This window comes from Lactobacillus amylolyticus DSM 11664, assembly GCF_000178475.1.
GTDB classification, from domain to species: domain Bacteria; phylum Bacillota; class Bacilli; order Lactobacillales; family Lactobacillaceae; genus Lactobacillus; species Lactobacillus amylolyticus.
Genome location: NZ_ADNY01000001.1, coordinates 1 through 55,277 on the forward strand (window position 1 = coordinate 1; position 55,277 = coordinate 55,277).

Here is a 55,277-nt window from a genome sequence, read left to right on the forward strand (position 1 = left end):
CGCTCAATTCTAAAAAGATAAATTATTTGCATTTTGTTTACTTTGATTTTTTCAATTCGCATAGCTTTCCAAGTCCAAACCGTAATCACTGAAATTGGTTGTTTTATTTTTGAACGGTAAGGCAATTTAAGCAAATCTTTTTCATAATAGGAATTACATAAGATATAGCCCAAGATTAAAAAGAAAACAACCGTAATAATAATTGAAATCCAATTAACCTTTTCTGTGCCTTCATAGGCAAAAACCAAGCCTATAAATAGAATGATAAATAACCAGCAATAATAAATTAACCCGATTCTTCCAAGTTGAATAAAATGTTTTTTCACTTAGATCCCTCATTACATTAATAGCGAATTTTTACCTGTAAATTACTATGACTAGAAGTATCATACAGCGTCTTGAGATACAGCTCATATTCAGGATGTTCATTGATTAAAGTTTTATAAGCTTCAGAAGCATGAATTTTAGCTAATTGATTGTTCTTTAAGTGATTCTGACCAGTGTAAAAATTATAATTCATTTCTGCAAACAAACGTCCCATTTTACGAATAAGATCCAGTGAATCCCTGTTCTTCTTCAAGTCGGTTTGCATCAAATTTGCTGCTAAAGTACCAAGCTGAAGGTTTTTTAGATAATCATGAAAATGCATCAATGTGTAGTTCTGACTCTCATGATCATCAAGATATTTGCGCATATCAAATGATTTTCGAACATAAGTAATGTGTTTTTGGTGAAGACGAACTACGCCATATCCTTGATCGGTTGAGCAAAAACTCGAAGTAACTACTTCTGTAGTTGGTGTCATTTCTTGCGGTCCCAAGATATTTTGAGCATGAATATGACCGGAAAAAGCCAACTTAACATTATAGCGAGCGCACAATCTTCTAACTTCTGCAGCATTATCCAAAACATAATTTTGGTTGACTACAGGATTATGAGCATACAAATTGTGATGCATGAATAAAATTGGCCGCAAATGCTGCTGGGAAGCCTTCTTAAATTGCTTTTCCAACCATTTCAATTCATCTCTATTGATAGCACCCTTTGTAAAAGGCGCAGTTGTCGTTTCTTCTTTGCCATAATAGTTTGAATCGGCCAAAACAAGCAAGTAATTAGGATTAAGCTGGACGCTATAAGCTAAAGAATTGCTATCTTCATCTTCAGAGGCCCGATAGCTTTTATCAAAAATAGACTTCCAAAACATCGGACTGATTTGACCTGCATAAAATTGCTTTTTGCCACGGAATTCTCTTGCCCAGCCATCAAAAATATCATGATTGCCAGGTACAACTAATAATTTTGTTTTAGTTAATCCTTTGAAAATTTGAGCAAACCTTTCAGCAGAAGTTCTTTCGCCATTAAATGTAATGTCGCCAGTAACGACGATTGCCGCAGGCTGCTTTTCGTTAGCCATTTTGACAAAAGACTTAAGCACTGTTTCTTGATAATATAAATCTTTTCCTTGGCTTGTCTTTTGCATTCTGGAAAAGGCTTGACCATTATCATGCAAAACATCAGCGATTAAATGTGTATCAGAGATTACCCAAATTTCTGTATTGAGATCATTTGTGATCATTTTTATCAGCCCAGTATTGATAGAAATCTACTCTTAAGTTACCGTTGAACAACTTACGCTTCTTCGTTGCTTTCTTGCCGAAGCATTTTTCAAAGTTAGGATCTGCTGTCAAATAATATTGACTGAAGCTGGATAAGGGTTTAAAAACCTCACCCATCTGCTGATATAAAACTTCAGCTGATTTACGATCTTTCAATCTTTTACCATAAGGAGGGTTTGCAACAATAATTCCGTTCTCCAAATCAGTCGCAAAATCTTTGACTGCTACCTGCTTAAAGCGAATATCTTGCAATACTCCTGCATTGTGAGCATTAAGCTTTGCAACTTCCAAAATAGATTGGTCGATATCGCTAGCCCAAATTGGTGCCTCTAACTCTTTTACCTGACTTTTTGCTTCTTCAACTGCATCTTTATGCAATTGTGGATCAAACCAGTCAAAGCCATCAAAAGCGAATTTACGCCAAGTACCAGGAGCTACATTCTTGGCAATTAAAGCTGCTTCAATTGCCAGAGTCCCAGAACCGGTCATTGGATCAATCAATGGATGAGTTCCATTATATGGCGTTAAAAGAAGCAAGCCTGCAGCGAAGTTTTCCTTCAAAGGTGCACCACCATGTTCAATTCTATAGCCGCGTTTAAATAAACTAGCACCAGTTGTATCTAATGAAATCCGTGCCTTATTCTTATAAATATGAACATCTAGCGGATATTCGTTGCCACTTTCGGGAAGAAAACCACGACGATGATATTCAGACGTCATTTTATCAACAATTGCTTTTTTTACAATTGACTGAACGTCCGGCTCTGAATGAAGCTTAGATTTAACTGCCCTTCCTTGGACCGGAAATTTAGCATCAACTGGTAATAACTCTGCCCAGTCATAGTCGTAGACTTCGTTATACAAAGTGTCAAAATCTAAAGCTTTAAATTCTTTAAGCAGAATTTTGATTCTGTCTGCTGAACGAAGCCACAGATTGGTTTTGACAATATCAGCTTGCGTTCCCTTGAAAAAAACGCGTCCATTTTCAGTTTGCGTTTGATAACCTAAATTATTTAGTTCTTTAGCAACAACACTTTCAAAACCAGCACCCATTGTTGCATAAAGTTGATATTCTTTCATACAATGCTCTTTCGTTTCTTTTTGATTAAAAAAAGAGTTGAACCCCAAAAAGAAGCTCAACTCTGCCATGTGAATTTCTATAAGCCACGTTCTGTTCCAGCAATCCTTGGCGAGATTACCTTCAGCAGCCATCTATCTTTATTGCTTTAAGCAATAATCCGACCTTTAGTTCAATTTCTTAGATCGAGACGCCCCCACCAAATTTGGGTTACACGCTCGCAGGGTTTACCTCGTTCCACCAAAATCGTTTCCGATTTTGCTTCGTCACTGTGGCACTTTTCAGGATACTTATGCATGTCCGAAGATTTAGCATTTTTTCCGCCGTGATTAAAAATCCTCCAGCTTATTAGGCTGAATACGATCACTACGAGCATCGCAGCTCGTGCGTGCGTGGACTTTCCTCAGCTAGCATAAAGCTAACCGCGACTGCTCAAAATTCACATTATTAATCATTATAACAAAATATACTATTTTTGCAAGTTTACTTTTGTAATCCATATACTCGTTGTTCCAAATTGTAAACTTTGCGTTCTAGGGTAGAAATTCTTTGAATGATAGCCATATTCGTTGAGATTTCACCTTGCGTATCAATTTCTTCAAAGCTGGTATTGCTGCGATGATTGGTTGGTGTGTATGTTCTGACATCTTCAGGTTCAGTAACAGCAACAGAGGTTTGAACATGCTTTTGTGTTTCTTTTGCTTCCATCAATTCGCGTTGCAACTTACCGATTTGTCCGTATAAATCTTCAATAATAGAAGAAAAAGTTTCGTAATCTGAGATGATTTGATCAAGATAAGCATCAACTTCATCTGGATCATAGCCTTTTACTTTATTTCTAAATTGTTTCTTTAAAATATCTTCTGATGATAATTTGATATCGTTTAAATTTGCCATCGACTGACAACTCCTTTTCATTCTCTTTTATTTTAGCAAAAAGCAAGAAAGCATTAAATAACTAAACGCACTTTAGTAAAACTTTAAACTTTATTGACTAAAATTATTGCTTTCGTGATTCTCCTGATATTCCTCAGCTGCATCTTGCAAATCATAAAAATCAATTAAATCAAGTTGATATTCATGATCTTTTTGATACCTTCTTATACTATTAAAATCGTATTTTGGTTTTCCTGGATGTTCTTCATCATAAATCATTAAAGCCCGATCAGTGTGACGCAACATAAAATTTTGATAGTTTCGCAGTTGCATGGGCCTTTGATAGGGAGTATTAGAAGTTGATGCAAAAAAATCAACTTGGTTTTTCAAATTTAAAAAAGCAGCTTGATTGTTTTCGTTCCAGCGGTTTGCAAACTCCTCATATGGCGTCATGATCGAAACTCTTACTGGATAATCCTTTCTAAGTTCGATTCCGGCCTGTGCTGCCCATTGCTCAACACCAAGATTAGCACCAGTAATGATCCAATCTAATTCTCCGTCATCTAATCTTGCTTTGAAGTAATTGCTTAAAGCATATTTAATTACCGTAATTTTTGGGTCCTTATCACCAAAAACATTTAATTCATAACTGCGATATCCAGTTACCCACAAACGTTGCATAATACAAGAAGCTTCCTTTTATTCAAAAACCATCTCTTTATTGCTATAATGCTAACAGGAGTGAAGTCAATGGTCAAATATCCTAGCGGTAGCATGGCCGCTTTTAGAAAACCAGCAAATAAACCAAAATTAAGGCGTGCATACCATCATAAAAAAGGTGTAAATTTTTCTGATCGTGGGATGACGCTGGAACAGCAAATCAATGAATCGAATAAGTACTACCTTGAAGAAGAAATTGCAGTAGTTCATAAAAAGCCTACTCCTATTCAGATTGTCAAGGTAGATTACCCGAAACGGTCAAAGGCCGTAATTCGTGAAGCTTATTTTAGACAAGCCTCAACTACTGACTATAATGGTGTGTATCAAGGATATTACCTTGATTTTGAAGCAAAAGAAACAAGAAATAAGACCAATTTCCCCTTGAAAAACTTCCATGAACACCAAATTTTTCATTTAGCTAAATGTTTGAAACAAGATGGAATTTGCTTTACAATTATTGGATTCACAAGCTTGCAGCGCTATTTTGTTACGCCTGCTAGTTTCGTCATTAAAGCGTGGCGGACCAAAGATAAGAGCTCAATGACTTTAAAAGAAATTGAAGATCATTCAATTGAAATCAAATCTGGCTTTCGTCCTACTCTACCATACCTAATGGCTGTTGATCATTTTATTTCAGTTAGGAAAGTGAACAATGACAAGTAGAAGTAATGACTCTAGCCGCGCAAACGCGTCACGAGAATCTCGCAGAGCTAACAATAAGAAGCGGAAAAACAACCGCATATGGGTACAAATTATCAAATGGATTTTCTTGTTGATCTTATTGGTAGTTGTATCCGGTATTGGATTATTTGCATATTATGCAAAAGATGCTCCAAATATTAGTCAAGACCAGTTGCAAAGCGGCGGTACTTCAAGTCTTTATACAACAGATGGTAAATTTTTGCTATCTCTTGGTTCAGAAAAAAGAATTTATGTTAAAAACAGTAAGATTCCGCAACAACTAAAAGATGCTGTTGTTTCTGTCGAAGATAAGCGATTTTACTCAGATAAGCTTGGAATTGATCCAGTCAGAATTATCGGCTCAATGATAACTAATGCAAAAAGCAATAGTATTGCGGCAGGTGGTTCTACGATTACTCAGCAATTAGTAAAATTGACCGTCTTTTCAACTGCAGCTTCGCAAAGAACTTTAAAGCGTAAGGCTCAAGAAGCATGGCTTGCGATGAAAGTTCAACGTGAGTTCAGCAAAGATCAAATTCTGGAATTCTATATTAATAAGGTATACATGAATTACGGTAATTATGGAATGGGCACCGCGGCAAATTACTATTACAACAAGTCGCTTAGTCAACTTGATTTAGCCCAAATTGCTTTAATAGCTGGAATGCCTAACGCTCCAGTTGCTTATGATCCGTACCTCTATCCTGCCAAGGCCAAGTATCGGCGTGATATTGTGTTAAAGGCTATGCTTAATAACAATAAAATTACCAAATCGCAATATACGAAAGCCGTTAATGAAAGCATAACTAAGGGCTTGGTAAAGCATAAATCAAGCAGCGAATCTAAGTTACGCAAGATTGATGATCCATATATTAAGGAAGTTATTTCTGAAGTTAAGAAAAAGGGCTTTGATCCTTATAACGATAACTTAAAGATTACAGTTAACATCAATCAGAAAGCACAGAACAAATTGTATGAATTAGCCAACAATGGTTCAATTCCATTTACCAACAACGCAATGCAAATTGGTGCCACTGTCGTTGATCCAACAAATGGTCACGTTATCGCAATTCTAGGTGGTCGCCATTTGCCATCAGTTCAATTAGGACTTGACCGTGCCGTTCAAACAGGAAGATCAACTGGTTCTTCGATTAAGCCGGTTTTGGATTATGCTCCTGCTATTGAATATTTGAATTGGTCAACTGCAAAAATTTTGGAAGATACCAAGTACGTATATCCTGGTACTAATATTCAGCTTTATGACTGGGATAATAAGTATATGGGTGCAATGACAATGCGGTATGCTTTGGAACAATCACGTAACGTGCCGGCTGTTAAAACATTGGCTAAAGTTGGTGTGAAGCGTGCATCTGTCTTTGCGAAGAGAATGGGCATTAATGTCCCAGCAAGTTCAGGTCTGTCAGTTGCGATCGGTGCTAACGCCTCTAGTTTGCAAATGGCTGGAGCTTACAGCGCCTTTGCTACTGAAGGTATTTATCATAAACCACAATTTGTATCTAAGATTGAAACTCCAGATGGTTTAACCAGAAATTATGATTCAAGCGGTGTACGGGTTATGAAGCGTTCAACTGCTTATATGATTACCGATATGCTTAAAGGTGTTATTAAGAAAGGAACAGGTACATCCGCAAAAATTTCAGGTCTCTACCAGGCTGGTAAAACTGGTACTGTTAAGTATTCTGATGCTGAACTCGCTAAGTACCCTAGTTACTCGTCAACACCAAAGGATTCTTGGTTTATTGGTTATACTAAGAGTTACGTCATGGGTGTTTGGACAGGCTATGACAATTTAAAGGACGGAACTATTTCAGGTGCAGGTCAGCAATCGGCTCAATTGATTTATAAGAGCATGATGAAATATCTGATGCAGAATAAGGCCAATACTGATTGGGTAAAGCCTTCATCAGTTATTAGGGTTAAAATTGTTAAAAACTCTAATCTACCTGAAGTTGCTTCTGCCGGGCAGTCAGGTGAATGGCAATTATTTGTTAAGGGTCATGCTCCTGCTGGAGTAACTGATAACTCTTCAAGTTATGACGAAGAAGATGAAGAATCGAACACGAATGAACAGTCTTCATCAAATGCTCAAGACAGTCAAAGCCAGCAAAGCAGCAGTTCTGAAAATGGCAGTACAACTCAGTCAAGCAGTACTGAACGTTCATCACAGAATAATTCAAGCTCAGCATCTTCTAGTTCGAGTTCCCAATCGAGTCGAAAGAAAGAAAAAAATACAGATAACAATAATAACAACGATCGAGATAATCGTTAAACAAAAAGCAAGTTTGGTTTTTCCAAACTTGCTTTTCTTTGCTCTATTTTTCTGGTGGTAAATAAGAATATGGATCAGGATTTTTTGCACGAGCCGGCATTGTATATCTGCCAAAACGAATCATCGCGTGATGAGTATGAATCCATTCTTCTTTTGGCAAAAGCTCTTCCAATCTTTTTTCAACTTCATGCGGGGTAGCCTTTGCAGGAACAATATGAAATTTTTTCGATATTCTCGAAACGTGCGTATCAACCGCAATTGCCGGAACTCCGAATCCTTCGGCTAGAACGACATTGGCAGTTTTCTCTCCTACTCCCGGCAATTGCATTAATTTCTTTTTATCAGCCGGAATTTGACTATCATATTTATCAACCAAAATTTGCGCTGTCGCCTTTAAATGTTTAGCTTTTGAATGATATAATCCAATCTTCTTAATATCGTGTTCAATTTTTGCGATTGGAGCCTTTGCTAGTGCTTGCGGTGTTGGAAAATCTTCACTAAATTGTGGCATAACACGATTTACCATCTTATCAGTCGTCTGTGCACTCATTAAAACGGCACATAGCAAATGAAATTTACTATCCCATTGCAATTCGCTTTTTGCGCCCGGGTATAAACTGTCAATTCTTTTTAAAACAGCTAGGGCTTCCTGATCGCTTAATAACTTTTCTCTCATTTAACGATTCCTTTGCAAAAATTGTTTAACTTCTGAACTTGTTTTTAAATTGTGTCTTTGCCAATTTAAGAGGATTCGATCAACGTACTTCAAACTATACGCTTGTGATAAAACAGCCTCTCTAAGAGCTAAATTGATGATCTCAGGCGAATAATGATCAACATTCAACCAAGAAGCAATTTCTTCACGCTCAATCGGACTAAGATATCGACCAAATTCAATTTCAAACTGACGTGCGATTCGATTTAACGGATTATTTTCCAAACTATCACTGATCTTAGTACTATTTTGTTGACGTTGATCTTTTACCAAAACATGCTCGTTAAGATATTCATCCAATTTATCATATAAGGGTTTTAGACTATAATTGTCCGCTATCCTGTTTTGAGAATCCGTAGTTTGTTCAATTGCCAAATAATTTTGGTCAATCAATTGTTGAATTAGGTTGGCTACTTCACTAACTGAGAGATTTGTATTGGCCGCTATTTTTTCATTTGATGGAAATTGTTCGCCATGTTGAGCAAAGGCTTCCAATTGAATTATTAGCAGTAATTCTGCATCAGAAATATGAAGTTGCGGATAATATGCGATTAAGCCGTTAGGTAAAGTAGTAAAACCTAAGTTTCGGTAATCATTAAAATGCATAAAAATTTCCCCTTTAAAAAAAGTTGAACTAATTAATATTAGTCCAACTTTTTAAATTATTATTTGTTTTTTATGGTTGCATTCTATTGATCAATCTTGGAAATGGAATTGCTTCACGAATGTGATCAAGGTGACAAACCCAAGCAATTGTTCTTTCAAAGCCCATACCAAAGCCTGAGTGAGGAACACCGCCGAATTTACGTAAATCAAGATACCATTGATAGTCTTCAAGATTAAGTCCAGCATCTTCAATTTGTTGCTTTAAAATTTCGTAGTTTCCTTCACGCTCAGAACCACCAAAGATTTCACCGTAGCCTTCAGGTGCAATTACATCAGCACATAAGTATTCCTTTGGATTTTCTGGATTTTTCTTCATGTAGAATGGCTTAATTGAGGTTGGATAGTTGACAATAAAGACTGGACGATCGTATTGTTCAGAAATGTAACCTTCATCTGGAGCACCAAAGTCATCGCCCCACTTAAAGTCTCGTCCAGCGTCTTGAAGCATTTTAACTGCATCATCATATGGAAGACGTACAAAATTACCTTCGGTGGTTGGACGAAGTTTTTCAGGATCACGACCTAAAATGCGAAGTTCGTATTCATTGTTGTCCAAAACTTGCTTAACCATATAAGCCAAGTATCTTTCTTGGAGGTCTAATGATTCATCTTGGTGCATCCAAGCCATTTCAGGTTCCATCATCCAAAATTCAGTCATGTGACGACGACCCTTTGATTCTTCTGCTCTAAATGTTGGCCCAAAAGTAAAGATTTTACCATAAGCCATGGCACCAGCTTCACCATAAAGTTGACCTGATTGTGACAAGTAAGCGTCATGATCAAAGTAATTAACGTGGAATAATTGAGTAGTACCTTCTGGAGCTGAATGCATGAAAATAGGTGCATCAAACTTGATGAAACCTTCTTTTTCAAAGAAGTCAACAGTAGCCTTGAACATAGTATTTCTAATTTGCATAATTGCAAATGGCTTCTTTGATCTTAACCATAAATGACGGTGATCAAGCAAAAAGTCAATACCATGTTCCTTGTTACCAATTGGGTAACCTTCATTGTTGCTTACAATCTTCAAATCTGAAATTTGAATTTCGAAACCAAAGTGTGAACGTTCATCTTTGTGAACTGTTCCTGTAATATAAAAACTTGCTTCTTGACGTAAAGTTTTAGCTGCTTCAAAAACTTCATCAGAAACATCATTATTACGAACAACACCTTGGAAAAATGCGGTACCATCACGCAATTGCAAGAAGATGATCTTACCACTTGAGCGTTTGTCTGTTAACCAAACATGCATTTTGACTTCTTCATCAACATGTTTAGAACAATCTTTAATTGAAATCAATTCTGTCATAAAATTCCTATCCACCTTTTTATCTTTTTCTGTTATATCATACCATAAACTTACAGATTATCGACTTCGTTTATTGCTTTTCCTGTCTTAAAATCATAAAGCGTGTAGCCGAGATTGCCTTTGCTATTTTGATAGGCAACTTCCCAAACTGGATTATTTTGATACCAGCCTAAATTAATGCCTTTAATTGTAGCTCCTTTATGTGCAGCAGTGAAAGTACTTTTGATTTTGCTTTGACTGGTACCTTTGCTTGCTTGGTAGAGATAAGCCCTCTTGGTTTTAGGCAAATAAACAAAATAGTAAGTCTTCCCTTTGCTATCAGTTCCTTTTAAAGCATAGCTGCTAACGCCACGATCTAAATGATAGTAAGTCTGTACGTTAGTTATTGCCGTTTTTTGTCTAGCAATTTGAGCAATCTGTCGATCATTGTCTCTGCCAATACTGCCCGCCCTGAAAAATACGAAAATGCTGGCAATATATAACAAAATTGCGATTACAATAACCCAAATAATAAACTTAATTGTTTGTCTAGTGTCGTCTCTGATCATAATTATCTAACTTTGTCTTCAATTCTTTTCTTGTAATTTGCTCAGTTTTGACTGGAATTGCCTTAATAAATTCTTGACCGTAGTTTTCAGTCCATAGTCGTGAATCTAAAATTACGAACTGACCATGATCTTTTTCACCACGTATTAATCTCCCAATTCCTTGTCGCAAGCGAACAATCGCACGCGGCAAGCTGTCTTCTTCAAAGACATTAACTCCAAGATCCTCTAAGCGTTTTTGTCTTAAGCGAACTTCAGGCTGATCAGGAGATTCAAATGGCAATTTTGTAGCAATGACGAGATCAACGCCACAGTCATGAAAGTCTATTCCTTCCCAAAAACTGTCCGCACCAATAATAATTGCCTTTTTAGCAATACTAAAACGTTTAGCAATTCGATTATTTGAACCGGTTATGCCTTGAGCTAAGATTTCAAAGTCCTTTAGTTTCGGATTGTTGATGATTTTAGAAAAAGTCTCACGGATGGTGTCCAAATTCGTCATTAAAATTAGAACGTGATTCTTTTGAAGCAAATCAGACGTAATAATTTCTTCAATTGCTTTTTCATATTCTTCACTATTCGGCTTTGGCATGTCTTTAACTGCTAAAACTTCTAAATGTTTATTTAAATTAAAGGTGCTTTTCCCAATACCAATATAAGTAATTGGCATCAGTTTTTCAACTGATAACTGTCCAATTGCATAAGAAAAGTCATGATCAACAGTCAAAGTAGCACTGACAAAAAGCAGATGATCAAAACGATTGTAAATTTGCTTTAATTCTTTATCTGCATCCAGCATTAACCACTGCAAATTGGAACTTAATGGATCTTCTGGGTTAGTGGCAACCAGGATAAAGCCCTCTTCTTGCAAATTATTCTTATTATTGATCAAATCAGCAAGCTGATAGCTTTTTTCGCTGTAGTAATCCAATCGATCAATTTGCTCAGTTATTTCACTTAAAAGACTTTCTTCGTTAGCAAGCAAGCTTGTTTGTTCTTGATAAAGCTGAAACAAAATCTGATTGGTTCCTTGTCTGACCTGTTCAAGCTTTTGCTGGAAGGCTGGAAGTTGAGACCGAAAAGCTCCATCATCAGGAAACAAAGTCTTGCCTTGAAAACTTAGCTGCAAATTTCCGTTTGGAAGCAAAGATTGACTGATTGCCAAATCCTTTTGTTCGTAGAGTGCTTTTTGTAAATCATTAATTTGATAAATTAACTCTAAAATCTCAGGATCAAGTTTTTTCAACAAAAAGTTTAATTCAACGTCTTCAGAAAACTGATTTTGTACACTGTCCTCCGCGTAATAAAGCAAATTGCGCAAGTGACTTAAAACGCCCCATAAAGATTCAAACTGCAAAGAATCATTTCGTGAGGAGATAGCATTTTCTTTAAAGCGGTGAGCCTCATCAATTACTAAATATGGATTCTGCCCCCAAATTGTGTCCATGTAATGATTGGCCAAATAAGCATGGTTAGTTACTAAAATATCCGCCTCTTCTTGCCGCTTGCGGGCCAAATTCCAAAAATCTACTTCAGCAAAACGACTGCCAACTCTAGCATCCCCTGGATGAGAAATCTGCGTAAATAAAGGAGCGTTATAATTAGTCAATTGCAGCTCATCCAAATCCCCAGTTTTGGTTTCGGTAAGCCAAACTAGAATTTGCATTTGCAACACTAAGGTAGGCTTATTAGGAGTTCCTTTAAATAAACTCTGTACAAAGCCATCCAAATCAATATAATGACTGCTCGATTTTACTACTTCCGCTTTCAAATCCAATTTGGTGATTTCAAGCATTTGCGGAATTTCACGATCAATAATTTGATCCTGCAATACTTTTGTAGGTGCAGCAATTACTAATTTTCTGCCTGAATATAATTCATATGCGTAACTGAAAAGATACGAAAATGTCTTTCCCGTGCCATTAGGTGCTTCTACCATCATTGCTCGTTCATTAGGATCTTTAATAAATTGATGCAAGTGATTGATTAAATCCACCTGTGCTTTGCGATAATTCAGTTTTCCCTTGAACATTTCTTTCTTAGTTTTATTGTCCTGAGGGAACTTATTATTTTCACCTGCAAAACGTTCAGATGGGTCAGTCTGTTTTTGTAAAATTATATTTCTGACTTGAATAAATTCTTTGGCAAGTGGTCGTTTTTGCTTGCGATAGTAGTCAGCAATTTTATTCAAGACCCATGATGTGTCTCTCACCAACCCAGACGATAAAGAACCTAAAGTATTTAAGGTAGCCTGTGGCAGTTTTTCCAAGCGGTGAATGATATCAATTAATAAGATCGCTGTTCCATATGCATCTGAGTCAGCCTTATGTGGGTTCAAATGCTTAATAGCTAAACGCGAAGTTAAATCACTTAGCTTGTATGATGGTAAAGTTGGAAAAGCTATTTTTGCAAGTTCAACAGTATCAATTGCTTTATTGGTTAAGGCTGGATATCCATGCTGCATTAACTCGTAATTCAAAAAAGGCAGATCGAAATTAACGTTATGAGCAACAAAAACTGTATCCTCCAATATAGCAATAATTTTCTTGGCATAGTGTGAAAAGTCGGGAGCCTTTTCGACGTCTTCATTATGAATCCGCGTTAAATTCTGAACTGATAAAGGAATTTCGCGATGGGGATTGATCATAAAGGAGTAAGTCTTAACGACTTTCATATTTTTAATAATCGCACAGCCAAACTGAATGATATGATTATTATTTTCTCTCTGCGTTCCTGTTGTCTCCAAATCTACTACCGCAAAAGTATCTTTTGCGAAGATATTAGCCATCTTTGCCCTCCTTTCATTGTGTAATTCAGTTTTATTTTAATCTACTTTTACAACTTTTTTAGCATCTAACAAAATTAAATACTTACTCTTAACATTTTTTCCGCTGAATTCTGTCAGCGCTTTTTCATATAGTCTTAATTGCCCTGCATACTTTGCTTTAATTGCTGCAATAGCCCGTTCAAGATGCGTCTGATCAACGTGGTCAGTTTTATAGTCAAATAGAATAATGCCATCGTGATCTTCATAATAACCGTCAATAGTACCGTGAACCAGTATTTTGGCATTCGGATCGGAAAAATCCTTAAATAATGTTTTAGCGGACAATAAGCTTGAAAAATCTACTTCTCGTTTTAGTCGATCGGGATGTTTCCAAAATTCTTGAGCAAAATCACTGTTTACAAACCAATTAATTTGGTCCTGATGAATACTTGGTACAATATCCGGATTGAGTTTTTTCTGGGTGATTAAAGTTTTAATTTCATCAGCCAGCTGACCCTCCTGGCGATCACAGTAATCATAATACTGCAGAATAAGGTGAGTTGCAGTACCTATTTCAGCTCCTGTAAATTTAGTCTCAAAAAGGAAATTAGGCTTATCATCGATCGGCTGCAAATAGCGATTGGTAGATGCAATTAGATGACTATTCTCCAAATCAGTATCAAGTGGATCGTTGAATGCTTTCTTAATTTCGGAAACAGCTTGATATGCTGTCGTTTTGCTGGCATCATTGAAAGGATAAGTAAAATTAAACAGTTTTTTGGTTGTCTCATTTAATAAATCATATTCGTCATTATTAGTTTTGTCTTCTTGTCCATTTGGAACTGGCTTCAATTGATCATCGTATTTGATATAAATCAGATCCTCAGTCTGATCAATTGCAGGACTGATATCGTTCATTTTTTGTGCAATATGACGATCAAAAGCAAGCGCTGGTCCAATGAAGCTAAGAGCACTATTTGATGAAAGCTTATCAGCTAATGACAATTTATCCTTGAGATTAAGTTTATTTTTCCAGCTCTGTACTTTTTTATCAAAATTGGCAATATCTCCTACCATAACTAGTTTTTGCTTAGCCCGCGTCAAAGCAACATAAAGAATTCTAGCCTCTTCTTCAAGGAGCTGCTTTTTTTTATTGACGTTATCGATTGCTTTAACCAATGAGTCCAGACAATATTTGCTTTCTTTGATTGTTAATCCCAAAGAACTTCCAGTAATAACATAATTGCGAGTTAAATCACGCATCTGATAATGGTGTTCCATTCCAACATAAAAAACAATCGGAAATTCTAGTCCCTTCGAGCCATGAATTGTCATTAATCTTACTGCATTACCAGCTTCCTTAGTAAGAAGTGGTTGTGCCAAGTCTTTTTGTGAGCGGCGCATGCGGTTAATAAAGTTAATAAATTGATACAAGCCTTTGAAACCGGAACTTTCATAAGAATTAGCTCGCTCATACAAAGCTTCCAAATTTACTCGACGCTGTTGTCCATTAGGCAGAGCCGTCATAATTTCCAATAGATTGGTTCGCTCATAAATACTCCAGATCAATTCTGAAATTCGGTGCGTTGCAGCAAAATCACGCAAACTATCCAATTTATTTAAGAAGTCTTTAATTCGCTGGCTTAATGAATCATTACTTGCAACATAAGCTAAAAGTGCACTGTAAAAACTGGTCTGCTTGTTTTTGATTCTGATTTTTGCTAAATCTTTTTCATCAAAACCAAACAAAGGGGAACGCAAAACTGTTACCAAGGGAATATCCTGGTCCGGATTGTCGATTATTTTGAGATAATTCATCATAATCGTTAGTTCAAAAGTTTGGAAATAGTTTTGGGCGTCAGTTACAAAAAGTGGCAGATCATTTTTAGCAAATTCCTGCATGATTTGCAGATTATCACTACGACTTCTGGTTAAAATAGCGATATCGCTATAGCGGAAAGGTCGCAATTTTCCCATATGTGAATCGAAGACTTGCAGTTTTTCTTTTTCAAAATGTTTAATTCGGTTAATTACCATCTGAATTTCTGAAAAATCAATGTCTTGATCATCATCGCTATTAGCACTGCTCTTTTCATGAAAAATTACTTCGCAGGCTTGATCCAAATGAGCTGGATAATAATTGGCCCCAAATACCAACTGGCCTTCAGATTTGTAGTCAATTCCGCCAAAATTTCGACTTAAAAGCGGTTTAAATAAATGATTGACTATTTTGGTGACAGGTCTTGTCGAACGGAAATTATCGGACAACAAAATTCGCTCTTGTGAAGAATCACTTTTTTGACCAAAATCGTGATATTTTTTTAAAAACAGACTAGGTTCAGCCTGTCTAAAACCGTAAATGGACTGCTTTACATCCCCTACCATGAAGACAGTGTTTTTATCCTTGTCTTTAATAGTCTGAATTATGTTTTCCTGCAGCGGGTTAATGTCCTGATATTCATCAACTAAAATTTCTTTAAACTTGTCACGATAAAAATCGCGTGCCAAAGAAGCATTGGAAGTGTCTGAAGAAAGAATTTGATATGCAAACTGTTCCATATCACTATAATCAAGCAAGTTCTCAGCTGCCTTAAGCTCACCAAAATGCTTAATCAAAGCCTCTTCTGCCTTGACGATCGTTTTCATGATTTTCTGGCCGTGATGCATAACTTTAATTTGTTCATCTTCATCGCTCGCAAAGAAAGCTGTAAAAATATCAAAAATTTGATTTTTTGCTTCTGCCTTCAAATCCTGCGTGGTTTGATAAAATTCTTGCAAATCTTCATCCCATTTGCTTGATTTTCGTGGTTTTAATTCAAAAATGCAGCTGCGCAGTCGTTCTCTTAATTCGTTATAGTCTAAATCATCGTTTAGTCCCTTTGATAAGAGCTTGACTTTTTGAAGGAATAAACTGAAGTTTTGATTTACTTTTTGCAATTCCTTACTTTGCATAGCCGGATCCGTCAGAATTCGCTCAATTTTTTCGACCAAATCTTTGATGTTTTCTTGCAGGTAAGGTTTAATTTGCTCTTGCCATAAATCACTTTTAACAATGCAGTCTTCAATTGCATAAGAATCAGGCAAACTCCTCAACCAATCAATATAATTGGGTTTGGTCATTGCAAAGTTATACAGATCGAGCAAAAGATCATGCGCAGCTTCTACATCCCGATCACCAGCAAAATTATTGTAGAAATCAATGAAATCTTGATTGTCTTCTGCTGTCAAAAAACTGCTTTCAATATCTTTTAGAGCTCGTTCTCTAAGCAAAGCTGCCTGTGTTTCATCAGTTAAGATGCTGAAGCTGGGATCAAGATTGATAACATAATAAAAACGATGAATTACTTCCAAACAAAAAGCATCGATGGTTGAAATATTGGCCGTATCGATTTTATTCAATTGGCGACGCAAGTATCTTTTTTGATTGCTAGATTGCAAGGCCTGCGTCAATGCATTTTTGATTCGTTCCTTCATCTCTTCAGCAGCGGCTTTGGTAAAAGTAACAATCAGCAACTGATCAACATCAGTACCACTTAAAATTTCATCTAATACCCGTTGAACCAAAACCGTGGTTTTTCCTGAACCTGCAGAAGCTGATACCAAAATATCCTTGCCACGATCATCAATAGCTTGTTGCTGTTCTTTAGTAAAAAGCATTAACCTGCATCCTTTCCTAGTGTTTCTCTAATCTTGCTCAATAAGTCTTTTTTGTCGATTTTAGTAATTTCGTGATACTGGTTTTGTCGCAACATGGCATCAAAGAAGAAAATATCACGATAATCAGAGTAAGTTAAAGCATTGCTGCTTTTTCCATATTTATATGGATTTAGTTTTATTTTTCCAGATAGAATCTGTTGGGATGCCTGCTTAATTAAGTATTCATCATACTGTAAGAGCAAATTGATTTCTTCTTTGCTAAAGTTGCGGTTAGCAGGCAAATGAAAGTCGCCATTTCTTTTAATTCTTAAATCAGTATAAAGCTCAGAAACTGGTTGGCTCTTTGACAAAAGTGGTTGTGCCTCCGTCAAGATTTCGGGATCATTTGAAATTAATCCGGTATACATTAACTTAGGCTTGCTGTCTAAAGCATTAGTTTTAATTGTCAAATCACTGCCGATCAGATTTGAACTGTTTAGTCGTTCTAGCTTCTGGGTCGCTGTCTGATAAAAAGCACCTAAAAGGGAGAGCTTTTCTTCACCAGCAAAAAATTGCTGGTTCTTGCTTAAAACATCTAGGTATGACACCATCTGCAAACTAATACCACTGTAGAAAAGACTAAGATCAAATTTTTTAGCAGATGATTTGTAATCAATTATTTGAGCTAGAACCTGATTTTTACCACTGACAGGAGCTAAATCTACTCGATCCATTTTTCCGCGCAATTGAGCTTTATGCTGCCCTGACAAATCAGAGAGTGGCAAGGATAAACCGTTAACTTTTTCTCCTAATCCAAAACTAAGTTCAGAATATTTTGCCCTTAATGGTGTTTGAATGAGGGACTTGCGCCAGTTTCTTGCAACTTTTGAAGTAGTTCGATCCAAGCAAGTAAATAAGTACTTGTTAAAAGGATCATTCATTAGCTGAGCATATTGTCCTTCTTGCTGCATCTGAAGACGAGCTTCATTTAATAATTTTTCCAGTTCAGACTGATCAATATTGCCTAAATCGAGTTTTTTACGATTCAATTCTTTTACTAATCTGTCAAAAGTTTCATGGAAATAGTTTCCGGCTTGAATAACGTCAAGTTCATTTTCAAACCGTTTCCGCAAACGTAAACCGTAGTTTAAGAAATATTCATATGAATTTTCATAAAATGTCTCTAACTGTGATACAGAGGCATTCAAATTTTGTCCATATAATTCTTGTGCTAGTCCTTCTCCAATATTGACAGGCTGATTATCGTAAATGCTTGCTTTCAAAACGGCATTTGTTTTTTGTGGAAGCTTTTGCTTTGCCAAATCCAATAGTTGCTCAATGGCTTTACTATTTGAAATTGATTTTAGATATGTCAAATATCCCAAACTAGCATCGGGATTAGTAATAAATGACAGCAATTCCTGCAGATTATCTGGCAGATCATGCTGGCTCATTTCTGGGGCATTATCTTGCTTTAAACGCTCATAAAAAAGCGATGGCTTCAATTCCTCATTGGCAGCATTCAATACCGGATAAGAAAGATATACGCGGTCTTCGGCTAAAGCAAGAGCTAGACCAAACTGATAATCTTGATCCAAATTGTTTAAATCCTGGCGATCTTCCAGGTATGAATCCTCATCAAAATCGGCGGCCATTTGCGCTAAGTTCTCCGAACTCAAAAATCCTGGTGTTTTTTGAATTTTTGGCAGGTTGCCGCTGGTAGCACCAATAATAAAAACCTGCTTATAGCCATTGTTTTGAACCATTCCGATTTCAGAAATATTCACAGCATCCAAAGTTGATGGAATTTGTGAAAAGTTGGCCTCTTTAAAGCCGCTGATCAGCATCTTAAAAAATTCGTCCTGATCAAAATGATCAGGGCTAATTAAAAGATAATCGCGCAAAAGCTGCATAAGCAAACTCCACAATTGCTCTGGTTGCTCTGCTTGTTGCAAATCGCCTTTATCATTTGCCTCAGAACGCCACTTTTCCAACTGTGAAATTGCGCCGTTGTCAGCTAAGAAATTGAAGAAAATAGTAATTGCCTTTCGACTGCCCTCTTTATTATTTTCTGCATTTAAATCAGTAAACAGCTGCGTAACTTTATCAATAATATAGCTGCGCAATTTATCAATTCGACCGATCTCTTCAGGTTGCTTATCCAGGCGAATTACCTCAGCCTTGACAAAATCCGAAAAGCTCTTTTTCCAAAGATCATAATTTATCCCATGAGCCAAAACGAAGTTTTCTAGTTCATCAACATCGTGCAAATAGCTAGCTTCATCTTGATACCAGGAAGGAATTAAAAGTCTTGTTTTCAGAATGGTCAAAATGTTTTGCGTAGAAAGACGCTCATCTAGTTTAGCTAAATTTTCAATTAAAACCACAAGCGGATGATATTTCATCTCTTGCTGCAAGTCATCAAAATAAGGAATCTGATTTTGCCGTAGAATAGGCGTTAAATAAGTTTCATATTCATGAAGATTTGGTGCCAAAATCAAAAAATCGCGATAACGATAATTATTTAATGCAACTTGCTGGTAAATCGTACGCGCAACAAAGTAGGCTTCTGCATAACGTGAATCCGCACGCACAAGCTGAACCTGTTTTAATTCATCATTTGCTGGAATAGTTTGTGTCCAAATGCCATTCAAAAGCTCGCGGCCGCTTTGCTTAGGTTGAAGCGGATAAGCCTCTGTTTGATAAGAGATTCTTCTTTCATCCAAAAAAGATACAAGCTTATGAATCGTTTGCTGAATGACATAATCATAATCGCCTTCTTCAGCCTTGGGATTAATATCTCCGAGTTGAGTTTTGAAGGCTAAAGAAACGTTTTTAGCTTTTCTGAAGAGCAATTTGATTGTCAGTTGTTCCTGTAAAGAAAAATGTGAGAAATCAGTAAAGTAAAAGCTAGCTGTCTTTAAATTTTGATTCTTAGCTAAAACTTGATTCAGCTGCAACTGCACTTCGTTTTTGGTTGAAAATCTTCCAGCTGTCTTTTCAATAAAAGCATCATAGATAATTCTTAAATCATGCAGTTTTTTACGTGTTTCTTCATTTAAATTTTCGTCACTAAAATCATCTAAGTCGAGATTTCCATCGTGAACCTGTAAAATAGTATCGTAAAGTTGTTTTACCGTTCCTGAATTTGGCTTGTCTTCTTTAATAAGCATTAAGTCATTTTGCTTGTCCTGAATGATTTTGCTTAAAAGCATAGCTGCTGCAGCATCATCAAGTTGAGTTGGCAGACCAACTTCAGCATCTTTTAAAAAGTACCAAGCAAGACGTGAAAATGATAAAACTTGCAAGTTTTTAACTGTGGTTTCAGTTTTATGCTGACTTGCTGCAAGTTTGTTAATCGCCTTAACTTCTGTGGTAAACTTGATATGATTAGGAACTATGATGAAAGTTTCATATTCTGGATGCTTTTGATAATTGTTAATTGCTTCTTCCAGAATTTTTTCTTGTAATGGATCGGTTTGACGACCTGTTAAAATTTTGATCATTTGTTCGCAACTCCTTGCTTATTATTTTAGCATAGGAAATATTTTCTTCATTAAAAATCAAACTTGGAGACTAAGAAGATAATGAAAAGCTCTTATTTAGCACATGGAAAAGTTATTTTAATTGGTGAACACTCGGTCGTTTACGGCTATGACGCACTGGCACTTCCAATCAAAGCATTGAATATTCGCACAACTGTCGAAGATGGTTCGCAAATGTGGATGGACACAGCTCGCTACCATGGTCCCTATTTTGAAGCGCCGGATGAATATAACGGTCTCAAGTATGTAGTAAAAACGATTTTAAAAAAAGCTGGTCAACCCGATGCAAAATTAAAAATCACTTACACTGGTGAGATTCCAATGGAACGTGGTTTAGGATCCAGCGCTACCGTTGCCCTGGGCACAACTAAAGCTATGAACCAGTTTTTCAATTTGCAAATGACGGAAAACGAGATTATGGCTATCACCAATCATGCTGAAATGATCAACCACGGCAAGGCTTCGGGACTTGATGCGGCTACTGTTCATTCAGATTATCTGGTTTTCTTCAACAAACAAGCCGGTCCTAAAAAACTAACGGCAAAGTTAAATTCTACTTTGCTGATTATGGACACAGGACAATTAGGAAATACCAAAGAAGCCGTTACTAAAGTGCGCCAAGAAATGGAAAATTCTATCCAAGCAAATAAAGGAATTGAACGTTTGGGCGTACTAGCTGACCAAACCAAAAAGGCTTGGATAAAACAAAATCAAGAACAAGTGGGCAAAATCTTTGATGAAGCACAAACGATTTTATCATCATTGGGCCTGTCTACTGACAGAATAGATCAGCTTAACCAAATTGCACATCAAAAAGGATGTCTAGGATTTAAACTTTCCGGTGGAGGTCTAGGCGGAATTGTTATTGCTTTGTGTCTTAATTCAGAAACTGCCGAAAAAATTGCGCAAGCAAGCAAAGATTTGATTGATCACTATTGGGTTGAGGAAATTTAGATTATGAAAAAAACTGCCCGTGCACATACAAATATTGCACTTATCAAATATTGGGGCAAAAAGAACGCGGAATTGCGTTTGCCTCTTATGTCTAGTCTATCAATGACACTAGATGCTTTTTATTCAGAAACCAGTCTTGAGACCGGTCAGCAAAACGAATTTTATTTAAACAATCAAAAACAATCTGATCAGTCGGCTCAAAGAGTGTTCCAGTATCTTCACAAACTTCAAGATAGTTTTGGGCTGCCGTATGATGCGCTAAAAGTTTCATCTATTAACCATGTTCCTACTGCCGCTGGATTAGCCTCTTCTAGTTCTGCTTTTGCGGCTCTAGCTGCTAGTTTTTGCGCATATTATGACTTAGATGTTGATCGCAAAATGTTATCTCGCCTCGCCCGAATAGGTTCAGGTTCGGCAAGTCGGTCAATCTACGGTGGCTTTGCGATTTGGCAAAAAGGTCATGATGACAAAAGCTCTTATGCATATCCTTTAGACGAAAAACCAGCGATGGATCTGCATCTTCTAGCGGTTGAGCTTGATCAAAAACCTAAAAAATTATCTTCTACTAAAGGCATGCAAGCCGCACAGAATTCACCCTTTTTTCAGCCATGGCTTGCCCGTAATGATGCAGAATTAAATGATATGATCGCTGCTATTAAAAATAATGATTTTACTAAATTAGGTTCGCTGGCAGAATTAAATGCGAATGAGATGCATGCCATTAATTTGACTGCTCAACCAGAATTTACTTATTTTGAACCTAACACGATCAAAGCAATTAAATTAGTTGAAGAATTGCGCCAGCAAGGGATTGAATGCTACTACACAATCGATGCGGGACCAAATGTTAAAATTCTTACACCTTTAAAAAATATAAAAGAAATAAAAAAACTCTTTTTGTCGGAATTTAGTAATGTTAAGATAATTAATGCAAGTTTTGGTCCAGGAGTTTCAATTTTAGATTGAGCTGCCTGAGATTAGATAGAAATAGATTAGAGGATTAACTTCTTTGATAACAGAAAAAGCACCTGGAAAATTGTATATAGCTGGTGAATATGCCGTATTGGAACAAGACTGCCCTGCTCTTTTAGTAGCTGTCAATCAGTTTGTACGTGTAAGCATTTCTAAAAGTAAAACAGGTACCGGTTTAATTCACTCTAAACAGTATTCTCAAGATTCAATTCATTGGATTCGTCAAGGCTCGAGAATGGTCATTGACAATCGAGACAATCCTTTTGAATACATCTTATCTGCAATTTCCTTTACTGAGCGTTATTGTCTAGAGCAAAATATCAAGATGAATGTTTATGACCTGCACGTTAATTCCGATCTTGATTCTGCAGATGGTAAGAAGTATGGCTTAGGTTCAAGTGCAGCCATTACGGTTGCCACTGTGAAAGCTATTTTGCGTTTCTATGGCGTTAAACTTAATAATGAACTGGTTTACAAACTATCAGCTATTTCCCACTACTCTGTTCAAGGCAACGGCTCTGCCGGTGACATTGCTGCTAGTGTTTATGGTGGCTGGTTAGCTTACCAAACTTTTGATAAAAAGTGGCTGAAGAATGAATTAGCCCATAAATCTTTATCTAAAGTGGTAAAAGAAGCTTGGCCAGGACTTAAAATTGAACTCTTAACCCCTCCTGAAGGGATGAAATTGATGATTGGCTGGAGTCAGAAGCCAGCTTCGACATCACGTTTGGTTGATGAAACCAATGCAAAAAAAATGGATGCCCCTGCTGAATATAAAAAGTTTTTGCAAGCCTCAAGAGAATGTGTTTTGAAAATGGTTCAAGGCTTTGAAGAAAACAATATTGATTTAATCAAGCAGCAAATTCGGGTTAATCGTGCAATTTTGCAGCACTTCGCACACGTTAACCATATTGCAATTGAAATTCCTAGATTGACGAAATTGATTAATATTGCAGAAAAATATGGTAGTGCGGCTAAGACTTCAGGCGCAGGCAATGGCGATTGCGGTATTGTTATCACCGATAAAAGCAGCGACGTTGATGCCTTAGAAAATGAATGGCGCAAGAATGGCATTTTGCCATTGAATTTCCATGTTCACAACATTATTCTTTCTCATTAATTGAGGTTAATATGTCAAAAAGATCTGAAAGAAAAGAAGAACATCTGGCATTGGCCCAGATGTTTTTTAATAAACAAAAAGAAAATAGTTTTGATCAAATGCACCTGCTTCGTCCAACTTTACCAGAAAGCAAAGTTGATCAAGCTTCAATTAGAACCAGTTTCTTGGGCAAAGAAGTTTCTGCCCCCTTTTTCATTGAAGCAATGACAGGTGGTTCTGAGAAATCCAAAAAAATAAATCGGCAATTAGGCAGCGTTGCTGCAAAAGAAAATATTGCTTTGGCTCTAGGGTCAGCCAGTATCTTGGTTAAAGAAAATGAGCAATTGTCCAGCTTTACGGTTGCACGTGAGCAGGATCCAGATGGTCTTTTATTTGCCAATGTCAATCCCCTCACCCCAGCATCGGACGCTGCGAAAATCGTTCAAGAATTGCAAGCTGACGCTTTGCAGATTCATTTGAATGTAGTCCAGGAAGCAGCAATGCCTGAAGGCGAACGCGACTTTTGCTGGCTAAATAATATGCTTGAAATTAGACAAGCAGTTACCGTTCCAATTATCATTAAGGAGGTTGGGTTTGGCTTTGATCAAGCTTCCTTGAAAAAATTAAAAGATGCTGGTTTTGATCTTTTCGATATTGGTGGAATGGGTGGTACAAATTTTGCCCAAATCGAAAATAGCCGTAATCAATACAATCTGTCCTATTTGTCATCTTTAGGATTGCCAACCGTTATTACCAGCTTAATTGCGGAAAAAATGCAATTGGATTTTTTTGTTTCTGGCGGTGTACGCAATCCTCTGGATGTTTTAAAGGGACTTGCTTTAGGAGGAAAATTAGTTGGCATTGCCAATACCTTTTTGCAACAGTTAATGCAGCATGATACAGAGGGCTTAATTGAAGAAATACAAGAATGGAAAAAGGAATTAGCCATCTTGCTAGCGGTATTTGGCAAAAATGATGTAAATTCCTTGTCTTCCCTCAAACGCTATTATGATTTACCTTTAAAAAATCAAATTGATCAAATAATTTAACATAAAATTCGATATTACAAAAAGAGTGCTAGTCAATAGCACTCTTTTAATTTTGCAATAACTTCAAAATTTCTTTTTGAACTGCGCTCTCATTATTTGAACCAATAATTTGATCAGAAGCTCTTTTTGCTTCAGGCAAAGCATATCTAGTAACGTAGCTATGACCAACGTATTCAAGCATCCCTACATCATTGCCACTGTCACCAAAAGCAATCATCTCATTTGGCTTTATTCCTAATCGCTGCGCTAAATACTCTAACCCTTTTGCCTTATTCATGCCTTTTTGTTGCATATCAATTGAATCTGCAGCTCCAGAAACAATCGTAAGTTCAGGATATTTTTTTACCAATTTAGCCAATAATTCAGGCATCACATCTACTGGAACAGTTAAAGAAATTTTGAAAATCTTATCTTTGATTTCAGATAAAGATTTTACAACGGTCAATTTTTCAAAATATTTCTTCATTTCGTTGTAATATTTTGTACCGTCCTGTTCACGAATATATGCACTCGCTAAGCCAGCTACAACAACAGGATAAGAGTAACTGCTAGCTATTTTGAACATTTTCTGAACTTCTTGATCGCTCAATGATTCAACATGCAGAACTTGTCTGCCTTTAACTACTAATACTCCATTTTCAGCAACATAATACAAGTCATCAGCAGTCTTAGAAAATCGTGTTCGCAAATTTTCGAATTGATTGCCACTAGCAATGACAAATTTAACATCTTTTTCTTGCATTAAAGTCAATTCTTTTTGATATAGTTCACGATCATAATCCTGATGATCATTAAGCCATGTTCCATCCATGTCGGTTGCAATTAGTTTAATCATCTTATTAACCTTTCATTGTTCTTAAGCCTTTAGGATAAAAATTCTTTAGCACGCCATTTCCCGTAATTTTACCAAAACTAAAAATAAAGTCATGATAGGCAACTAATACGAAGCCACGCAATTCTGACTTTACGCGTAGTGTCTCACCATGCAAATATTTTCGGTATTCTTCATTGCTTTGCAGTTCGACAACCTGTGTTTGGTCAACTTGTGCCAATACTTCAGCTAGCTGATGACCCGGCTCAAACCGTTTTTTTTTCAGTAAACCTAATTCAACGCCATTATTGATAACCTTGAGTCCTTTAGTACTCTGCTTATAAGCTGGAATGAACACATGATCATGACTGACGAGAGCCTTCGATGGCCAATCAGTTAAAAAGTCTGGCAGGTTAAAATTGCTGAGGACCTTTTCAACCCAGTCGCGTTCATCTTTGTTTAAAAGAGCGGAACGTTTTTTCTTCTTCTTTTTCTTTTCTTTTTTTGAATCAATTGGTGAACTCTCACCAGGCATACGCAAAACTGCAACAAACTGTCCTTCACCTAGGTCATCTTGTGGCCACAACCGAAGAGTACGATCAAGCTCCGGTAAATTGTCATCAACAAATCTGGCTTGTCCGTGACTTATTTTTTTTGATTCAACCTGCGTTGGTTCAATCGTCATTTGAAAGGTCTTTACTAACCAAGCAACGATTTCTTCATCTTCTTCAGGTGAAAAAGTACAAGTTGAATAAACTAGTTTACCTCCTGGTCTAAGCTTTTTAACCGCTTCGGTCAGAATTTCTTGTTGTCTTTTTCGGCAAGTTAAAACATAGTCAGGTGACCAATAAGAAACCGCATCTGGATTTTTACGAAACATCCCCTCCCCGCTGCATGGTGCATCCACTAAAATAACGTCAAAAAATTCAGGAAAAACTTTAGCCAAAGCAAAAGAATCATCATTTGTGATTAAAGCATTGCTAATGCCCCAACGTTCAAGATTTTCACGTAATGCTTTTACTCTAACGCTGGAGATTTCATTTGCGACCAATAAACCGGCATTTTGCAATGCTTCACCTAATGCCGTTGTTTTCCCGCCAGGTGCAGCACACAAATCCAAGACTTTTTGTCCCGGCTCGATTTGTGCTAAATAAGCAGGAAACATTGCTGCTGGGTCCTGAGAATAAACTGTCCCACTTACCCATTCGGGGTCTTCACCTTTGACTTCACCATAATAAGCATTGGGAATAAAAGGAACTGCCTGTGCATTTGAATAAGAAACTTTTTGATGAGCTTTCAACGAATTAATTCGGTAAGCCTTCTTCGTTTCTTGATTCATACTTTCAAAGAGAGCAGCTGCCTTTTCTTTTCCTAGCAGTTTTTGATATTTTTCAATAAATGTATCAGGTAAGTTAAGCATGACGATGCTCCTTCCAATGCAAGAATAACCAAGTGAATACATATGCAAAAATTGCAGCCAGCCAATTTAAGAACAAAAGTAGAATCAAGTGATTTACTTTGCTAAAGAAGCCTAAATATCGAAGCAGAATATAGGCAACAATTGCTAGCAAACTTTCAATTAAAATGAGCCGCAGTCCGTGATTAACCAGCCAGTTTTTATACAGACTGCCTTTCAAATGTGTTAGTTTTACCTGCTTGCGCTGCATTAATGCAATTAACAAATTGGCACCCATTGCCACCAGCCATAGCAAAATAATCAAAATGATTTCTCTGATAACTGAGAAGCGATATAATTGGTGCTTTTTAACAAAAGTGGGCATTGTAATTTTTCCATTATACTGTTTAGCAATCTTTTTAACAGCCGATAAATGCGCTGCATCAATGACAATACGATAATTCTTTAAGTTTGCATTAGCTGTTGGCTGATTAACGCCAGTTGTTAAATAATATTGCGTTTGCTGACTTTGATGATAATTCTTAAGCTCGCCAATTACTGAATAATAGCGTTTATGATAGAGAATATAGCGATTACCTTGTCGCTCAATCACATTTTTCTTGGTATCTGGACCCAAAACTGCGAAAGAGACTTGACCTTCAAAGTCATCAGCCTGAAAGTAGCATCCACTTTGCGTTGGTAAAGACCGCAAAGAATGATTTGACCAAACCAAAATTTGCTGCTTATCAATTCGATTATCCAAATGAAGTTGAATATGCTCTTTAGGATATTTCTTTTTGAGGTACTTTAGAAAAGCGCTTATTTTTTCATTTTTGTTCGTGTAAAAATAGCGCGTATTATTATCCATCCCGTGAGCTTCAAGCAACTGATCTGCTTCACGAGATTGAACATTGGACAACATAAAGCCTGCTCCCAAAAAGGTTAGAAAAACGATTAAAATAAATGATATTTTTTCCCAATTCATATTCTTTTTATCTCGTATATTTTTTCATCAATAAAATCATAGCTGACAAATGAACGATTTATTGTTTTCAAATTCTGATCGTTAATAAAATTCATCTTTTGCCAAAATTCTGGTGAATTAGTTGCTCCATCTTTTTCGCCAATAAAAAGCAAATGAGCATCGCTGCAGTTTTTCCAGGTCTTTACTACCGCTAAATCGCTTTGACCAAAATTAGGCGACCAGGAACAAATAATCACATCTGTTTTGGGATATTTTTTAATTGCGCGGACAGCGTCCAAATCTTCAACCTTTTCAAAAATTTGGCTGCCAGTATTTGAGGTCTTTGCCCATTCCAAATTATCCGTAGCAGTGGTTTTAACACCTACACTGTTTAATGCTTTTGACCAATAAGCATTGCCAGCCATAATTTCCAGTGCCGTTTTGGGGTGCAATTTTTCTTTTATCAAATGGGCAGTTTTCAGATTAGGCAAACTCCATATCCCATATTGCAGCGATAAATATTGCCGCAGTCCATTTAATAAATGGTTGATTACAGTCAATTGCTCGCGTTTTACTTCTCCCACGGAATCTAAAATATTTTCAAATTCATCAGGTTCTAATCCTAATTTTTGAGGAGCCTGAGCCAATATCTTTTTCGCAGAGACAGTGACAATAATTTGATTAACCTCTTCTACCTGTTGGTGAACCATCGGACTATTTAATTGCCTGTCTAAGTGGTTTAATTTTTCTAAATACTTTGTCATGATCGAATTCCTTAATAATGATTTTACCATTCAATCATATTTAAATCAGTTATAATAGTAAGAGTATATAAAAGGAGAGATTAAATGGCAAAAAATGCTAAAGATCTTAAACAAAATAGCAATGACAATGAAAGTTTAGGACGCTTTGTTCTTGAAATTATTATCATGATGGCTGTTTTGATAGGCATTTATTATCTGATTTTTAGTTTCGTTCTGTCTAATGAAACTGTTTCGGGACCATCAATGCAGCCAACATTTGAAAGTAATGATCGAGTGATCGCGGTTAGACATTTTACATTGAAGCGGAATGATATTGTCATTTTAAAAGCTCCGGACGAAAAAAACGCTTTATATATTAAGCGGATAATTGGCCTCCCCGGAGATATGGTTACCAGCAAAAATGATAAGCTCTATATTAATGGTAAACAGGTTTCTGAAGCATATTTAAATAATAGTCTAAAGAAAGCCGCTAATAAGAATGGCACGCTTTATACAAATAACTTTACTTTGAAAAAACGAGTTCCTAAAAACTGCTATTTTGTCATGGGTGATCATCGAAATGTTTCTAAAGATTCACGCTATTTTGGCTTTGTAAAGCGCAGTGCAATCGTTGGCAAAGTTAAACTGAGATATTGGCCACTTAATCAGTTGAAAATTTTCTAAAAACATTATTCAATGTGATCTTTCACTTTATGTTAAAATTGAACTGTAAGGAGATTCATTATGAACGAACAAGAAGAATTATCTGATGCAATTATTGATTACCAAGTTAAGCATCATGTAAATGATACTGATTTGGCTTTTGCTAGTCACCTTTCAGTTGAGAAAGTTCACGCAATGAAGACCGGCGATGGCGAATTTACCGATGAAGAAGTCAACCAGTTATATGATTACATGTCAGCTAATGCTTAAGTAAAAAAAGTTCCCAAGGCAAATGCCTTGGAAACTTTTTTTGTCTATTTTTGTCCTTCTTCTTTTAATTCTTTCTCTTCTGCATCAAAGCCAGAGTGATGAATTTTTACTTTACGATCACCAAGATAAATTTCAATACAGGTCCATAACAGCAATGCAGCGATCACAACAATTACAAAGTAAGCAATAATCGTTGACACTTCTTTGGAAGCAAATTTAAAACTGACAAATTGACTTGGTAAATTGTATAAATTTAAGAAAGTTAAAACTAGTGCACAAGCCCAACCAAGATAATGCCATAAGGGCTTATTTTTAAACTCGCCCATTTCAGCTTTATTATTAGTCATTATCAGCAGTGGTAAAACTGAGAATGGTAACGCGAAGGCTAAGAAAACCTGTGAATTTTCCATCAGCATATTTAATGCAAAGTGTTGTTGCATTACGGAATCATTCATTGTAAATGAAACACATAGGAGCACCGGAATAACTGATAACAGACGGGTGACTAATCTTCTTGCCCAGAGTGGCATTTTTAAGTGAATATAGCCTTCCATAATGACCTGTCCTGTAAGTGTACCGGTGATAGTTGAATTCTGTCCAGAAGCCAAGAGAGCAACGGCAAACAGCGTCGAAAGGATACCAGTTCGTGCAACATGAACCAGCAACGGATCGCTCAGCATTTTGGCATTGTCCAAAGCCTGATAAAGACCAAAGAATGAAGAATCGCGAACAGCTCCACTCTTGAAGACAGCAGCTCCCATAATGAGAAGCAAGGCATTTACTAAAAAAGCCAAGGATAATTGGATATTTGAATCCAGAGCTGTATATTTTACGGCATTGCGAATGAGCTGCAAATTATGGTGATCAATTTTTCTCGTCTGTGAAATCGCAGAGTGAAGATACAGATTATGCGGCATAACAGTTGCACCAATAATCCCTAGCGTTCCAGTTAAGGGCGAAATACCGCCGACTACGGGATGCGTTTGAATAATTTTTGCGCTTGGAACTAAACCGACAAATGCCTTGCTCCAATCAGGATTTGACAGCAAAACCTCATATACAAAAACGAGCAAAATAACCAAGATCAAACAGGAAACAACTGCTTCGATTTTTCTAAAGCCAATTCTAGCTAATAGCAGCAACAATAAGACATCAAGTACCGTAATAAAAACAGCCGGTACCAAAGGAATATCAAATAAAAGATTTAGCGCAATCGCGGCACCAATAACTTCAGCAATGTCAGTTGCCATAATTGCCAATTCAGTCATTAGCCATAAGACGATGCCGAGAGCTTTTCCTGTACGCAGTCGAATTGCCTGTGCCAAATCCATTTGCGTAACGATTCCTAATTTGGCAGCCATGTATTGAAGAAGCATGGCCATCAAACTTGAAATTAGAATCGTCGACATTAGAATATATTGAAAACTTTGACCGCCGGTAATTGAAGTTGCCCAATTACCCGGATCCATATAGCCAACAGCCACAAGTGCACCAGGGCCGGTATAGGCCCACAGCATGCGCCAAAAGGTACACTTTTTGGGAATTTCAATAGTGCCATTAATTTCTGACAGTGATTTTCCATTCGCATATCTAATTAAATAATGTTTTCCTTTTTGCTTCGTTAATAAGACCTTCCTAGAACAAATGAATGTTTCTGTATTCTATTGTAGACTTTTCATATAAAAAAGATCATTCTCTTTGTGAAAAGAAAATTGTCTATCCGTTAATTATTGTTAGCTTTAGACTCAACATATTTGTTATAAAGCCGGACTCCTAAAACAATGCAGCAAAAAGCATGATGACAAATGGATATATAAATTGAATCACGTTTAAATAAATAGTATTAGCCTCAGTCATTTGACTTGGGACTGCCATAAAACGTCTTTCTGCTCTTTCCCAATATGCATTAATTACACCATTAATTAAATTTGCTAAGTATACCCCGGCGACAACTATAATTACCGTAGATAGCCAGCGAATTAGTTTTTTATTATGTGATGGCAAAACATCAGCGATAGTTTGAGAAGAAAAATTAACGAAAGAAACAAAAGTCATAATTAACACGCCACCAGATTGAGACACATCTCCAATCCTTTTGGGTCACCGCTGTTAATCCAAAAAGCTGTTACGCCCTTCCAAAAATTCTGTGTTGAGAAACTATTGGAAGTGACAAATGACGTGGCACCATTAAGTAAAGAAAGTACTAAAATTTGTGAAATAAAAATCACGATACAGTTCAAAAGAGTGCTAGTAATATTAGCTAAAAACAATTTGCTATCAGAAATTGGAATTAGCCGCCAAGTTTGACTGAATTGCCATTTTTCATTTTTGAAGATAACCCATCCTAAAAAGACAAGATCAAAGATCATTGTTGTTTGAATGACAATGGCGTATGGGATCAGCCAGCCCGTGAAATGCTCATATCCCAGTAGGCTGTATTTGTTATGAGAGACGATAATGAAAAGTGAGTAAAAAATCACAACTAAAGCTTGCACAGACAAAAAGAATTTTACATATCGGTTTCTGCGATGGAACAACTCCGTGCAAGCTTGTTTAAAAGTAGTCATATCTATCCCCCTACTTTTCTAATTATTTTGCTTTGCTTCAACGAATTTATCAATCAAGGCATAGTTGGCAGCACCAAAGATCAGATCAAAAATCAACAATTCAATAGTCTCTGGCATAAAGCTGGATGCAAATGAACTATCTTTGAAGAACCATGGATTGCTGTAAATTTCACCGAACATGTTCATTGCCCAGATCACCAAGTAAACGATGACAATCAATACGATTGCTCTAATGACGAAAACAATAAATTTGTTTGACATCATTGGCAAAAAGTCGACGATGGCGCGACTAGTGAAATGCAAGAATGAAATAATGACATACCAGAAAAGACCCAGCAAAATCATGAATAAAATTAAGACTAAGAAATCACCAATATTAACGTCAGCCCAATGATCAACAACGGCCTCCTGATGCAGAGCATAAGCAATTGCTTTTCTAATTCCATTACTTGAGGCATAAGCAATCAAACAGCCAATTAAACCAACAATTGATTGCATAATAACTAAGTAAATGAAACTACAAAATGAACTCAAAGTGTTGCAGAGATAGATCTTACCATCACTCATTGGCACCAAACGCCAAGTTTGACTGCAGTTAATCTTTTCATTTTTCCAAGCAGTTAAAAGCAAGTAAGCAAAGTCGGCTATGAAACTGTACATCAGAAAAATCACAATATACATTAAAATCCAAGCTGGAAGCCAAGGAATTTTGTTGCCAAACATTTGTGCACTTTTAAAGTTAGGCGTCGTAGTTGCCGTAATAAACAAAGTTACTAAAGCCACTGCAACTTGAATTAAAAATACTATATAGGCTGGCTTGCTCTTTTGTTTAAATAATTCTCTGAATAAAGTCCAAAACTTAGTCATAATTACTCATCCTCGCCTTCGTATAAACCTTCATAGTATTCCTCAATACTCTTATGTTCTTCACGAATCTTATCAGCCGTTTTATGAGCAAAAACAGTATTATTCTTGATTACGACAACTTCATCAAGCAAGGCAGCAATTTGATCTACAAAGTGATCCGAAATTAAAATAGTTGACTGTTCGCTCTTCCAAAGAATAATCGAGTTGATAATTCGCTTACGAGCCATTGGGTCAATCCCTGCGAATGGTTCATCCAAAAGATATAAGTCTGCTTGCCTGGCAAAATTTAAAGCAATAATAAGTTTCTCTCGTATCCCGCGCGATAATTGACTTAACTTCATATCAGGATCCAATTTCATAAATTTGCGTAGTTCATCAAATTCGTTCTCATCAAAATCATTAAAGATATTAACGTAGAAGTTTACGACATCGCCAATTTTGGTTGATTCTGAGAAACCAGTCAGGCCATCGGTAAATGACAAAAATGACTTTCTTTTTGCCACATCATTAGTGTCTTTTAAGGTAACACTTCCCTTATAATTCTTGGCTACGCCGGCAATAATTCGCATCAAAGTAGTTTTGCCTGCCCCATTTTCTCCTAGCAGGGCCACAATTTTTCCAGGTTTTAAACTTAAATTAACATCTCGCAAAATTAACTTTTGATTCTTTTTATAACTTAAATCCTTAATTGTTAGTAGGTCTTTCATTTTTATTCCCCTCCAAGTACTTACTTAATGCTGGTACTAATTCCTCTTTTTTAAGTCCTAAACGCATCATGTTTTGCACGAATTGCTCTAACTGACCATCTATCAGTGACTGCTTAGTCTGTTTCAATAAATCCGTATCTTCCGTGACGAAATTTCCTTCACCACGTTTCGTATAAAGAATGCCTTGATCATTCATTTGCTGCAAAGCGCGTTGAACCGTATTAACATTGACAGTTAACTCAACGGCCAGTTTTCGCACTGATGGAATTTTTTCGCCGGCTTTAAGTTTTCCCATTGCAATTTGGCGGTACAAATACTGTTCAATTTGTAAGTAAATTGGGATGTTATCCTTAAATTCCATATTCTCACCTCTTGCTTACTGTATTATATATCTATCACACTATTATAGTACAAAAAATATTTTGTCTTTGCAAGTCCTTAAGCTTAGCCAAATGTTCCACGAGTGTGATTTTTTACAATCCAAAAATAAAAGCCACCAGCAAACACTGCTATTAAAGTATTTGTTGGTGGTTTATTTTACTATTACAATTTCAGTGCATAACTTTTAAGCAAACTCAAATCAGCTGTTTTAGCCTGACATAATAGTCTTCTTAGCTGACAAGCAATATTGCTTGCAAAAGCTGCTTTTTCACTAAAAATGTTTCATTATTTTGCGCGTTCAGCATTTAATTCAGCCATTTTCAGCATAACATCGACTGTCTTGTACATTGACTCCAAGACAGTGTATTCATATCGACCATGCATGTTTTCTTCGCCTGCAAAAATATTTGGACATGGCAGACCCATATAAGTTAACTGTGAACCATCTGTACCGCCACGTACTGGATCTTCGTTAATTTCCAATCCTTCGGCCTTGTATGCATCACGAGCCAAATCTACGATATCCATATGTTTTTTCAACTCATCGGCCATATTGTAATACTGATCATTCATCTTTAGCTTGATGCGTTCTGTGCCAAATTCATCGTTCATCTTTTTAACGATTTCTTTGACTAAATTCTTGCGCTTTTCAAGGCCTTCACGTTCAAAGTCACGGATGATGTAATCCATATGCGCATTATCAACAGTGCCCTTTAAATCTAATAAGTGATAAAAGCCTTCTCTGCCTTCGGTGTTTTCAGGACGATCATGTTCAGGAAGCTGGTTATGAAAATCAATTGCTCATTGATCATCTGGCCCTTAGCTACAGCTGGGTGAACGTTAACGCCTTGAATATCCAAACTAAATTGTGCAGCTGAGAATGTGCCCCAATCAAGTTTGCCCGGTGCTTCACCATCGACCGTGAAAGCAAAATCAGCTCCAAAGTCCTTTACATCAAAATGTTCTGCTCCAGTACCGATTTCTTCATCCGGTGTGAAGGCCAAACGAATCTTACCGTGTTTAATTTCAGGATGGTTCATTAAATATTCGGCGAAGGTCATTAATTCAGAAATTCCACATTTGTCATCCCCACCAAGCAAAGTATCACCCGAAGCAGTAATAATTGTTTGTCCTTTGTATTTCTTCAAATTTGGAAAGACTTCTGGATCAAGGTAAAATTCAGAATCGCCTAATTGAATTTTGCTTTCGCCATCATAGTTTTCATGAATCTGTGGTTTGACATTTTCCGATTCAAAATCAGCAGTATCACAGTGTGCTAAAAATCCCATAACAGGCACATCATAATCAACATTTGATGGGATTTCTGCAATCACGCAGCCAGCCTTCTGGTTGTAATGAATATCGCTTAAACCTAATTTTTCAAGGTCTTTCATCACAACATTCTTTTGAAAGTTCTCTTCTCTTTCAGTTGATGGAAAACGATCAGCATGTTCGTCAGAACGTGAATTGACCTTAACATATTTTAAAAATCTGGGCAGCAAGTTTGGATATTCCATAATTATCTCCTTTTAAAATAAATCTTCAAACGGGTTGGTTGATACTTCAGAAAGTTCAACGCCAACCTGCCAGTTGTTCTCTTGATTCCATTTTTTCAAACGATCATAGACCTTGTATTTAAACAGTTTTTCGGTGTAATGTCCTGGGTCTACTACGGTTAAACCAGAAGAGATCATATCATGACCAACGTGGTAATAAACATCCCCAGTAATAAAGGCATCTAAGCCTTCATCAACAGCACGGTGCCAAAATTTGCCGCCATCACCACAAATAAAGGCTACGGTTTTCACCTTTTTATCATCACTAGCAGTAATGAGTCGAGCCATTTTGATATTCATTTTTTCCTTTACATAATAAGCAAATTCCTTAGCTGTCATTTCTTTAGGGAGTTCACCTTTACGTCCAATTGCGATTCCGTCTTCATCAGGCGCAAATGGTTCGAGATTTTTTAAACCGAGTTCTTCAGCTTGCCAATCGGCAGATCCGTCTTGCGCCTTATCGGAGTTGGTATGAATTGAATAAACGGTAATACCGTTCTTGATAATATTGCCATACATTGCATTCTGAGGGTCTGCAAAATCCAAATTTCTTGCTGGCCTAAACATTACTGGATGGTGACTGACGATAAAATCAACGCCCTTATCAACCGCTTCTTCAACCACTTGTGGCCGGACATCTAAAGTAGTCATAACTTTGGTTACAGGAGCCTCCATTGATCCAATCTGCATTCCGACGGGATCACCCTGACTAGCTATCTCTTCGGGAAAATCTTGACGTAAGCGGGCAACGATATCTTTAACTTTAGTCATTTAATTCCTCTTTAATTAACTCAGTTAAATGATTAATATGATTAATTCGTTCAACATTTTTGTTTTTAGCTTTATTTAAACTGACCAGCAGTTGCTGATAATATGATAATTGTCTTTGCCATTTTTGCTTAAAAATTGGTTCTTTCGCCTTTAAAATCAATGGACCAAATAATAATTCTTTTTCGGTTAATGGCACAATTTGATTAATTTTTTTTGCTTTAATCAATTCATAAGTATGACCAGCTTCCGCTATTAGCCGTTCTTGGACAATTTGATAGCCGTGAATCATAATCCAGCCTCTGACTTCAGGTTCACCAATATTAGCTTCAAGAACCAATGTTGGAAACTTCAAACTGCGCAACCAAGCAGTATTTAATATCTCCGTCATGAGTTTGCCACCCATCCCGGCAATTACCACTGTATCAATTTGATCAGCTGCTGAAACAGTATCCAACCCATTACCCAGCCTAGTTTCAATCTGATTTTCAAAACCGGCTTTCCTAATATCCTCTTGGGCATTTTTTATTGGTCCTTGTCCAATGTCACTGGCAATGGCATAGTTAATTTTTCCAGTTTTAACTAATTCAATTGGTAAATAAGCATGATCCGTCCCAATATCAGCCACTCGGCTTCCAGGATCAACCATGTTCGCTAAGCTTTTTAGACGTAAATTCATAATTCCTCTAATTTAATTAATTTTTATTTGTTTTATGCAAATTATATCATTTTCACGGCCTCACTTTTAATAAGAAAAATAAGAATAATGCTAAAATTTGCCAAGCGCTTTTGTTACAATTAATTCAGAAGGCGGGTAATTATGAGTAGAACAGAACCTGTTACTTTAACCAACATGTGTATGGTTAAAAATAAAGACAAAATATTAGTTTTAGATCGCAATGATCCCGTGTGGCCAGGCCTCACCTTTCCTGGCGGTCATGTTGAAAGCCATGAATCTTTTCATGATTCTGAAAGAAGAAACGGGTTTAATAATTAAAAATCCAAAAATGGTTGGCGTAAAGCAATTCTACGATCATGACGATCACCGTTATTTAGTATTCTTCTATATTTGTGATCAATTTTCAGGGACAGTAAAAGCTTCTAATGAAGGAAGCTTAAAATGGATGACAAAGCAAGAATTGATGCAACACAAATTAGCTTATAATTTTGATCGTGATTTACCTGTTTACTTCGATTCTGAAATCAGTGAACACATTCTTGATGGAAAACGAGATGAATTGTTCTAATGAAAAAGATCTCGCGCATTTTGCTAGCAATTGGAATTATTGCAATCGTTATTTTTGCTGCGCAGCCCCTGTGGCGGTCAAATAGTTTCTTTAATCCAGTCCATCATACTAGCCAAGTTAAGAAAAAAAGTATAACCAAGAAAAAGAAAAAATATGTCCCAACCTGGGGTTATCCCTTTAAACGTTTATATGAAAAGAAAAACAAATTTAAGAGCGGACAAAAATATGGTGAAACCGATGTCTTAAGACGAACAAGTCCAAAAAGCTATTTTCATGATGGTTATGATTTTGGTTTTTCTGAAGTAGGACATAAGGCTGTTCTTGCGGTACATGCGGGTACTGTTCACCGCGTTCATTATCGTGCAGGGATGGGACTTTACGTTTGGATCATCAGTAAAGATGGATATGTAGAAATTTATCAGGAAGGTTTCTTAAATAACTACGATATTTACGTCAAAAAAGGTCAGCATGTTAAATTAGGACAAAAAATCGGCGAACTTACCGGATCGCATATTCACTTAGGAATTACTAAGACTGATAAACATTATATTGATAAACATGGAGATCCATGTGGCAATTGGTGGAAAAATAATGGCACTTGGCTAAATCCAATGAAGATTATTAACGATGATTTAGCTAAAGCGGGCAAACATTATCAATAAAAAAAGCATCATAGCTATGCCTTAACGGCAATAGTTATGATGCTTTTATTTTCTTATTATTTCTAAATTATCTTAGTCCAAGAAATCCTTTAATTGGTTTGAGCGACTTGGGTGACGCAGTTTGCGCAATGCTTTAGCTTCAATCTGACGAATCCGTTCACGAGTAACGCCAAAGACTCTACCTACTTCTTCTAAAGTACGAGTACGACCATCATCTAGACCAAACCGTAAACGCAAAACGTTTTCCTCACGATCAGTCAATGTATCAAGCGTTTCCTCCAATTGTTCCTTCAACATTTCGTAAGAAGCATGTTGTTCAGGACTAGTAGCTTCCTTATCTTCAATAAAGTCACCTAAGTGTGAATCGTCTTCTTCACCAATTGGCGTTTCCAAAGATACAGGTTCTTGAGCAATTTTTAGAATATCACGAACCTTGTTAGTTGGCATATCCATTTCGGCACCAATTTCTTCTGGAGTTGGTTCACGACCCAAGTCTTGCAGCAATTGACGTTGAATTCTAATCAATTTATTGATTGTTTCAACCATGTGAACCGGAATTCTGATAGTTCTAGCTTGGTCGGCAATCGCACGAGTAATGGCCTGTCTGATCCACCAAGTAGCATAAGTTGAGAACTTGAATCCTAAACGGTAGTCAAATTTATCTACGGCCTTCATAAGACCCATGTTACCCTCTTGAATTAAATCTAGGAAGGACATTCCACGACCAACATAACGTTTAGCTATCGAAACAACCAAACGTAAGTTAGCTTCAGCCAATTCTTGCTTAGCTTCTTCATCGCCATTTTCAATTCTTTTGGCCAAAGCAATTTCTTTATCAGCATTAAGAAGTGGAACACGACCGATTTCCTTCAAATACATCCGAACAGGGTCATTCATTCGAACGCTGGAAGGAGCTGACATATCCTCTAATTCTTTCTTTTCAATATCTTTTTGCTTCTTTAAAGCTAATTTAGATGGATCACCATTCTTATCAACAATACTGATCCCATTATCTTCGAACTCCTGGACAAGTTGATCAACAGCCTTGCCTTGTAAGTTATAAGGCTCAATTAAACGGTCAGTAAAGTCTTGCTCTATGATTTCCTTGCTCTTCTTAACATCTTTAACGACTTTTTTAACCATCTTATCTAAAGGTAGTTTGTTTGTTTGTTCTGCCACTAAAAAAGCCTCCTCTATTAGCCCTTGATTCTCTTTAATTGCAAAATCTTTTGCGTCAAATTCAAGATTTCTTGATTGTCATTTCGACGTTCGGCATCCTCAATTTTATTTTTTAACTTATTCAGTTGTGAATTGATATCGCGCTTTTTAAGTGAACTAATGATCTCATCGATTTCACGACCAGAAAAATTTTGGGGCATCTCTCTCATTTCAGCATTTACTATTATACCTTGAAGTTGCTCAGGAATAAAATCTAAGAAACTATTAATTGTGGTTTCTTCATGAGTTTGAATAAATTTTAGCCATAATTCTGCGATTTGCGCATAACCTTGATCAGGAAACAGAAAATGCTGCTCCAAAATATAATCTCGTGCTTGTTCAGAATGCATAAATAGATAAAGCAACCGCGTCTGTGCTGAGTCATATTTTGGTTGTACCGTATCTTGATTATCTTCAAATTCTACAGGATTAGTAGTTTCTTTCCTATTATTTGGTTGATAGCGTCCTTTATTGCGATTCGCGCGAAACAAACGGCGGCGTTCGCGCATTAAGTTAATCTTCAGTGAATCTTTTGAAACGCCCTGCTGCTTAGCAAGCTTATCAATGTATAAATCCTGCTCAACTGGATTGCTTAACTGAGCAATCTGCTTAACGGCTTCACTTAAGAATGTAATTCGTTCTCGGTCATTTTTTAAGTTATACTTTTTCGCTAAGCGTTTTAAGAAAAAGTCGGTCGGAGACAATGCACCTTTGACTTCTTCCAAATACTTTTCTGCCCCGTATTTTTTGACATATTCGTCAGGATCGAGTTTTTCCGGTAGAACGACAATTCCCAAATTAAAGCCGCCAGCTTGTTGGAACATTTTTGCTGCACGTTCTTCAGCATGAACGCCAGGATCATCACCATCATAATTAACGATAATATTGCGTGAAGTTCTTTTTAGCATATAAACTTGCTGATCAGTCAAACTTGTCCCCATAGAAGCAATTCCAGAATGAACGCCTGCTTTATATGCTGAAATTACGTCCATATAGCCTTCATATAAGACAAGGTGCCCTTCACGCCGAGCCGCCTTTTTGGCCTCTGAGAAATGAAAAAGTGCCTTTGACTTAGTGAAGATTTCAGTTTCAGGACTGTTCATATATTTGGCTTCAGTTTTGTCCTGAGAAATTCGTCGACCAGAAAAGCCAATAACCTTACCACTTTCATCGCCTAATGGAAACATTAAACGATCACGGAAACGATCAAACAAACGGCCATCTTTGCTTTGGATAAACAAGCCACTTTTTGCCAAATTATCGTCGCTATAGCCTTTGCCTCGCAAATAAGTTAGCAGGACATTCTCAGAATTTGGAGCATAACCAATTTGAAAATGATCCAACAATTCTTCAGAAAGCTCACGCTCACGGGCGTATTTCATCCCCCGCTCACCAGCCTGCGTAGTCAGCAAGACATGATGATAAAAGCTGGTAGCATCCTGATGAATTTTCAGCAACGGACTCATTTGTACCGGTGTTTGACCATAGCTGCTCGGCATTGGAATGTGAGCAAAATTGGCGACTTGTTCTACGCTCTCTGGAAAAGTGAGATTATCCTTATACATCAAGAATTTAAATACGTTTCCGCCCTTACCACAGCCAAAACATTTAAAAAATTGCTTTTCTTCATTAACCGTGAACGAAGGTGTTTTTTCTTGATGAAAAGGGCAAAGACCAATATAGTCTTTGCCTTTCTTTTCAAGTGAAACATATTGGCTGATGACATCAACAATATTTACGTTGTTTCGAACTTCATTAATAAAATCTTCTGGAATTCGACCAGCCATTGAGAATCACCTATTCTTTTATTATTTGATAACTAATTTGCTTAAGTCACCCAAACGATCTGCTAAGACACTAACTTGACTAAGTTGAGCTAAACGATTGTTCCTAACTTTTTTGTCTTTAGCCATAATCATATTAGTATCGAAGTAACGATCAATTACTGGCTGCAATTGAACGAAACCTTGGTACAAATCAGCCAAGTTTTGAATTTCTTGCAAGTTTTGAATACCTGCAAATAATTCATTTTCACTAGCATCCTCGAACAAGTTTTCATCAACTTCGGCTTGTTTGTTATTGAACTTAGCCTTCTTCAAAATATTGTCAATTCTAGTCAAGCTTTCAACAACTGGCTTAAATTCGGCATCATCGTGGTGTAAGCCAAGTACCTTGGCAGCTGATAAGATTTCGCTTGGATCTTGTTGACTTGAAGCAAGAACAGCATCGATAACATCATACTTAAAGTTGTTCTTTTGCAAGTATTGCTTAATTCTGTCACGAATGAAGAGCGCAATTTGTTCGTCTTCTTCATTGGTCTTTGGCAATTTAGCTGGTGTCTTACCATCTACCAATTCTACAATTTCAGGCAAAACTTGGTTAAATGGCAATGACCATTTTTGATTCAATAAAATTCTTACAATTCCGTAAGCATTACGACGCAGTGCATATGGGTCGTTTGAAGAACTTGGAATCATACCTGCGCCAAAGAAAGTAAGAATGGTATCAATCTTATCAGCAACAGACAATAATGAACCAACAGTAGTTTCTGGAAGTTCGCCCTCAGCAGTAGTTGGCATGTAGTGTTCTTTAATAGCAACAGCTACTTCTTCATTTTCGCCTGCTAAACGAGCGTAGTGCATTCCCATTACACCTTGAAGTTCAGCAAATTCACCAACCATTTGGGTAACAAGGTCAAATTTGTAAAGTTCTGAAGCTCTATCAAAGTCCTTAACTACGTTTTCATCTAAATTCCAACGCTTGGCAAGATAATCACCGATTAAGCGAACACGCTTCATCTTTTCAGCCATTGAACCAATCTTGTCGTGGAAGGAAACATTCTTCATCTTATCAACGAAATGACTTAATGGATACTTGCGGTCTTCGTCATAGAAGAATTGAGCGTCATCCAAACGTGCAACCAAAACCTTTTCATTACCTGAAATAACATTATCCAAGTAATCCTTATTACCATTTCTGACAGCAATAAAGTGATTGATCAGCTTGCCGTTTTGATCATAGACTTCAAAATAACGTTGATTATCCTTCATTGAAGTAATTAAAACTTCATCTGGAATATTCAAATATTTTTCATCAAAGCTACCAACAAAAACAGTTGGATATTCTACCAAGTTGGTAACTTCTTCAAGCAAGTTCTTATCTTCTTTAACCTTCCAGTTGTTTTTCTTAACCAAATCATTCATTTGGTTGACAATCATGTCTTTACGTTCTTTAGCATCGACAATCACAAATTGGTCTTTCAATGCTTCAACATAATCATCAGCATTGGCCAAAACAACTGAGTCACCTAAGAAACGATGGCCCTCGGTTTTACGGCCTGCGGTAATATCCAAAATCTTAACTGGAATGACATCACTGTCATAAAGAGAAACGAGCCAGTGGATTGGACGAACAAATTCAAAGTCATTTGAATCCCAGCGCATCTTGGTTGGGAAGGTCATGTCCTTGATGATATCGCTCATGCCAAGCAAGATATCGCTTGCTTTTTTACCCTCTTTTTGAACATGAACATAAGCATATTCAGTTCCTTTAAGTTCTTCAAAGTAAATATCATCAGTAGTTATGCCTTGACCGCGAGCAAAACCTTGAGCAGCCTTGGTCCAGTTGCCGTCTGCATCTTGTGCAATCTTCTTTGCAGGGCCTTTTTTAACTTCATCAATATCGTCTTGCTTTTCGGCCAAGTCTTCAACCAAAATTGTTAAACGACGAGGAGTTGAATAAGTCTTGATATCTTTGAATTTTAAGCCATTTTCTTTTAAAAATTTCTTGGTTCTGTCAGCCAATTGCTTCACACTGCGAGAAACAACGTGAGCTGGCATTTCTTCAGTATCAATTTCAAATAAATAATCTTTAGCCATTTTCAACGCCTGCCTTCTTGTCTTGTGCATTCTTGAGAAGTGGGAAGCCACGCTTTTCACGTTCTTCAACAAACTTAACTGCTACTTCGTGAGCTAAGTTTCTGATTCTGGATAAGTAGCCAGCACGTTCAGTTACTGAAACGGCACCACGTGCATCCAACAAATTGAAGGTGTGTGAACATTTCAAAATGTAATCATATGCAGGGTGAACCAAGTTTTGATCAAGAAGACGTTTAGCAGTTGCTTCGTAAATATCAAAGAATTTAAGCAATTGTTCTTGGTTTGATTCTTCAAAAGCATATTTTGAGTGTTCATATTCAGGTTGCTTAAAGATATCACGATAAAGCACGCCATTGCCCCATTCAAGATCAAATACTGAATTTACATCTTGAATGTATGAAGCCAATCTTTCAACACCGTATGTAATTTCACTCATAGTTGGTTTGACATCAAGTTCACCGACAACTTGGAAATAAGTAAACTGACTAACTTCCATGCCGTCAAGCCAAACTTCCCAACCAACACCGGCACAACCCATTGATGGGTTAGCCCAGTTGTCTTCAACGAAACGAATATCGTGTTCCAGTGGATCAATTCCTAAAACTTTCAAAGAGTCCAAATAGTATTGTTGAATATCCTTTGGAGCTGGTTTAATAACTACCTGGAACTGGTGGTGTTGGAATAAACGGTTTGGGTTTTCACCATAACGACCATCTGCAGGTCTTCTTGAAGGTTCTACATAACATGCTGCCCATGGTTCTGGACTAACAGCACGAAGAAAAGTGTAGGGACTCATCGTACCTGCACCTTTTTCAACGTCATATGAAGGCATAATCATACAACCTTTTGAAGACCAGAATTGTTCCAGCTTAAAGATCATATTTTGAATATTTAATTTCTTATCTGCCATTTTTCCATTTCCTTCCTGCGCTAGGCCATAAAAAAAGCCTATGCAAAATTTTGCATAGGGACGAATATTATCGCGGTTCCACCCTAATTCAGGAAGTATTCTTCCTGCTCTTAATTTAACTTGACTAGAGGCGCCTTTTCCTAGATGTCCTTTCACCATACGACATTCGCTAAAACTAGTACTTTTCTAAATCCCTCATCTTCATCAAATACATAGTTGATTTTACCACATGAAAGCAAGTAAAACTAGTTATTTGAAGGGTTAAACAGTTTTAATTCATCAAGAAATTTCTTAGTTTTTAAATTCAAGTCAATTGTCCCTCTATAAATTCGATCAATTGCTTTTCTAGTAGCCTTTTTTGTATCGGAAGATAGTTTGATTGAGCCTAGCCTTTCAAATGGTAATAAATCTATCGTCCGCAAAACGGCTGTCTCTTTAGGCTTTAGATGCAATCTGCTATTTTCAGTTGCAAAATGATCGCTGCAAATCACGCCACCCAATTTGATCGAATAATCAAAAATACCTGTTTCCTTACCACAAATTAGACAATGCCTTAATTCTGGTTCCACTCCATATGCTTTCAGCATCTGCATCTGCACAATTTGCGTTATCATCTCTGGATCAGTATTTTCATTTATTCGTTCAAGGGCAAACTTCGCAAGCTCATAGTATTTGCCTAAAGGCTGATATTCTACAAAGGCATGATCAATTAAATCCAAAATAAAAGAAGCATAAGCATTTTTGGTTAAATCATTATATAAACCATCATACTGCTTTACTTCTTTATAGGTACGCAGATTGCTTAAACCACGACCATTGGTATAAATGACATAACGACCATATGAAAAGTTCAATGTCGCCGCATTCAACTGCGATTTTGGCCGTAAGGCTCCGCGTACAACTAAGGTAATTATGCCATCTTCTTTAGTTATGATTTTCGCCAGCAAATCTGCTTCTTTATATTTTTGCCTTTTAAAAATGATCCCTTGAACTTCTTTAAGTTCACGCGTCATTAATTTAATTCCTTTTTGTCATATCCAATTAGTTTCAAGAAACTTGGATCTGAACGCCAATTATGTTGGACTTTTACCCAAAGGCGAAGGTTTACTTTTTCACCAAGCAAGTTTTCAATTGCTCTACGCGAATTAATACCAATTTGTTTTAGCATCTTTCCGCCTTTGCCAATGATAATGCCTTTTTGACCATCACGTTCGACATAAATCGTTGCTTCGATTTGCAATTTTCCTTTAATGCGCTGATTCATTCGGTCCACTGCCACAGCGGTAGCATGAGGGACTTCTTGAGCAGTTAGTTGTAAAATTTGCTCACGAATTAACTCTGCGACAACAAAATATTCAGGTCGATCAGTAATTTGGTCCGAGCCATAATATTGCGGACCTTCAGGAAGGTATTTATTTAGGGCAGTTAATAAGTCTGGAATGCCAATACCTTCAGTTGCAGAAACCGGTAGAAATTCTGCAAAATCGCCTAATTTGCGATAAGAATCAATAATTGGCAAAAGCTTATCAGGATGAATTTCATCAACTTTGTTAATAATCAGAAAAACAGGTACTTTTACTTTTTGGAGCAAGTCAGCAACAAACTTGTCATCTTTTCCTGCTTCATCTGGTTCAACCATAAACATTACTAAGTCAACGTCATTCAAACTTGAATAGCTGGCTTTGTCCATATATTCGTCTAGTTTAGAATGCGGCTTAAATATTCCTGGTGTATCAACAAAGACAACCTGCATGTCATCACTTGTATAAATTCCGGAAATTCGATTGCGCGTAGTTTGTGGTTTATTTGACGTAATCGCAACCTTTTCACCGACCAACCGATTCATTAAAGTTGATTTGCCCACATTAGGACGACCAACAATTGCAACAAAACCAGATTTAAACTTTGTTTCTTTTTTCATTACTTTCCTCTGCCAACATCTAACTGATCAGGATATAAAGGCAAACCATATTCTTCTAAAACTTTGCCTTGAATGCCAAACATTTCTTTTGCCTCTTCAGGTTTAATGTGGTCATAACCATTTAGATGCAAAAAGCCGTGGACAACAGTATAACCAAATTCCCGGTCAAAGCCCGTACCATACTCAACACTATGGCGCTTAATGACACTAGGACACATAAAGAGATCACCGATATCTTCTTGAAAATCTGGATCATCAGCAAAAGCGGCCATATCCAGATCATCTTCGCCATCTTCGATAGCAAAAGAAATCACATCAGTTGGACGATCCTTATCGCGATATTTCAGATTGATTTCGTGACTGCGATCCTCATTGACAAAGTTAATACTCATCTCTAAGTTGTTTTTTTTGCCAATTTTAGTTTTAGTAAGCAACAATAATTTTTCTATCCAGTCTTTCCAACATCTCTTATCATCGTTTAAAAAACCGACTTCATCATTATAGGTAATCTCAATTGGATCCATTTTAGCGTTTTGCGTCCTTTTTTTCGTAAGCATTAATAATTTTGGTAACAACTGGGTGACGAACAACATCATTTGCGGAGAAATTAATAAATTTGATTTGATCAATTCCCTTCAAAATATGCTGAGCATCAATTAATCCACTATGTTGGCGACCAGGTAAATCAACCTGAGTCATGTCACCATTGACGATCATTCTTGAATTAAAGCCAAGCCGAGTTAAAAACATCTTCATTTGGGAATCGGTTGTATTTTGGGCTTCGTCCAAAATTACGAAGGCATCATCCAAGGTCCGGCCACGCATATACGCAAGCGGTGCGACTTCGATTGTTCCTCTCTCCATCAACCGATCGGTAGTATTAGTACCCAAAATCGCATAAAGGGAATCATATATTGGTCTTAAATATGGATCTACTTTTTCTTTTAAATCTCCTGGCAAAAATCCGAGTGATTCACCTGCTTCAACAGCAGGTCTGGTTAAAACAATTCGCGATACTTCACCCTTTTTAAAAGCAGCGATTGCACAAACAACGGCTAAGAAGGTTTTACCTGTTCCGGCCGGTCCGATTCCGAAAACGACATCACTTTTTTGAATGGCTTCAACGTAACGCTTTTGCCCCATATTTTTAACTCTAATCGGGCGACCTTTAGCATCCCGAATTAAAATCTTTTTATACAGATCAGCAAAGTATTCCGTTGTACCTTTGTCTGCCATTTTCATTGTACTAACAACGTCGGGCGCACCAATGTTAACACCGGTATTCACAACATTGTCTAATGCTTTTAAAACAGCTAGGACTTTTTTGATGCCATCTTCATTGCTACCGTCAATGACAATTTCATTACCGGTATCTGTGACGGATACATCATAGCCTTCAGATAGCAACTTCAAATTACCATCGTTAATGCCAACTAAATTTTGAATATTTTCTGGTTTTTCAGGAATAAAACTTGTTTGAGCCAAAAGACCCGCTCCCTCTTTATTAATTAAGATGATCGCGAACTAAAGCTGAAGTTTGTTTACCGTCAGCGCGTCCCTTAACTTTAGGCATAACAGCTTTCATAACCTTGCCAAAGTCAGATTTGCCTTTAGCACCAACTTCTTCAATTGTTTCTTTAACGATTTTATCTAATTTATCCTTGGATAATTGCTTTGGCATGTAACCTTCAACCACAGCAAGTTCCTTCTTGGTTTCCTCGACTAAATCGTCTCTCTTAGCCTTTGCGAATTCAGCAATAGATTCTTCTCTTTGCTTCTTTTCGCGGTTAAGTACTGTTAATTCTTCGTCAGCGTTTAATTCGTGACCTAACTTAATCTTTTCATTCATTAATGCAGATTTGATCATCCGCACTGTGTTTAACTTCACTTTATCTTTATCCTTCATAGCTTGTTTCATATCAGCCATGATTTTGTCAGATAAACTCAATGTAGTTCCCTCTTTCTCAAATAAACCTACACCAAAATTATAACAAACTTGCCTATTTTTTTCTGCATAAAATGCAGATAGAAAAAAGATCTGGCAAAACCAGATCTTTTTCTTATTTATTAATAATGTCTACGCTTACGTGCAGCTTCAGACTTAAGCTTTCTACGTACACTTGGTTTTTCATAGAATTCGCGCTTGCGGTATTCTTGTAAGGTACCACTTCTTGAGACGGAACGCTTGAAACGACGAAGAGCATCATCAATAGACTCGTTTTCATGAACGATTGTCTTAGCCATGTGTGATCCCCCCTTCCATTTCTTGGCGTTGCGCCATACGTTTAATTAAATTATAGCAAACGATATTTTTCGGTCAATAGTATCCGTTAATTTTTTGATATTTTTGTAATTTATTTAAAAAGCCATCTTAAAACGGGTTAAGCGATTTCATTTCATGGCGATGTTCGTTATAATTTAGTCAGAAAGAGGTGCAAAGAATGCCAGAAAAAGATAAGAAAATAGAAGTAAATATTATTATTATTTCCGATGCGGCTGGCGATACTGCTTTTAACAACGCAACAGCTGCTGCTGCACAATTCCCAGATGCAAAAATCAATTACCGGCGTTACCCATTTATTACTGATAAGAAGAAACTTGAAGATACTTTTAAAGAAATTGAAAAATATCCAAACTTAGTTCTTATCTATAGTCTAGTTAAAGATGACATGCAATTGACAGTAATTCGCTTTGCTCGCGAACATAAAATTCAAAGCGTAGATATTTTGTCTCCAGTCGTTGAAGCCTTGGCCCAAACCACTGATATGCGTCCAGTTGAGCAAACCGGTGCTCAGCACAAACTGAATGCTAAATACTTTGATCGTATTTCCGCAATGGAATTTGCTGTTATGTACGACGATGGTAAAGATCCTAAGGGCTTCCTAGAAGCTGATGTAGTTTTGCTTGGTGTTTCAAGAACTTCCAAGACACCATTATCACTGTACTTAGCTTACAACAAGAACTTAAAGGTTGCTAACTTGCCTCTTGTACCTGAAACGCATATTCCTAAAGAAATCTACGAAATTAATCCAAAGAAGATCATCGGATTAACAAATGATCCTTCCGTTTTGAATGAAATTCGCCGTCAAAGAATGATTTCTTATGGTTTGAACCCAGATACTTCATATTCTAACATGGATTCAATCAACAAAGAGCTTGAATCAGCGCAAAAGCTGTACAAGAAGTTGGGTTGCTACGTGATTAATGTTGCTCACCGTTCAATTGAAGAAACAGCTGCTTTAATTATGGATCACCTTGGTATTGAAGATTAAAGTTAAATAATTGCTTCTAAAAGGACATTTTCATGTCCTTTTTTCTTACATTTAATTTGTTAGTAACGGCTTTGTTATATTTCTTCGCTAAAATAGATTTATATTAAATAAGGGAGATAAGAATTTCGGTTCAAATATTTTGAACCATTCGTTTTTAATGAGATTAAAAAAGTACTATTTATTTCTGTAGTTGCGGCAGCTTTTTCTGCCGTTTCTTTTAGTGCACCTGCTGCACAAGTCAAAGCTGAAACCACAAGCAGCGCAAATACCACTAATAACAGTAAATATACCTGGGGCTATCCTTTTGCCAGCCTCGCTAAAAATGGCGTTAAACCAATGTATAATTCGCAACTTTTTGGCATTACCGACTATGCTCGCTGCCTCAATCCATTAAGCTACTTCCATGACGGTTGGGACCTTGGTTTAACCAGAACCACTCACAAATACATTAACAAGCATGGCTATCCTTGCAATAACTGGTACCGCAATGTAGGTACCTGGATGAATCCGGTAGCTATGATCGAAAAGAATTTAAATAAATAAACAAGTCGCCCGAGCGCGGCTTTTTCATGCTATAATCAAACTATTTGAAAGAAGGATTAAGATGAACAACGAACAAGAAAAAAATGCATTAAAACAAAAATTGCAAGCATTAGCAGCAGAAAGTCCTCAAAAAGAGGTCTCTTATCAAGACCTTTTCTCTCCTGCTTTTATGCAAAAGTATACTGACTTTGCCAGTTTTAGCTTTTTCATGCACGGCCTAAAGATAAAGGATTTCAATCAAATTGCTGATCTAAAAAAAGATCATCTGAATGACTTTGTTAAAAACAACTCTCACTTCACTAGTTGGGATGAAATGCAGCAAGCCGCCGTTAATGAATACATGACTAATCTTTTTTAACAAAAAAGGAAGCGAATTATCTCGCTTCCTTTTAATTTTGTTTAAACTATTTCCTGCTCCTTGAACCTGCCATATACCTTTTCTACTTCACTGACACTTACGAAAGCATACGGATCAGCATGTTCAATAATTTGACGAATATCATACATGTCATAACGGTCAATAATCGTAATCAACACTGTCTTTTCAGTATGGCTATACGCACCTTCAGCATCGTGGATAATAGTAATACCACGGTGCATTTTATTTTGAATACCGTCAATAATACTTTGCGGATGCTCCGTGATGATCATCACCTGCATCTTCTTATGCTGAGTGTAAATCGCATCGATTACTCGTCCATTGATAAAGATAGTCAAAGCAGAATACAAAGCTCTGGTCCAGCCGAATACAAAACCAGCTGCCGCAATGATTACTAAATTTACGAGAATATTAAACTTGCCATAGCTAGTTCCCGTCTTCATTCGAAAAACTATTCCGACAATATCCAAACCACCGGTAGAAATACCGTTCTTCAGCGCAAAGCCTGTACCAATCCCGTTAATCGTACCCCCGAAAATCGCACAAAGAAGTGGATCCCAGTGAACTTCCAAAGGTTGAATTACTCTCATCATGATTGAGCCTAAAACAACAGCAATAATCGTAAAGAAAGTAAATTTATGTCCGATCTTAGTCCAACCTAAAATGAATAATGGTACATTCAAAACAAAATACATCAAAGACGTCGAAATCGTGAACGGGAAAAAGCGTTCACTCACTGAGTTAATCAGCTGAGCAAAACCGGTAATTCCGGATGAGTACATATGCCCCGGCGTCCAGAAAAAATTCAGGGCAATCGCAACAGCTATTGAATAAAACAAGGCTGCTGACAATTTAGAGAAGAAATTATATCTTCGATTAAACCTATCAAGTTGGTCCATCTATTTATTAGTCCTTAGATTTCATAAAAAACAATACATAGATAAGTTTAACAAAAATACTTGATTGAACCAACTCTAATGTTTATTTTTGAACCGTGCTTGATAAGCTGCCCTTCCTGCGGATTCTTCCAGAGCATATCGTTCTGGATTCTTCTTATAAAAATCTTGGTGATATTCCTCTGCTGGATAAAAGGCAGATGCTTTCAAGATCTGCGTCACAATTGGTTTGTCGAAAATACCACTTTCGGCTAACTCTTTCTTGGATTCTTCAGCAATTTTCTTTTGTTCTTCAGAATTATAGTAAATTACTGGACGATACTGATCACCGCGGTCTTGAAACTGGCCCATTGCATCAGTTGGATCCGCAACTTGCCAATAAAGGTCAACCAATTTTCGATAAGGAAATTTCTCTGGCTCGAAAGTGATTTTGACAGCTTCAGTATGACCTGTTTTACCGGTACAAACTTCTTCATAAGTTGGATTAGCCACATGACCGCCAGTGTAGCCACTGACTACTTTTTCAATCCCGGGCAAAGTATCAAATGGCTCTACCATGCACCAGAAGCATCCCCCTGAAAAGATTGCTGTATCTAATTTTTTATCTGCCATATAGATGTTCCTTTCCTACTTGATAACTTGTGCACCATGCAGATCAGGCTTCAGGTGAACTAATCGACCATCTAAGCCTTAAAGCTGCAAATGTTTGATAAATGCGCTGCTTCTTTCTGCTTTAATTACGGTCCAAACCTGAAGTTTTATTTTTATCTTTATTATATTTATTCGATATTGCCTGCTTTAATGTAGCGAGCGACATTAATTCTGTAGTAGTACTTACCGTTTAATTTAACTTTCGCACCATAAACAGTTAGACTAGTTCCCTTCTTAAGAGTTGGAACGTAAACGCGTGTGCCCTTGCTGGTATATATGTAAGCATTATGACTTAACGTCTTGCGTGTACCATCAATGTTGCTGGCAACAAGGTGTTGGTTGCTGCCAATCTTATAGAAGTTGCGACCATTAATCCGAACAATACCACCAAGAACTGTTACTTTGCTATAAGTTGGGTAAACATAGCTGCCTGAACGCTTGCCAGTTGAATCATAAACAGCTGCACGGTGCATAACCGTCTTAGTGGTTTTGACAGTCCTGGTAGTTGATGTACTTCTTGAAACACTAGCTGAAGCCTGCTGATTAATATTGGTAGTAGCAGCTTGTGAGCTAGCGCTGCTTGTAGCAGTAGAGCTGGAGTTCATCGTTAAAGGCAACAATGAGATATTGCCGTCAACACTCAGACCGCGCCAATTATCAGTGAATTGCCAAATAATGACTCCGTCCATGGATGGGAAGTAATTGAAGTCAGCTGTATCAATTCGGCCCATCGTAGCATATGAAGCTACCCACAGTGAATTAGGATATTTGGCTAATACAGAACTTGTACTAATGTTGTTGTTCAAAATTGAAGCTGAAGAATAAAGCAAAGGTTGGTAACCTGCAGCTTCTACTTGGTCCATAAATGCTAAAATTGCAGTTGCATTTGCGCTTGCTGAACCAGTAACGACGTTGCCATCCCCTGTTTCATAGTCACAAGCAAGATAAGCACCTGATGGCAAACCCATTGATTTAGCTACAGAGACAGCGTACTTACCTTCAGCAGCTGCGGCTGAAGAATTAGAACTGAAAGTAGCAAAATGATAAGCCATTGGCAACATATTGTTAGCAATTGCACTATTGATTTGGCTTGCACCGTTTGGGTTTTGATAGCTTGTTCCTTCAGAAACCTTTACAATGGCAAATTGGCCGCCAGCTTTTGCCAAACTGCTTACATCACTGCTTTGGTAACTTGAAACATCTACACCATATGATCTTGCGGCAACGCTAGTAGTTGAAGCTTTAACTTTAACTACCGTTGGCAAAACGTGATTATTGTTTAAAACAAATCCGGTCGCCAAAGCAGTCCCACATGCGAGTACCGCCAAAATCTTTTTCTTACTTTGCATCTAATTACCCCGATCTTCTATTTTTATTCTTTTATTTTCAATTTACATTCTATCATGATTTGTATTTTACAACCTTAAATTAGCATGACATTCAGTTAAATAAAATAAAGGCTTTGAACATTGCAAGCGCTACACTTTGAGGTCTGGCAAAGATAAGAGCCAAAGCCAGTAAATCGTTAAAATAATAATTAAAATTATTGCGATAAAAACAATTAATTTTTCAAAAGGACCACCAACTTTATAGTGAAGTTTTGGCCCATGGCACTTTTTTCTAAAAGGCGTCAACCAATTTACGCCCCGCTTGCTAAAACTATCTTCCAATAAATGCAAAAAGTAACCGATCGTTAGTCCCAGCCATAAGCTGCTCCAATAATCTGGCAAATTCCATGAGGTAAATCTGATCGGCATTAATAGACTCATCAAAAAATAGATTCCGCCACTAAAAATCAGGAAGCCAATCAGTGAATGAGTGATTCCCCTGTGCCGCAAAAAAAGACTGAAATTGATGATAGACTTACGACTCACCGAACTATTATATTCATCAATATCTGGCAAGGAAGCACCGACTCCAGTTCCCAGTAGCATGATAAATGATGATCCAGGATTTATCTGCAAATTGTTGGTTGCAGCCAGGCCGAATTCGATGAGGGCAATACTAAAAATTCTATGGGAACGAGTTAACACTTCTTTCACCTCTTCAAAACAGCTGTTCTCATTGTAGCATACAAAGCCATATCATTTTTATACTTTACATAATTATGCTTATATCATTGGGCACAAAAGAAAAAGTAGCTCAATCAAGCTACTTTCCTCTTATTTTTAAAATCATTTGTCTTAAAAAGCACTAGCGGCCATGTAACGGTTCTTGTTTACTCTATAAGCTTTCACACCGTTAATTGTTCTTTGACCACCATAAGTTACAACAGTTGTACCACTAGCTACTGGTGAAGTTGAAGTTGTAACGCCTTTATTATTAAAGATCGTAGTTGAACTCTTCAATACCCGCTTTACACCATCAATGTTAGCCAACTTAATGTAAGAATTGCTGCCGACACGATAGTAACTGGTGTAATTAATCATGACAGCACCACCGTATATGTTGTAGGTCTTGTAAGTAGTAGCATATCTGCCTGTGAAGACGCCTTCGCTGTTGTAAATCTTAGACTTGGTCATAACCGTCTTCTTAGCGGTTACGCTGCCTGCTGATGGAGCCTGGCTTGAAGCTGCTGTGCTTGAACTTGAAGTAGTCAATGGTAAAAGTGAAATGTTACCGTCAATGTTCAAACCACGCCAATTATCAGTAAATTGCCAAATAATAACACCATTCATTGATGGGAAGTAATTAAAGTTAGGGGTATCAATTCTACCCATCGTTGCGTAAGATGATACCCAAAGTGAATTTGGAAATGCAGCAGTAACTGCACTAGTATTGATGTTATTGTTTAATAATGAAGCGCCTGAGTAAAGCAATGGCTTGTAGCCGCTTGCCTTGATTTGTTTCATGAATGCGATAATTGCTTTGGCACTTGCTGATTTGCCACCATTTACATTATTGCCATCACCAGTTTCCCAGTCACAAGCAATGTATGAACCAGAAGTTAAACCATAGGCCTTTGCACTAGCAACGGCGTATTTTGCTTCTGCAACGGCTTGAGTAGAATTAGCACCAAACAAAGCAAAGTGATATGCCATTGGCATCATACCATTAGCCTTAGCTGAAGCAATTTGTGCCTTAGCTTTTGGGTTACGGTAACTGGTACCTTCACTTACTTTAACAATAGCAAACTTTGCACTGCTTGAGACACTTGATGATTGATAAGCAGAAACGTCCACACCATATGAACGTGGAGCAACTGTCGCTGCCTTAACGGTTTGCGTTTGCTTTGCTGAAAAACTATTGTTTGTAATTGTTACGCTTGCAGTAACTAACATGCTTGCGCAAGCTAAAATGCTTAAAATCTTTTTACTACTCTGTTGCAATTAAATTCCCTCATTTTTAAAACTTAAATTCAGTACTTATTCATACCTATCACGCTAACCATAATAACAGATTTGTAGTAGAAAGAATTTACAATACTATAACAAATCTTAGGACTTTTGTAATAAATAAAAAAAGAAACAGCCATTTTAAGCCAATGTT

51 protein-coding genes, 1 other RNA gene and 2 pseudogenes are annotated in these 55,277 nt (G+C 37.0%); 13 read left to right on the forward strand and 41 right to left on the reverse strand.

The window, feature by feature from the left end:
* From HMPREF0493_RS00005 to HMPREF0493_RS00025, 6 genes are all read right to left on the reverse strand, one after another.
* Nucleotides 1–326: hypothetical protein (locus tag HMPREF0493_RS00005; RefSeq protein ID WP_006351156.1), on the reverse strand; the 326-nt coding region annotated here is incomplete at its 3' end.
* 17 nt (nucleotides 327–343) lie between these two features.
* Nucleotides 344–1,576, reverse strand: a complete 1,233-nt coding sequence (locus HMPREF0493_RS00010; RefSeq protein ID WP_006351157.1) for a metallophosphoesterase — start codon at nucleotides 1,574–1,576, stop codon at nucleotides 344–346.
* A complete protein-coding gene (locus HMPREF0493_RS00015; protein ID WP_006351158.1) occupies nucleotides 1,563–2,696 on the reverse strand; it encodes a THUMP domain-containing class I SAM-dependent RNA methyltransferase in 1,134 nt (377 codons plus the stop codon). The genes HMPREF0493_RS00010 and HMPREF0493_RS00015 overlap by 14 nt, the downstream gene beginning before the upstream one ends.
* Nucleotides 2,697–2,771: 75 nt before the next feature.
* An RNA gene (gene rnpB / locus HMPREF0493_RS08195) (RNase P RNA component class B) lies at nucleotides 2,772–3,134 on the reverse strand.
* A 43-nt stretch (nucleotides 3,135–3,177) separates the two neighbouring features.
* Entirely contained in the window at nucleotides 3,178–3,591 is a 414-nt protein-coding gene (locus tag HMPREF0493_RS00020; protein ID WP_006351159.1) for a cell division regulator GpsB, read from the reverse strand.
* 90 nt (nucleotides 3,592–3,681) lie between these two features.
* A complete protein-coding gene (locus tag HMPREF0493_RS00025) occupies nucleotides 3,682–4,251 on the reverse strand; it encodes an SLOG family protein (protein ID WP_006351160.1) in 570 nt (189 codons plus the stop codon).
* Between the two features lie 69 nt (nucleotides 4,252–4,320).
* Between HMPREF0493_RS00025 and recU the strand changes: the two genes are divergently transcribed.
* Both recU and HMPREF0493_RS00035 read left to right on the forward strand, forming a co-directional pair.
* Nucleotides 4,321–4,953, forward strand: a complete 633-nt coding sequence (gene recU, locus HMPREF0493_RS00030; RefSeq protein WP_040456546.1) for a Holliday junction resolvase RecU — start codon at nucleotides 4,321–4,323, stop codon at nucleotides 4,951–4,953.
* Nucleotides 4,943–7,261 (forward strand): PBP1A family penicillin-binding protein, encoded by a 2,319-nt coding sequence (locus HMPREF0493_RS00035; RefSeq protein WP_006351162.1) that lies wholly within the window; start codon nucleotides 4,943–4,945, stop codon nucleotides 7,259–7,261. The genes recU and HMPREF0493_RS00035 overlap by 11 nt, the downstream gene beginning before the upstream one ends.
* 43 nt (nucleotides 7,262–7,304) lie before the next feature.
* Here the strand turns inward: HMPREF0493_RS00035 and nth are convergent, their stop codons facing one another.
* From nth to HMPREF0493_RS00070, 7 genes are all read right to left on the reverse strand, one after another.
* Nucleotides 7,305–7,937 carry an endonuclease III gene (gene nth / locus HMPREF0493_RS00040; RefSeq protein WP_006351163.1) on the reverse strand — a complete coding sequence of 211 codons (633 nt, stop codon included), beginning with the start codon at nucleotides 7,935–7,937 and terminating at the stop codon, nucleotides 7,305–7,307.
* Nucleotides 7,938–8,582, reverse strand: coding sequence for a DnaD domain protein (locus HMPREF0493_RS00045; protein ID WP_006351164.1), 645 nt, complete (start codon nucleotides 8,580–8,582; stop codon nucleotides 7,938–7,940).
* A gap of 70 nt (nucleotides 8,583–8,652) precedes the next feature.
* Complete coding sequence (asnS, locus tag HMPREF0493_RS00050; RefSeq protein WP_006351165.1) at nucleotides 8,653–9,951, reverse strand: asparagine--tRNA ligase; 1,299 nt, start codon at nucleotides 9,949–9,951, stop codon at nucleotides 8,653–8,655.
* 50 nt (nucleotides 9,952–10,001) lie between these two features.
* On the reverse strand, nucleotides 10,002–10,499 hold the full coding sequence (locus HMPREF0493_RS00055) for a hypothetical protein (RefSeq protein ID WP_006351166.1): 498 nt from the start codon (nucleotides 10,497–10,499) through the stop codon (nucleotides 10,002–10,004).
* Nucleotides 10,480–13,284: a helicase C-terminal domain-containing protein gene (locus HMPREF0493_RS00060; RefSeq protein WP_006351167.1), complete on the reverse strand. Its 2,805-nt coding sequence runs from the start codon at nucleotides 13,282–13,284 to the stop codon at nucleotides 10,480–10,482. Before HMPREF0493_RS00060 ends, HMPREF0493_RS00055 begins: the two co-directional genes overlap by 20 nt.
* A 36-nt stretch (nucleotides 13,285–13,320) precedes the next feature.
* Nucleotides 13,321–16,920 carry a helicase-exonuclease AddAB subunit AddA gene (gene addA / locus HMPREF0493_RS00065; RefSeq protein WP_006351168.1) on the reverse strand — a complete coding sequence of 1,200 codons (3,600 nt, stop codon included), beginning with the start codon at nucleotides 16,918–16,920 and terminating at the stop codon, nucleotides 13,321–13,323.
* On the reverse strand, nucleotides 16,920–20,405 hold the full coding sequence (locus tag HMPREF0493_RS00070) for a PD-(D/E)XK nuclease family protein (protein ID WP_006351169.1): 3,486 nt from the start codon (nucleotides 20,403–20,405) through the stop codon (nucleotides 16,920–16,922). The genes addA and HMPREF0493_RS00070 overlap by 1 nt, the downstream gene beginning before the upstream one ends.
* A gap of 81 nt (nucleotides 20,406–20,486) precedes the next feature.
* On the opposite strand from HMPREF0493_RS00070, the gene mvk reads away from it, so the two are divergent.
* From mvk to fni, 4 genes are read left to right on the forward strand one after another with little or no spacing between them, the layout of a single operon-like run.
* Nucleotides 20,487–21,398 (forward strand): mevalonate kinase, encoded by a 912-nt coding sequence (gene mvk / locus HMPREF0493_RS00075; RefSeq protein ID WP_006351170.1) that lies wholly within the window; start codon nucleotides 20,487–20,489, stop codon nucleotides 21,396–21,398.
* A 3-nt stretch (nucleotides 21,399–21,401) separates the two neighbouring features.
* Entirely contained in the window at nucleotides 21,402–22,364 is a 963-nt protein-coding gene (gene mvaD, locus HMPREF0493_RS00080; RefSeq protein WP_006351171.1) for a diphosphomevalonate decarboxylase, read from the forward strand.
* 43 nt (nucleotides 22,365–22,407) lie between these two features.
* Nucleotides 22,408–23,490: a phosphomevalonate kinase gene (locus HMPREF0493_RS00085; RefSeq protein WP_006351172.1), complete on the forward strand. Its 1,083-nt coding sequence runs from the start codon at nucleotides 22,408–22,410 to the stop codon at nucleotides 23,488–23,490.
* Nucleotides 23,491–23,501: 11 nt separating this feature from the next.
* Nucleotides 23,502–24,518, forward strand: coding sequence for a type 2 isopentenyl-diphosphate Delta-isomerase (gene fni, locus HMPREF0493_RS00090; protein WP_006351173.1), 1,017 nt, complete (start codon nucleotides 23,502–23,504; stop codon nucleotides 24,516–24,518).
* A 46-nt stretch (nucleotides 24,519–24,564) separates the two neighbouring features.
* Here the strand turns inward: fni and HMPREF0493_RS00095 are convergent, their stop codons facing one another.
* From HMPREF0493_RS00095 to HMPREF0493_RS00110, 4 genes are read right to left on the reverse strand one after another with little or no spacing between them, the layout of a single operon-like run.
* A complete protein-coding gene (locus tag HMPREF0493_RS00095) occupies nucleotides 24,565–25,353 on the reverse strand; it encodes a Cof-type HAD-IIB family hydrolase (RefSeq protein WP_006351174.1) in 789 nt (262 codons plus the stop codon).
* Between the two features lie 4 nt (nucleotides 25,354–25,357).
* On the reverse strand, nucleotides 25,358–26,749 hold the full coding sequence (locus HMPREF0493_RS00100) for an RsmB/NOP family class I SAM-dependent RNA methyltransferase (protein ID WP_006351175.1): 1,392 nt from the start codon (nucleotides 26,747–26,749) through the stop codon (nucleotides 25,358–25,360).
* Complete coding sequence (locus HMPREF0493_RS00105) at nucleotides 26,742–27,647, reverse strand: hypothetical protein (RefSeq protein ID WP_228116997.1); 906 nt, start codon at nucleotides 27,645–27,647, stop codon at nucleotides 26,742–26,744. The genes HMPREF0493_RS00100 and HMPREF0493_RS00105 overlap by 8 nt, the downstream gene beginning before the upstream one ends.
* Nucleotides 27,648–27,706: 59 nt before the next feature.
* On the reverse strand, nucleotides 27,707–28,453 hold the full coding sequence (locus tag HMPREF0493_RS00110; protein WP_006351177.1) for a hypothetical protein: 747 nt from the start codon (nucleotides 28,451–28,453) through the stop codon (nucleotides 27,707–27,709).
* 84 nt (nucleotides 28,454–28,537) lie between these two features.
* Between HMPREF0493_RS00110 and lepB the strand changes: the two genes are divergently transcribed.
* Both lepB and HMPREF0493_RS00120 read left to right on the forward strand, forming a co-directional pair.
* Nucleotides 28,538–29,116, forward strand: coding sequence for a signal peptidase I (gene lepB / locus HMPREF0493_RS00115; RefSeq protein ID WP_006351178.1), 579 nt, complete (start codon nucleotides 28,538–28,540; stop codon nucleotides 29,114–29,116).
* Between the two features lie 60 nt (nucleotides 29,117–29,176).
* Complete coding sequence (locus HMPREF0493_RS00120; protein WP_006351179.1) at nucleotides 29,177–29,365, forward strand: LBP_cg2779 family protein; 189 nt, start codon at nucleotides 29,177–29,179, stop codon at nucleotides 29,363–29,365.
* A 44-nt stretch (nucleotides 29,366–29,409) separates the two neighbouring features.
* Here the strand turns inward: HMPREF0493_RS00120 and HMPREF0493_RS00125 are convergent, their stop codons facing one another.
* The 9 genes and pseudogenes from HMPREF0493_RS00125 to HMPREF0493_RS00165 all read right to left on the reverse strand — a co-directional run bounded on the left by HMPREF0493_RS00125 (nucleotide 29,410) and on the right by HMPREF0493_RS00165 (nucleotide 36,890).
* Nucleotides 29,410–31,011 carry an Nramp family divalent metal transporter gene (locus HMPREF0493_RS00125; protein WP_040456551.1) on the reverse strand — a complete coding sequence of 534 codons (1,602 nt, stop codon included), beginning with the start codon at nucleotides 31,009–31,011 and terminating at the stop codon, nucleotides 29,410–29,412.
* Between the two features lie 127 nt (nucleotides 31,012–31,138).
* Complete coding sequence (locus HMPREF0493_RS00130) at nucleotides 31,139–31,420, reverse strand: hypothetical protein (RefSeq protein ID WP_040456553.1); 282 nt, start codon at nucleotides 31,418–31,420, stop codon at nucleotides 31,139–31,141.
* Between the two features lie 2 nt (nucleotides 31,421–31,422).
* Nucleotides 31,423–31,932, reverse strand: a complete 510-nt coding sequence (locus HMPREF0493_RS00135; RefSeq protein ID WP_006351182.1) for a hypothetical protein — start codon at nucleotides 31,930–31,932, stop codon at nucleotides 31,423–31,425.
* An 18-nt stretch (nucleotides 31,933–31,950) separates the two neighbouring features.
* A complete protein-coding gene (locus tag HMPREF0493_RS00140; protein ID WP_006351183.1) occupies nucleotides 31,951–32,799 on the reverse strand; it encodes a hypothetical protein in 849 nt (282 codons plus the stop codon).
* A 2-nt stretch (nucleotides 32,800–32,801) separates the two neighbouring features.
* Entirely contained in the window at nucleotides 32,802–33,506 is a 705-nt protein-coding gene (locus HMPREF0493_RS00145; RefSeq protein ID WP_006351184.1) for an ATP-binding cassette domain-containing protein, read from the reverse strand.
* Nucleotides 33,484–33,867 carry a GntR family transcriptional regulator gene (locus HMPREF0493_RS00150; RefSeq protein WP_006351185.1) on the reverse strand — a complete coding sequence of 128 codons (384 nt, stop codon included), beginning with the start codon at nucleotides 33,865–33,867 and terminating at the stop codon, nucleotides 33,484–33,486. Before HMPREF0493_RS00150 ends, HMPREF0493_RS00145 begins: the two co-directional genes overlap by 23 nt.
* Before the next feature lie 305 nt (nucleotides 33,868–34,172).
* Nucleotides 34,173–35,404, reverse strand: a pseudogene (gene pepT, locus HMPREF0493_RS00155) (peptidase T).
* A 12-nt stretch (nucleotides 35,405–35,416) separates the two neighbouring features.
* Entirely contained in the window at nucleotides 35,417–36,214 is a 798-nt protein-coding gene (locus HMPREF0493_RS00160) for a Nif3-like dinuclear metal center hexameric protein (RefSeq protein ID WP_006351188.1), read from the reverse strand.
* Nucleotides 36,207–36,890, reverse strand: a complete 684-nt coding sequence (locus tag HMPREF0493_RS00165; protein ID WP_006351189.1) for a tRNA (adenine(22)-N(1))-methyltransferase — start codon at nucleotides 36,888–36,890, stop codon at nucleotides 36,207–36,209. Before HMPREF0493_RS00165 ends, HMPREF0493_RS00160 begins: the two co-directional genes overlap by 8 nt.
* 141 nt (nucleotides 36,891–37,031) lie before the next feature.
* Here HMPREF0493_RS00165 and HMPREF0493_RS00170 point away from each other — a divergent pair.
* Nucleotides 37,032–37,458: pseudogene (locus tag HMPREF0493_RS00170) on the forward strand (NUDIX domain-containing protein).
* Nucleotides 37,458–38,120: a M23 family metallopeptidase gene (locus tag HMPREF0493_RS00175; RefSeq protein ID WP_006351192.1), complete on the forward strand. Its 663-nt coding sequence runs from the start codon at nucleotides 37,458–37,460 to the stop codon at nucleotides 38,118–38,120. Before HMPREF0493_RS00170 ends, HMPREF0493_RS00175 begins: the two are co-directional and overlap by 1 nt.
* A 72-nt stretch (nucleotides 38,121–38,192) precedes the next feature.
* On the opposite strand, the gene rpoD is transcribed toward HMPREF0493_RS00175, so the two are convergent.
* The 10 genes from rpoD to rpsU all read right to left on the reverse strand — a co-directional run bounded on the left by rpoD (nucleotide 38,193) and on the right by rpsU (nucleotide 48,291).
* The gene (gene rpoD, locus HMPREF0493_RS00180; RefSeq protein ID WP_006351193.1) at nucleotides 38,193–39,299 is read right to left on the reverse strand and encodes an RNA polymerase sigma factor RpoD; all 1,107 of its coding nucleotides are present in this window, start codon (nucleotides 39,297–39,299) and stop codon (nucleotides 38,193–38,195) included.
* 17 nt (nucleotides 39,300–39,316) lie between these two features.
* Nucleotides 39,317–41,125 (reverse strand): DNA primase, encoded by a 1,809-nt coding sequence (dnaG, locus tag HMPREF0493_RS00185; RefSeq protein WP_006351194.1) that lies wholly within the window; start codon nucleotides 41,123–41,125, stop codon nucleotides 39,317–39,319.
* A gap of 21 nt (nucleotides 41,126–41,146) precedes the next feature.
* Nucleotides 41,147–43,216: a glycine--tRNA ligase subunit beta gene (gene glyS / locus HMPREF0493_RS00190; RefSeq protein ID WP_006351195.1), complete on the reverse strand. Its 2,070-nt coding sequence runs from the start codon at nucleotides 43,214–43,216 to the stop codon at nucleotides 41,147–41,149.
* Nucleotides 43,209–44,126 carry a glycine--tRNA ligase subunit alpha gene (glyQ, locus tag HMPREF0493_RS00195; RefSeq protein ID WP_040456556.1) on the reverse strand — a complete coding sequence of 306 codons (918 nt, stop codon included), beginning with the start codon at nucleotides 44,124–44,126 and terminating at the stop codon, nucleotides 43,209–43,211. The genes glyS and glyQ overlap by 8 nt, the downstream gene beginning before the upstream one ends.
* A 245-nt stretch (nucleotides 44,127–44,371) precedes the next feature.
* Complete coding sequence (gene recO, locus HMPREF0493_RS00200) at nucleotides 44,372–45,139, reverse strand: DNA repair protein RecO (RefSeq protein ID WP_006351197.1); 768 nt, start codon at nucleotides 45,137–45,139, stop codon at nucleotides 44,372–44,374.
* Nucleotides 45,139–46,047: a GTPase Era gene (gene era / locus HMPREF0493_RS00205; RefSeq protein WP_006351198.1), complete on the reverse strand. Its 909-nt coding sequence runs from the start codon at nucleotides 46,045–46,047 to the stop codon at nucleotides 45,139–45,141. The genes recO and era overlap by 1 nt, the downstream gene beginning before the upstream one ends.
* A complete protein-coding gene (gene ybeY, locus HMPREF0493_RS00210; protein WP_040456558.1) occupies nucleotides 46,047–46,571 on the reverse strand; it encodes an rRNA maturation RNase YbeY in 525 nt (174 codons plus the stop codon). The genes era and ybeY overlap by 1 nt, the downstream gene beginning before the upstream one ends.
* Before the next feature lies 1 nt (nucleotide 46,572).
* The gene (locus tag HMPREF0493_RS00215) at nucleotides 46,573–47,532 is read right to left on the reverse strand and encodes a PhoH family protein (protein WP_006351200.1); all 960 of its coding nucleotides are present in this window, start codon (nucleotides 47,530–47,532) and stop codon (nucleotides 46,573–46,575) included.
* A 19-nt stretch (nucleotides 47,533–47,551) separates the two neighbouring features.
* A complete protein-coding gene (locus HMPREF0493_RS00220; RefSeq protein WP_006351201.1) occupies nucleotides 47,552–47,995 on the reverse strand; it encodes a GatB/YqeY domain-containing protein in 444 nt (147 codons plus the stop codon).
* Nucleotides 47,996–48,114: 119 nt separating this feature from the next.
* Nucleotides 48,115–48,291, reverse strand: a complete 177-nt coding sequence (gene rpsU / locus HMPREF0493_RS00225; protein ID WP_002880182.1) for a 30S ribosomal protein S21 — start codon at nucleotides 48,289–48,291, stop codon at nucleotides 48,115–48,117.
* A gap of 197 nt (nucleotides 48,292–48,488) precedes the next feature.
* Between rpsU and HMPREF0493_RS00230 the strand changes: the two genes are divergently transcribed.
* The 3 genes from HMPREF0493_RS00230 to HMPREF0493_RS00240 all read left to right on the forward strand — a co-directional run bounded on the left by HMPREF0493_RS00230 (nucleotide 48,489) and on the right by HMPREF0493_RS00240 (nucleotide 50,220).
* Nucleotides 48,489–49,319 carry a pyruvate, water dikinase regulatory protein gene (locus HMPREF0493_RS00230; RefSeq protein WP_006351202.1) on the forward strand — a complete coding sequence of 277 codons (831 nt, stop codon included), beginning with the start codon at nucleotides 48,489–48,491 and terminating at the stop codon, nucleotides 49,317–49,319.
* Nucleotides 49,320–49,655: 336 nt separating this feature from the next.
* Complete coding sequence (locus HMPREF0493_RS00235) at nucleotides 49,656–49,862, forward strand: hypothetical protein (protein ID WP_006351204.1); 207 nt, start codon at nucleotides 49,656–49,658, stop codon at nucleotides 49,860–49,862.
* A 61-nt stretch (nucleotides 49,863–49,923) separates the two neighbouring features.
* On the forward strand, nucleotides 49,924–50,220 hold the full coding sequence (locus tag HMPREF0493_RS00240; protein WP_006351205.1) for a hypothetical protein: 297 nt from the start codon (nucleotides 49,924–49,926) through the stop codon (nucleotides 50,218–50,220).
* A gap of 41 nt (nucleotides 50,221–50,261) precedes the next feature.
* Here HMPREF0493_RS00240 and HMPREF0493_RS00245 read toward each other — a convergent pair whose 3' ends face one another.
* The 5 genes from HMPREF0493_RS00245 to HMPREF0493_RS00265 all read right to left on the reverse strand — a co-directional run bounded on the left by HMPREF0493_RS00245 (nucleotide 50,262) and on the right by HMPREF0493_RS00265 (nucleotide 55,117).
* Entirely contained in the window at nucleotides 50,262–51,140 is an 879-nt protein-coding gene (locus HMPREF0493_RS00245; RefSeq protein ID WP_006351206.1) for a YitT family protein, read from the reverse strand.
* A 75-nt stretch (nucleotides 51,141–51,215) separates the two neighbouring features.
* Nucleotides 51,216–51,749 (reverse strand): peptide-methionine (S)-S-oxide reductase MsrA, encoded by a 534-nt coding sequence (gene msrA / locus HMPREF0493_RS00250; protein WP_006351207.1) that lies wholly within the window; start codon nucleotides 51,747–51,749, stop codon nucleotides 51,216–51,218.
* Between the two features lie 167 nt (nucleotides 51,750–51,916).
* The gene (locus tag HMPREF0493_RS00255) at nucleotides 51,917–53,137 is read right to left on the reverse strand and encodes an SLAP domain-containing protein (protein ID WP_006351208.1); all 1,221 of its coding nucleotides are present in this window, start codon (nucleotides 53,135–53,137) and stop codon (nucleotides 51,917–51,919) included.
* Between the two features lie 129 nt (nucleotides 53,138–53,266).
* Complete coding sequence (locus HMPREF0493_RS00260) at nucleotides 53,267–53,821, reverse strand: metal-dependent hydrolase (protein WP_040456670.1); 555 nt, start codon at nucleotides 53,819–53,821, stop codon at nucleotides 53,267–53,269.
* 150 nt (nucleotides 53,822–53,971) lie between these two features.
* The gene (locus HMPREF0493_RS00265; protein ID WP_006351210.1) at nucleotides 53,972–55,117 is read right to left on the reverse strand and encodes a GH25 family lysozyme; all 1,146 of its coding nucleotides are present in this window, start codon (nucleotides 55,115–55,117) and stop codon (nucleotides 53,972–53,974) included.
* Nucleotides 55,118–55,277: the final 160 nt, after the last annotated feature.

Coding starts and splice junctions, on each gene's coding strand:
- HMPREF0493_RS00010 (WP_006351157.1), bottom strand. CDS start 1,576: ATGATCACAAATGATCTCAATACAGAAATTTGGGTAATCTCTGATACA.
- HMPREF0493_RS00015 (WP_006351158.1), bottom strand. CDS start 2,696: ATGAAAGAATATCAACTTTATGCAACAATGGGTGCTGGTTTTGAAAGT.
- HMPREF0493_RS00020 (WP_006351159.1), bottom strand. CDS start 3,591: ATGGCAAATTTAAACGATATCAAATTATCATCAGAAGATATTTTAAAG.
- HMPREF0493_RS00025 (WP_006351160.1), bottom strand. CDS start 4,251: ATGCAACGTTTGTGGGTAACTGGATATCGCAGTTATGAATTAAATGTT.
- recU (WP_040456546.1), top strand. CDS start 4,321: ATGGTCAAATATCCTAGCGGTAGCATGGCCGCTTTTAGAAAACCAGCA.
- HMPREF0493_RS00035 (WP_006351162.1), top strand. CDS start 4,943: ATGACAAGTAGAAGTAATGACTCTAGCCGCGCAAACGCGTCACGAGAA.
- nth (WP_006351163.1), bottom strand. CDS start 7,937: ATGAGAGAAAAGTTATTAAGCGATCAGGAAGCCCTAGCTGTTTTAAAA.
- HMPREF0493_RS00045 (WP_006351164.1), bottom strand. CDS start 8,582: ATGCATTTTAATGATTACCGAAACTTAGGTTTTACTACTTTACCTAAC.
- asnS (WP_006351165.1), bottom strand. CDS start 9,951: ATGACAGAATTGATTTCAATTAAAGATTGTTCTAAACATGTTGATGAA.
- HMPREF0493_RS00055 (WP_006351166.1), bottom strand. CDS start 10,499: ATGATCAGAGACGACACTAGACAAACAATTAAGTTTATTATTTGGGTT.
- HMPREF0493_RS00060 (WP_006351167.1), bottom strand. CDS start 13,284: ATGGCTAATATCTTCGCAAAAGATACTTTTGCGGTAGTAGATTTGGAG.
- addA (WP_006351168.1), bottom strand. CDS start 16,920: ATGCTTTTTACTAAAGAACAGCAACAAGCTATTGATGATCGTGGCAAG.
- HMPREF0493_RS00070 (WP_006351169.1), bottom strand. CDS start 20,405: ATGATCAAAATTTTAACAGGTCGTCAAACCGATCCATTACAAGAAAAA.
- mvk (WP_006351170.1), top strand. CDS start 20,487: ATGAAAAGCTCTTATTTAGCACATGGAAAAGTTATTTTAATTGGTGAA.
- mvaD (WP_006351171.1), top strand. CDS start 21,402: ATGAAAAAAACTGCCCGTGCACATACAAATATTGCACTTATCAAATAT.
- fni (WP_006351173.1), top strand. CDS start 23,502: ATGTCAAAAAGATCTGAAAGAAAAGAAGAACATCTGGCATTGGCCCAG.
- HMPREF0493_RS00095 (WP_006351174.1), bottom strand. CDS start 25,353: ATGATTAAACTAATTGCAACCGACATGGATGGAACATGGCTTAATGAT.
- HMPREF0493_RS00100 (WP_006351175.1), bottom strand. CDS start 26,749: ATGCTTAACTTACCTGATACATTTATTGAAAAATATCAAAAACTGCTA.
- HMPREF0493_RS00105 (WP_228116997.1), bottom strand. CDS start 27,647: ATGTTGTCCAATGTTCAATCTCGTGAAGCAGATCAGTTGCTTGAAGCT.
- HMPREF0493_RS00110 (WP_006351177.1), bottom strand. CDS start 28,453: ATGACAAAGTATTTAGAAAAATTAAACCACTTAGACAGGCAATTAAAT.
- lepB (WP_006351178.1), top strand. CDS start 28,538: ATGGCAAAAAATGCTAAAGATCTTAAACAAAATAGCAATGACAATGAA.
- HMPREF0493_RS00120 (WP_006351179.1), top strand. CDS start 29,177: ATGAACGAACAAGAAGAATTATCTGATGCAATTATTGATTACCAAGTT.
- HMPREF0493_RS00130 (WP_040456553.1), bottom strand. CDS start 31,420: ATGACTTTTGTTTCTTTCGTTAATTTTTCTTCTCAAACTATCGCTGAT.
- HMPREF0493_RS00135 (WP_006351182.1), bottom strand. CDS start 31,932: ATGACTACTTTTAAACAAGCTTGCACGGAGTTGTTCCATCGCAGAAAC.
- HMPREF0493_RS00140 (WP_006351183.1), bottom strand. CDS start 32,799: ATGACTAAGTTTTGGACTTTATTCAGAGAATTATTTAAACAAAAGAGC.
- HMPREF0493_RS00145 (WP_006351184.1), bottom strand. CDS start 33,506: ATGAAAGACCTACTAACAATTAAGGATTTAAGTTATAAAAAGAATCAA.
- HMPREF0493_RS00150 (WP_006351185.1), bottom strand. CDS start 33,867: ATGGAATTTAAGGATAACATCCCAATTTACTTACAAATTGAACAGTAT.
- HMPREF0493_RS00160 (WP_006351188.1), bottom strand. CDS start 36,214: ATGACTAAAGTTAAAGATATCGTTGCCCGCTTACGTCAAGATTTTCCC.
- HMPREF0493_RS00165 (WP_006351189.1), bottom strand. CDS start 36,890: ATGAATTTACGTCTAAAAAGCTTAGCGAACATGGTTGATCCTGGAAGC.
- HMPREF0493_RS00175 (WP_006351192.1), top strand. CDS start 37,458: ATGAAAAAGATCTCGCGCATTTTGCTAGCAATTGGAATTATTGCAATC.
- dnaG (WP_006351194.1), bottom strand. CDS start 41,125: ATGGCTGGTCGAATTCCAGAAGATTTTATTAATGAAGTTCGAAACAAC.
- glyS (WP_006351195.1), bottom strand. CDS start 43,216: ATGGCTAAAGATTATTTATTTGAAATTGATACTGAAGAAATGCCAGCT.
- glyQ (WP_040456556.1), bottom strand. CDS start 44,126: ATGGCAGATAAGAAATTAAATATTCAAAATATGATCTTTAAGCTGGAA.
- recO (WP_006351197.1), bottom strand. CDS start 45,139: ATGACGCGTGAACTTAAAGAAGTTCAAGGGATCATTTTTAAAAGGCAA.
- era (WP_006351198.1), bottom strand. CDS start 46,047: ATGAAAAAAGAAACAAAGTTTAAATCTGGTTTTGTTGCAATTGTTGGT.
- ybeY (WP_040456558.1), bottom strand. CDS start 46,571: ATGGATCCAATTGAGATTACCTATAATGATGAAGTCGGTTTTTTAAAC.
- rpsU (WP_002880182.1), bottom strand. CDS start 48,291: ATGGCTAAGACAATCGTTCATGAAAACGAGTCTATTGATGATGCTCTT.
- HMPREF0493_RS00230 (WP_006351202.1), top strand. CDS start 48,489: ATGCCAGAAAAAGATAAGAAAATAGAAGTAAATATTATTATTATTTCC.
- HMPREF0493_RS00235 (WP_006351204.1), top strand. CDS start 49,656: ATGTATAATTCGCAACTTTTTGGCATTACCGACTATGCTCGCTGCCTC.
- HMPREF0493_RS00240 (WP_006351205.1), top strand. CDS start 49,924: ATGAACAACGAACAAGAAAAAAATGCATTAAAACAAAAATTGCAAGCA.
- HMPREF0493_RS00245 (WP_006351206.1), bottom strand. CDS start 51,140: ATGGACCAACTTGATAGGTTTAATCGAAGATATAATTTCTTCTCTAAA.
- msrA (WP_006351207.1), bottom strand. CDS start 51,749: ATGGCAGATAAAAAATTAGATACAGCAATCTTTTCAGGGGGATGCTTC.
- HMPREF0493_RS00255 (WP_006351208.1), bottom strand. CDS start 53,137: ATGCAAAGTAAGAAAAAGATTTTGGCGGTACTCGCATGTGGGACTGCT.